This window comes from Pseudoalteromonas sp. C2R02 (genome assembly GCF_018860845.1).
Classification (GTDB): domain Bacteria; phylum Pseudomonadota; class Gammaproteobacteria; order Enterobacterales; family Alteromonadaceae; genus Pseudoalteromonas.
Map to the genome: position 1 here is coordinate 57,672 of NZ_JAHKQC010000029.1, position 57,671 is coordinate 115,342.

Below are 57,671 nucleotides of genomic sequence, written 5' to 3' on the forward strand. Positions count from 1 at the left end.
GTTGAACTTTCTAAGTTAAGTTTCATTGTCATTATTTTGCTCCTGATATTTTAAATTTGAATTTGGTTTTTTCTTCATTTCAATAATCAATTTCCAAGTATCAAAACTAATTCATTTTTATTTTTTATGTTTACTTTTAAAAACCAGAACAACAAAACAACTCAACAGGCTGATAAATAACAACTAAAAGTCATTTTCACATTATGGAATTTGATTTTATTAAAAGTTGACACTTGTGACAGGAATTTATAGTATCAATAAAACTTAACAGGTCAATACAAAAATCAATTAATTATTCAGCGCAAACTTTAACCAACCAAATTTAATATTTGTGCTGCTTATTCATAAAAAAATGAGAGGTAAGTGTTATGCCAAAAATGAGAGCGATAGACGCCGCAGTAAAAATATTAGAACTTGAGGGAGTATCAAAAGCTTTTGGTGTACCAGGCGCTGCCATCAATCCTTTTTATGATGCCTTAAGAAAAAATGGCAGCATTAGCCATGTACTTGCACGTCATGTTGAAGGCGCTTCTCATATGGCTGAAGGTTATACACGTACTAATACTGGCAATATTGGTGTTTGTATTGGCACTTCTGGCCCTGCTGGTACTGATATGGTCACTGGTTTATATTCTGCCGCTGCCGATTCTATTCCAATTTTATGCATTACAGGCCAAGCACCACGAGCACGTTTACATAAAGAAGACTTCCAAGCCGTTGATATTGCTTCAATCGTAGAACCAGTTACTAAATGGACTACTACTGTACTTGAACCAGGTCAGGTTCCGGGCGTATTCCAAAAAGCATTCCACTTAATGCGCTCGGGTCGTCCAGGCCCTGTTTTAATTGATTTACCTATCGATGTACAAATGGCTGAGATCGACTTTGATCCTGACACTTACCAATCTTTAGAGTCTTTTAAGCCAAAAGCGACTCGCGCTCAAATTGAAAAAGCCATGGAAATGCTTAATCAAGAAACTAAACCATTAATCGTATCCGGTGGTGGTGTTATTAATGCAGATGCCGCTGAGTTATTAGTTGAGTTTGCCGAAATCACAGGCGTGCCAGTTATTCCAACACTTATGGGCTGGGGAACCATCCCTGATGATCATAAGTTAATGGCGGGTATGTGTGGATTACAAACATCTCACAGATACGGTAATGCCACCATGCTTGAATCTAGTTTTGTTATGGGCATAGGTAATCGTTGGGCAAATCGCCATACAGGTTCGGTAGATGTGTACACTGAAGGTCGTAAATTTGTTCATATTGATATTGAACCAACACAAATTGGTCGCGTATTTACACCTGATTTTGGCATAGCATCAGATGCACATGCCGCATTATCTTTATTAGTTGAAGTAGCAAAAGAATACAAAGCAAAAGGAAAACTGGCAGATCACAGTGCTTGGGCGTCTGAGTGTCAAGAACGCAAACAAACCATGCAACGTAAAACTAACTTCAACAATGTACCAATGAAACCACAACGTGTTTATCAAGAAATGAATCAAGCCTTTGGTAAAGACACCTGTTACGTAAGCACTATCGGTTTATCTCAAATTGCCGGCGCACAATTTTTACATGTATATAAACCAAGACATTGGATCAACTGTGGTCAAGCTGGTCCATTAGGTTGGACAGCACCCGCGGCATTAGGTGTATGTGCTGCAGATCCCAAGCGTAATGTTGTTGCCTTATCAGGTGATTACGATTTCCAATTTATGATTGAAGAACTGGCTGTTGGTGCACAATTTAAATTGCCTTACATACATGTAGTAGTTAACAACTCATATTTAGGCCTCATTCGCCAAGCGCAACGTGGCTTTGATATGGATTACTGTGTGCAACTGTCATTCGAAAATATTAATGCGCCAGAACTTGGTAATTATGGTGTTGACCATGTTGCTGTTGTTGAAGGTTTAGGTTGTAAAGCGATTAGAGTAAGAGAGCCAAGTGAAATTGCAGGCGCATTCGAAAAAGCAAAAGCACTTATGGCTGAGTTTAGTGTACCCGTTGTTGTTGAAGTGATCTTAGAAAATGTCACTAATATCGCAATGGGCACTGAGCTGAACAATGTAACAGAATTTGATGACTTAGCCGAATCAGGTCAAGACGCCCCTACCGCTACTATTTCAATGCTTGATTAGGAGATCATCATGCCAAAATTAAACGCCAATTTATCTATGTTATTTAACGAAATTGATTTTTTAGACCGCTTTGATGCCGCTGCACAAGCTGGTTTTAAGGGTGTGGAATATTTATTCCCATACGACTTTGATATGCATGAAATAAAACAAAAACTAGCAAGTCATAATCTAACTCAAGTGTTATTTAATTTACCAGCAGGCGATTGGGATAGCGGAGATCGTGGTATTGCTTGTCATCCTGAACGTGTCGAAGAATTCCGACAAGGCGTTGATTTAGCCATAGAGTACGCAAAGGTTTTAGAATGTTCACAATGTAATATTTTAGCTGGCATAGTGCCTGATGGGCTAAGCCAAATTGATGCACAAAAAACTTTTATTAATAACTTAAACTATGCAGCGCCTCGCCTAGAAAAAGCAGGTATACGCTGTTTAATTGAAGCCATTAATACCCGAGATATTCCAGGCTTCTTCTTAAATAATACCAAACAAACATTAGAGATCATCAAACAAGTTGACTCTACAAACTTATTTTATCAATACGATATTTACCATATGCAAATTATGGAAGGTGATATCACACAGACCATAGAAGCAAACTTAAAAAATATCGCACATATACAACTTGCTGATAATCCAGGTAGAAACGAGCCCGGCACTGGTGAGATTAACTATCACTTTATTTTTAAGTTTCTCGACAGCATCAAATATACAGGTTGGATCGGTTGCGAATACAAACCAAAAACCACCACACAAGCAGGCCTTAACTGGCTACAACAACATAACGTTCTTTAATTAAGCCGTATTTTAGGAGATAAGATTATGAGTAAAATTGGATTTATAGGCACTGGCATCATGGGCAAACCTATGGCGCAGCATTTAATTAATAGTGATCATCAGTTATTTTTTTCAAGCCATTTCATTGAAGTACCAAGCGAGCTATTAGATGCTGGCGGTACTGATTGTGCTACACCACAAGAAGTTGCACAAAAAGCAGATATCATTATCACTATGGTGCCAGATACCCCACAAGTTGAAGATGTACTGTTTGGTGAAAGCGGTGTTATTAACGGCCTAAGCGCAGGTAAAATTGTAATAGACATGAGTTCTATTTCACCTATGGCAACTAAAGAATTTGCTAAACGCATAAACGCTGTAGATTGTGAATATGTCGATGCACCAGTGTCTGGCGGTGAAGTAGGCGCTAAAGCTGCAAGCCTGACAATTATGGTAGGTGCTAAACAAGAAGCTTTTGATCGTGTTAAACCAATTCTTGATTTAATGGGTAAAAATATCACTTTAGTTGGTGGTAATGGCGATGGACAAACATGTAAAGTAGCGAACCAAATTATAGTGGCACTTAACATTGAAGCGGTAAGCGAAGCCTTAGTATTTGCATCTAAAGCAGGTGCTGATCCCGCTAAAGTACGTGAAGCACTTATGGGCGGATTTGCATCATCTAAAATTCTTAAAGTACATGGCGAACGTATGATCAAACGTACTTTTGATCCTGGTTTTAGAATTAGTTTGCATCAAAAAGATCTAAACTTAGCATTAAGTGCAGCAAAAGAGCTTGAAATGAGCCTGCCAAATACCGCAAACACTCAGCAACTATTTAATACTTGTTGTGCAAACGGTGGCGTTAATGAAGATCATTCAGCACTTGTGAAGTCTATTGAACTCATGGCTAATCACAAACTTGCAGAATAACTTTTAAAATTTATATGAGTATAAGGTTTCACAGCTTATGCTCATATTATTTATAGCTAAATGACTTTTATATTTCAGGTATTAATAAGGTTATTTAGCTATAAAATATCATTATAAAAATAAAAAACTACATATGGAGATCAACTATGGACAACTCACAATCTGAGTTCAGTTCTCAAACAGAAATTAAAGATCCTGAAGCGTTTCTAATTGATCTTTTTCATTCAGCTGTTAATGCTGCACATCCAAAAGAAGTGTTAGCTAAATACTTGCCAAAAGATACTAATAAACGTGCCGTTGTGATTGGCGCAGGTAAAGCGGCGGCCTCTATGGCGCAAGCTCTAGAGCAGCATTGGCAAGGTCCTTTATCTGGTTTAGTAGTAACACGATATGGTCATAATGAAAGCTGTAAACATATTGAAGTTGTTGAAGCTGCGCACCCTGTACCTGATGATGCTGGCCAAGCTGTGGCAAAACGTATAATGCAATTAGTTGAAGGCTTAACTGAAGATGATGTGGTGATTTGTTTAATATCTGGTGGCGGCTCTTCTTTATTATCTTTACCCGCTGGAGGCATTAAATTATCTGATAAACAAGCGATCAATAAAGCACTCTTAAAATCAGGCGCAGCCATTGATGAAATGAACTGTGTACGCAAACATTTATCAGCCATTAAAGGTGGTCGATTAGCAAAAGCTAGCTACCCCGCTACCATTCATACTTATGCGATTTCAGATGTACCCGGTGATGAAGCAACAGTGATTGCATCTGGACCAACAGTCGCCGACCCGACTACATCAGCGCAAGCTTTAACTATTTTAGAAAACTATAATATTAATATTCCTGATAATGTAAAAGCTTGGTTGCAAAGCCCAGAATCAGAAACCTTAAAAGCAGATGACCCTGCGCTTAAAAATACCCACTTTACTTTAATTGCCACACCAAAAGACGCACTTGATGCAGTACAAAAACAGATAGAAAAAGCAGGCATAAAAGCACTCGTATTAGGTGATAAAATTGAAGGTGAATCAAAAGAAGTTGCTAAGGTTCACGGCGCAATAGCACTGAATATTGCTGAAAATGCGCAACCAATAACACCTCCTTGTGTAATTTTATCGGGTGGCGAAACCACGGTCACTGTAAAAGGAAATGGCCGTGGTGGTCGCAATGCTGAGTTTTTATTAAGTCTCGCTATTTCATTGCAAAAAAAGCAACAATATTATGCCATTGCAGCCGATACCGATGGTATAGATGGGTCAGAAGATAACGCTGGCTGTTTGTTAACACCACAAACCTATAAAAGCGCAGTACAACAACAATTAAACCTTGAGCATTATCTTGATAACAATGATGGTTATAGTTTTTTTAAAGCCACAGATCAACTTTTAAAAACAGGTCCTACAAGAACTAATGTCAATGATTTTAGAGCTATTTTAATTTTATAAATAGCTATATCGTATATTTAAAACCCCATTTCATTTTGCCTCATGACCTTGAAATATGCTAATTAAAACTGGATAAAAAGCAAACAAACTTTGTATAAAAATTAAGTTGGAAAATCGTCCCACTTCAACTTGACACAAATGACAAGAATGGATAATGTTGATGTTACAGATATGTTAAAAATTTCAATTTACATAGAAGTAAATAACTTAAACTGTTATTGAGCAATATAAATTTTAAGCTATAAAACCCCTTAAGATAAAAAGCTCAACAATAGTACTAGATGAATTAACAATCATATGTTTTATAAAAATTAAACATATGAAAATACACTATTAAATATCGTTGAGTTTAACTCTTTTAGACTTAAATTCGCCGATTAACTCAACCAGAGAAACACTTAAAATAGTATTATTACATCAATTAAAATTTTAACTTCAATAATATCAGCCATACTCTTTTTATTGGCTATTAAAAACGAAACAAGGGAACATCTATGTCTGCAAAAGTATATTCAGCGTTAGTAGCAACAGCGCTTTTATCAACTTCAGTAAATGCCAAACAATATTGGAGCGATACCAGCTTCACTTTACTTAAAGGCAATGATTATGAAGTAGGTGAAAGTGAAAGAAATGTTTTCACACTAGAGCATGCCAGCGGTCATAGTTGGGGAAATATCTTTGCTTTTGTTGATAGATTAAGCCCTAAAAATAGTGACGATAAAGAAGTTTACGGTGAAGTTGGTATGACTTTTAACCTTATACAACAAAAAGAAAGCTTTATTAAAGATGTATATGTAGCAACCCAATGGGAATATGGCTCTTCATCAGGTGATTTTGGCATATCACAAGATAATTACTTATTGGGTGCTGGTGTTAATCTTGACGTTCCTGGTTCAACTTTCTTCAACGTAAACCTATACCGTCGAAATAATGATCATGGCGATGCAAGCAACCAACTAACACTTGCCTGGGCATTCTCTTTTGCTGATGGTTTTGTTTACGATGGTTTTATGGATGCTGTTGATAGCACTGATAACACAGCTTCTAGCTATAACATTACATCACAGCTTAAATATGATTTTGGCCAACATATGGGTATTGAAAAGAGCAAGCTGTATGCTGGCATTGAGTATGTTTATTGGCATAACAAGTTTGGCATAGATGGCATCACAGAGAAAAACGCTAATTTATTGCTTCAATGGCACTTTTAATATAACCCCCCCCCAATCAATTTATTATTCCAAATTGCAATCAAAAGGCAGCTGAAAAGCTGCTTTTTTTTATCTAAATTGCACAGGTAAACATTACTCACAAAACCATCTACTTTAATTACAGAATAAGTGCGTTAAATAAGTTAAATATAATGATATAGACTTATTAAAAGATTTAGAACATTTGTAAAAACAATGGCTTTATACTTATAGAACTGATCATATCAATTGTGATTTTATCAATCTTATCTTTAACTGCTTTACCTAAATTCTTAGACCTTAATGATGATGCAAAATACGCCTCTCTGAACGGGCACAAGGCAGCCCTCATAGACTCTTTATCTATGCTCAAAGGAAAGCATATAATTGCAAGAGAACTAAACCATCTCGATGTTAATGGTTATACACTTAACTTTTTCAATACTCACAATCACCCTGCTACAGCTTATTCTTGGGAAGCTTGTGAAGATATTTGGTTTGCCTTAATGAATAGCGATGATATAGAAATAAAACAGATATATGAAGAATGTGAATTTAGACCGTTTAAAGAAGGTAACTTTATACACTTTCATGGTGGAACAGGCGTTGTTTCTATAAAATAAAAAACTCCACACCTTGAGGCAATGGAGTTTTTAATTGCTTAACAATTTAATTTTAGTCTATAAATTTAACTTCTGCTAAATCGCATTATTACGGTAAAAAATTGTTATGGTAAAAAGATAAACTTAGCTACAAACAGTGCCGTTAACGCCCAAACACCTGATGATATTTCTTTATGTTTACCAGTACCCGCCTTCATCACTGTATAAGTAATAAAACCAATTGCAATACCGTTAGCGATAGAGAAAGTAAATGCCATCATAACAGTAGTCAATGCCGCTGGCGCAAACTCTGTCATATCATTCCAGTCAATGTTTTTAAGTGATGACATCATCACCATAGCAACATAAATTAAAGCGCCATTTACAGCAAAGCCAGGCAACATTTGAGCTAATGGTAAAAAGAATACACCGAGTGCAAACAAACCACCGATAGCGACAGCTGTTAAACCTGTACGACCACCAGCTGAAACACCCGCAGCCGATTCAACATATGAAGTCACAGGTGGACAACCAAAAGCAGTACCAATTACAGAAGAGATAGAGTCAGCTTTTAAAGACTTATTCAAACCTTTAATATTACCTTTATCATCTTGAAGACCAGCACGCTCTGCCACGCCCATTAAAGTACCTGCAGTATCAAAGATATTTACGAATAAGAAAGTCACAATGACAGGGATCATAGCAACTTCAAGTGCCCCCATAATATCTAACTTCATAAAAATAGGCGCAATTGCAGCAAAATCAGGAATAGCTAATAAACCACCGCCTGGATAAGACACAAATCCCGAAGCTGGTGCCCAAGCTTTTGCTTTTTCTGCAACAGTAAAGAAGTCACCAGGCATAATAAATGTCATCATAAATGCCACTATTGTGGTTACTGCAATACCAATAATCACAGCACCAAATACTTTGCGGTAACTTAAAACAGCAATTAATAGAAAGCTTAATAAACCAAGTGCAGGTGCTTCGGGTCCAAACTCACCAAAACCAAAGTGTGTCAAATCACCTAATGCAACAACATTATCTGGGTTAGACACAACTATGCCTGTAAAGCGCAAACCTATAAATCCTAAGAACAATCCGACACCTGCGGTCATCGCAAGCCGTAAACTCATAGGTATGCTCTCTAACATCCACGCCCTAAGCCGAGTTACACTCATAATTACAAACAAACAACCCGAAAGAAACACTGCCCCAAGTGCTATTTCCCAGCTGTAATTCATTTGCAAAACAACAGTAAAGGTGAAAAAAGCATTAAGCCCCATACCCGGCGCCAAACCAACTGGCCAGTTTGCATATAAGCCCATAAAAATTGTAGCAATAGCTGCACCTAAACAGGTAGCAAGGAATAATCCGTCAAATGGCATGCCGGTTTTAGACATGATTATGGGATTTAAAAACATGATGTAAGACATAGTAACAAAGGTCGTTAATCCAGCCATTAGCTCTGTTTTAACATTAGTTCGATGTGCTGATAGTTTAAATAATCGCTCTAACAACCCGACCCGGGCAGACTGATTATTAACTGACTGATTTACTTGTTCCATGGTTTCAGTTCTCTCGTTGATGTTATCAATATAAGGTTTATTATTTGACAGTTTTATTTTATTAACACGCTAGCAACATCAACATTAATCACTATTGACACAAGTGTCAACTTTTAATTGTTTAATTTTAACGCTAAATATGACTTTTAATTATTCAGCTAATCCGAATAATTAATGTTCCTTTTTTGCATTGTCATTAAATACATAACTTCTGACTATGAACAATAAAAAACCATCATTTTAGTGGTTAAAATCTATGAAAAGAGTCTAAATAGAGCGAATAGATATAAAATAGATTAGGAAAATGATTCCTTTTAAATATATAAAAGAAAGGTATTTTAAATGGATTTTTTTATGAACCTAAATACTAACTACTACAAAAACTTAATACATGTATGTGATACCGCCTTATTACATTTATACATACATATTGATATTAATGGGAAATTTGCAACAAAGGATTTTCGCAATCAAACTTTAGTAAAATTTTTAAAACCCAAAGTGAAATTAGCACAATACAAAGCGCTAAAACCTGATTTAAAAGCCATGATTTTAATTGGCAGAAGTGATTCTTTACTTGAAAAAAAACTATTTGAAGTAAAACAATACGCAAATAAAGCAATACATTGCCAAAGCGATATCAAAAAGTTTTTTGCCTTAATCATTTTTCTCAAAAATAAATTTAAATTTGATGCTAAAACATTGGATAGTGATACTTCATATGCAGCTAATACCTTTTATTTATTGTCTGAACAAGTTGATATCTGTTTTGATCAGTCTGGCTTACAGTGTAAATCTATTAACCTTTATATTAAGACACAATCTTACAAACAGGCATTATTTGCTATCAATGATTATCAAGGTTTTACATGTGAATTTGAAAGCTATGATACAGAGACTGGAATAACAGTTTTAAGTATTGATAAGTGTTTCAGCTAATTGGTTAATTAGTGTTGTTGATTAGTAATGCTAATTGGTTAGCATCATAGATCTTTCATTAGTCATTCCCGAATACTTTTAACGGGGATCTCGTCAACTAAAATCAAGTTTAAAACTAAAATCAAGTTTAAAACTAAAACCCAAAACCTTAAAACTAGATCTCCGATAAAACACTGCGGAGATGACGTCAGTGATAGTTTGATATGCAGCACTACAAACAGCCCATCAAACCTAAATTAAATTCATAAACTAAGATTACTTAATATTAAGGAATTAATGGCTATGTACAAATGACTTTCAAACCTTGCCTATATACTGCACTCACTTTATTTTTAACTCTTTATTGCTCAACTCCCCTTAAAGCTGAGTCTATTCCCTTTAAAGAAATATACGCTATTTTAGGGGATTTCAATGTAAGCACAGTTAAGTATGAAGGGGTTGTTGATGGTAGTGTCGCAGGACAATCAGTACCAGAAGCAATTAAGCTAACGATTGAAGGCAGTAGTCATTGTAATGTAAAGTTTTTAGCTATGAACAATACTCGAGTATTAACATTTAAATATCTAATTAAATTATATGGGGGTGGAATACTAGATAATTCGTGTAATAACGCTTTAGAATATATATGGACACCAACAAGTAAGTTCTCAGGACCAAATGAGCAAGATACCCACATTTTAGAAATTGGCCCTATGATAAAATACGATGATGGGAAAAGATTTGAAAAGTATTTTATCGTATCAGTAGATGTAAATAATCGAGCTAAAAGAACATCAACAGGCCGTATAACAGGGTATTACCCATCTTATTCCAATATTAAAATTGAATTAGATAAAGAGTGGATTAAAAGCCAAAATACCTATTAATTAAATTTAAATTAAGAAAAGAAATCCTAAGTGTAGATTTTGACATCAAACTAACCGTCTGATGCCAAAGAGAAGAACTACTTAGTAACTGAAGTGGTTTTTAGGCTTAATGAGATTTTAGGTTTATCTACGGCGAAACCGGCTGCGTGGAAATGTCCGCCGCCGCCAAACAGTTTTGCAATATTAGCCACATCAACACCATCTACATCTGATCTTAATGAGAATATGCGTTTATCAGCATTATCACAATACATAGCAGCAAATGGTTGACCTTTAGCAAGTTCATTACCTATTTCACTGGCTAGACTATTGGTATTTACACATGGTACTTGGTAGCCCGCAATATCAACCATTTCTATATTTTTAGGTTTAGTCGCTCTGCTGATTTGTTTGTTTTGATATTCAACTATGGCTTCGCCTTTGCTGATCAAATCTAATAATTTCGTTTCATCTAAGTATTGTTCCCATACATCAAAGGTCATAGCGCATGTTTGTAGTGCTGCTGATACTTCTTTGCTGTTTGGTAGTTGCCAATGCCATAAATCACGATCTTGGATATAAGCTAATAAAGTTGGTAATGGGCGTTCTGGTAATAAGTACTCCCATGTTAATACGGCACCTGAGCGTTCCATATCAAATACAGTGCAATCTAAACCTGCTAATGCTTCTTCAGCTGTTTTATGATGATCTATTACTAATAAAGTATCCGCTGCTTTTTCTAGCTTTAAAATCACTTCACGTGAATATGAAAAGTCGACAATAAAAACATGTTTATTGCTTACATCTGGCGCTTCATCACCATGTTGTGCAGCAATAAACTCACAATCGAAGTTATTGGCATCACAATATTGTTTTACGGCTAAAGCAGCACCAAAGCCATCAGAACAGTTTTTGTGATAAATACATAAATATTTCATTGAGTTTCCGTTTGTGAGTTTCTATTGTTTGGCGAATTCGCCTATCTTAAACCACAGCCTTTTAATATTAGCTGAGTTAAGGTTTCTGTGATGTCTTCAAAGTCATCATCAGATAGCGATTCTTTATCCATAGCGGCTAACACTTGCACACCAAAATCGGCGTAATGCTGTGTTGAACCCCAAATAAAGAATAATAAGTGCATCGGGTCGATAGGGTCCATTTTACCTTGATCTATCCATGCTTGGATAGCATCGGCCTTATGTTTTATTGAAGTTCTGAAGTCATGGCTCAAAAAATGACTTAAATGCGGTGCACCATGGACCATTTCACTGGCAAATATACGTGACGCATTAGGATTGTTCTTTGATGACATCACTTTTGCACGAATATAAGTCGTTAAAGTCTCTCTAGGATCATCATCGGCATTAATATCAGATACGGTTGCATCCCATACTTCTACAATGTCACCTAACACAGCACCATATAGGTCGAGTTTATTCTTAAAGTAATAATGAATATTGGCACGCGGTAATTCAGCACGCTCAGCAATACGCTTCATAGAAGCGCCTTTAAAGCCAAAAGTAAGAAACTCTTCTTCTGCTGCTGCAATGATCACGACTTGGTTTTGTTGGCGAATACGTCCAGCAGGCTCTTTACGGCGGTTTTGTAATACGTCAATTTCACTCATAAACTTTTAAATATGCTTAATCAAAAAAATCAGTATAAGGAATTTCGCTTATATGGGCTATACCTAACAATATAATAACCATATAAAAAGGGGCGCTATTTAAAATAACATCCCTTTTACTGTTTTTAATCAATCTAGATTCAAATAATAAGCGCTGAACTTCACTTCATCGTTATTTAGCTTTAACAATTAAACGCTGACGATGAAGTACCGGCTCGGTATAACCGCTAGGTTGCACATTGCCTTTAAATACTAATTCGTAAGCAGCAGCAAACGCATCACTGGTATTTAAGTTATCAGACATCGCAATATAATTTTTCTCTTGGCTATTTTGCTGATCCACCACTTTTGCCATACGAACTAACGTATTTTTTACTTGTTCTGTACTACAAATACCATGATGCAACCAGTTGGCTACATGTTGGCTTGAAATACGTAAAGTTGCACGGTCTTCCATTAAACCAACATCTTCAATATTGGGTACTTTAGAACAGCCTATTCCCATATTCACCCAACGCACTACATAACCTAAAATACCTTGGATATTGTTATCTAGCTCTAACTGAATAGATTCAGCCGTTAACTGACTTTGATCTTTTAATAATGGCAATCTAAGCAGCATATCTAAGCTTTTTACGCCTTTATCTACAATTTTGTCTTGCAGGGCTTCAACATTTACTTTGTGATAATGCAATGCATGTAAGGTTGCGGCTGTTGGCGATGGTACCCAAGCACAATTAGCACCCGCTTTTGGATGAACGTCTTTTTCCACCAGCATTTGCGCCATATTATCTGGAATTGGCCACATCCCCTTGCCTATTTGACCTTTACCTTTAAAACCACAATCAAGTCCAATTACAACATTACGGTTTTCATAAGCTTGGATCCAATCTTGCGATTTCATCGCCTCTTTTGGCACTACAGGACCTGCTTCCATACAGGTATGAATTTCATCACCCGTTCTATCCATAAAGCCCGTATTAATAAATACAACGCGCTCTTTCGCGGCATGAATACATTGTTTTAAGTTCACACTAGTACGGCGTTCTTCATCCATTAAACCCATTTTTATAGTATTAGCTTCAAGACCAAATGCTTGTTCAATTAAACCAAATAGTTTTACTGCAAAAGCCACTTCTTCAGGACCATGCATTTTTGGTTTTACAATATAAATACTGCCAGCAACAGAGTTAACTAATGCCCCTGTATGTTTTAAATCATGAATTGCAATAAGTGATGTCACTACACCATCTAAAATACCTTCAGGTATTTCACTACCATCTTTGTCAATAATGGTTTCGTTTGTCATTAAATGGCCTACATTTCTAACAAACATTAAGCTGCGGGCACTTAATGCCAGCTCTTCACCATTTTTAGCTGTGTAATATCTATCGGTATTTAAGCTACGATGAATCACTTTATCGCCTTTTGTGACTTTTTCACTCAAATCACCTTTCATTAGGCCTAGCCAGTTTTTATAAACTTGGATTTTATCTTCTACATCTACTGCTGCAATGGAATCTTCACAGTCGTGAATAACTGTTAAGGCTGATTCAATGATCACATCGCACATATTTGCGATATCAGCTTTACCTACAGGATGATTCTCATTAAAAACTAGCTCTACATGTAAGCCGTTATTAACTAATAAAATAGCACTAGGTGAGTCTTTGCTACCTTTAAAGCCAACAAAATTTGATGCATTTGATAATTGTGTTGTTTCGCCATTTGTTAAGGTAATTTGCAGCTGTTGGTCAATAACTTGATAGCCTGTAACCTCAGAAAAAGCGCCTTGATTTAACGCAAAGGTTTCATCTAAATATTGCTTAGCGTATGCAACTACGGCTTCACCGCGTTTAGGGTTATAACCCTTAGTAATGGCTGTTTCGTCGTTAATTGCAATCACATCTGTTGAATATAAGGCATCGTATAAACTGCCCCAGCGTGCATTAGTCGCATTAAGTGCATAACGTGCATTCATAACTGGCACTACAAGCTGTGGGCCTGCTAAGTTAGCAACTTCTGGGTCTACATTTTTAGGTGAGATTTTAAAATCAGCAACGTCTGGTACTAAATAGCCTATTTCCTGTAAAAAGGCTTTATAAGCAACTTCATCGTACTGACTTGTTTGATGTTGTTTATGCCACTCATCAATTTGAGACTGCAATTTTACACGGGTATCGAGTAATTGCTTATTGATAGGTGAGAGTTCGTTTACTATGGCTTCAAATGACTGCCAAAATTTATCCTGCTCTATCCCTGTGCCAGGAATCACATCTTGGTTTATGAAATTAAAAAATGCTTCAGCTACCTGAAATCCGCCAACAGTTATTCTTCGCTTTGTCATGTGGTAGATCCTACTTCTGTACTTAAAATAAAAAGTAGCGGGCCAAATCGGATTAAAAGCCCACTACAAAGGTAAAACGAGATTTACTTAACAGGTGCGCCCTGCGCGATCCATAAAGCAATATAATTACGTTCATCGTCTTCTATTTTTGTTTTATTCATAAACGGCATATCTTTGGCATCAACTGCACGCGCTTGAATTCTAGGTGCCCAACGACTCATTTGTTCTATGTCATCAAGTATTACGCCACCTTGTGCAACTTTAAAAATATCATCCGTAGGAGTACTTGAGTGACAACTTGCACAACGGCTAACGATAATATCGTTCACTTTTTGTAAATCTACTGTATGCACTTCACTACCAGTTTCATCAATAATTGGAGTAGCTGATTTAGGTGCAATCGCTACAGCTAATACAATTGATAATGCAGCTGCGCCCACTAAAACCAATGGACTTTGATTGCCTTTATGTTTAGCTACAAAGTATTGACGAATAGCAGCAGTAATTACAAAAATCACCATAAGCACTAACCAGTTATATTCATGGTTAAAGATCATAGGGTAGTGATTGCTGATCATGATAAATACCAACGGTAAAGTGGCATAAGTATTATGCGTTGAGCGAAGCTTTGCTTTAGCACCCCACGTTGGGTCAACTGGTTCGCCTTTTTCCACTGAGGCGACTAATGCGCGTTGCGATGGCATTATGGTGAAAAATACATTACCTGCCATGATAGTACCAATCACAGCACCTACATGCATAAAGGCACCACGGGCACTAAATGTTTCACTTAATACGTAAGATAAACCAGTGATCAATGCCATTAAAATAATACCAAGCAATAAACCATGTTCAGCTAATTTAGTACGACATAAAACATCATAAACAATCCAACCACCTACAATAGATGTTAAACCGATTGCGATTGCTTGCATTTGACTTAACTCTGCAATGTTAGGGTCGATTAAATAAATATCAGCACCAACGTAAAACATTAAGCTTAATAATACAAAACCCGTTAACCAAGTACTGTATGCTTCCCATTTAAACCAATGTAATAGCTCTGGCATTTTTTCTGGTGCATGTTTATATTTAGCAACTTCATAAAAGCCACCGCCATGTATCGCCCATAAATCGCCGCCTATGCCTTTATCTGATTTCCAGCCTGGTGGTTTTTCTAAATGATTATCTAACCAAACAAAATAGAACGACGCTCCTATCCAGGCAATCCCCGTTATTACGTGGGCAAAGCGTAAAATTAAATTAACCCATTCTGTGATATATGGATCCATGTTGATCTCCGATACATTCTGCACGTTGAGATAACCGCTATCTCAAAGCATGTGAATTCTTATTATTTTTTATATTTTTATAATTTTTCGTCGGCGGGACTTCAGTCCCGCTCTATTTTGTTATTTAGTAAGGCTAAAGCCCTACCTACAAAGGTTTAAATTTATCTATCTAAACGAGGCTGAAGCCCCGCCTACATTTTTGACTTTTTATAACGCTGATGTTTTTTTATTATCTCTATCATGAGCTAAATCACCCATCACATAAGTTTCACGTACAGTACGATCATCACCTAATGTAGTTAATACAAATAAACGCTCTAAAATGTCTTTGGTATTGTTCATACGTACACGCATTAGATCTGTTGATTTGTAATCTAAAACAATAAAATCAGCTTCTTTTCCTTGAGTAAAGTTACCAATTTTGTCGTCTAAATCGAGCGCTGAAGCTCCGCCTAAAGTCGCTAAATAGAATGACTTAAGCGCAGTTAGTTTTTCGCCTCTTAGTTGCTGAATTTTGTAAGCTTCGTTTAGTGTTTGTAATTGTGAAAAGCTAGTACCACCGCCCACATCAGTACCTAAACCTACATCAACGTTAAACTCTTCTGCTTTTTTCAGATTGAATAAACCACTACCTAAAAATAAGTTTGAAGTTGGGCAATAAGAAAGAGAGGAATCGGTATCGCTTAATCTTTGATATTCGCTATCACATAAATGGATACCGTGTGCAAATACACTACGTTTGCTTAATAAACCGTGTTTATCATAAACGTCTAAGTAGTTTTCACACTCTGGAAATAAATCGCTCACCCAAGCACATTCATTTTTGTTTTCAGATAAATGTGTGTGCATAAATACATCTGGGTATTCTTTAAGTAATTGGCCGGCTTTATGTAATTGTTCACTGGTACTTGTAGGTGCAAAACGCGGTGTTACCGCATAATGTAAGCGACCTTTGCCATGCCACTTTTCGATAAGTGCTTTTGATTCTTCGTAACTCGACTCTGCAGTATCTGTTAAGTTATCTGGTGCATTTCGATCCATCATAACTTTACCGCAGATCATACGTACATTTAGCTCTTCAGCTTGTGTAAAAAATGCATCTACAGATTCTGGATGAACTGTGCCAAATACTAATGCTGTGGTTGTACCATTTGTAAGTAATTGGTCTAAAAAGAATTGCGCTCTAGGTTTAGCAAAATGAGTGTCGCCAAACTGTGATTCTGTTGGGAAAGTATAAGTTTCTAACCACTCTAATAATTGCTCGCCATATGAGCCAATAATTTCAGTTTGTGGATAATGGATATGAGTATCAACAAAACCTGGTATTAATAAACCATTATCATGCTGTTTTACAACAACATCATCAGCTAGCGTTGGCAAAATATCGCTCGCTAGACCGACAGTTTCAACCAAGCCATCTTTAACAACAAGCACACCATCTTCAAAATACTGATAGCTTTGCTCATTGTCTTTAGCAGGGTCGCTTAAAAAATGTAAAATTTCACCGCGAAATGCTTTTGTTGTATTACTCATAAACTTATTAACCTTGCACTTAAATGTATTATTTAATTCTAAAATTTAATTGTGATTTTTTGTTCATCTATTAAGGCGATTTCATCACAGTTATCACCTTTACCACCACGATCTACTACCAAGAAATCACTTTGTTCATTAAGGGCTAAACAGAAGTGATGCCAAGTCCCTTTATGGTAATTAACGCCTTGATCTGCTGTGGCTAAAAATACGCGTATTTTAGTTAAGTCTAGGTCACCCTGAGGTGCGACAACCACTAAATACGGATTATTTCCCATAGGTATAAATGCTTGGCTACCTTTAGGATGACGCTCCATCATGCCAATCTGAATTGGCAATGCTAAAGGCGTAGAACGGAAAATATTTATAATGGTTTTACCATCGTTGTCAGTGACATCTACATCAGCTAAATTATGAAAACGTGTTGTGAAACCTTGATTTATTTCAAAGTTTTCAACTGAATCAGCACACTCAATCACATCACCAAATTGGGCAAATTCATCAGCTGTTAAAGGCATGGCTTCAATAAATTTTTTTCCGTTTTCATCTTCACTGATATAACACTGCGTCATACTTAGCTGCCTCTGTAAGTTGAGTAACCATAGGCGGTTAATAACAATGGAATATGATAATGCGTACCACTGCCATCTATGCTAAATACGATATCAACATATGGATAAAAGCCTTGCTCTTTGTTCATATCAAAATAAGACTTAGTATCAAAGTGCATGCGGTAATTACCGGCGTCTAAAACAAGATCATCATCTAATAAACCTGCAATACGACCATCATCGTTAGTGATTCCTTGTGAAATCACTTGCCAATCGCCTGCAACTTCTTTAAATAATTTAATTGGCACTGAGCGCGCTGGTAGCCCTTTTGTTGTATCTAATATGTGAGTTGTGATCTGGCTCATCTGATATCCTAAGAAAATTTATTTAATCTAATATGAAAAATTTTACGCTGCTCTTCTGCTGCATTTTTCAATTCAGTATCGCGGTCATTAACTATACGTGCTTCTAGTAACGCCAACATTTGCGCGGCACTTTTACCGGTTGCACATACAATGAAAATAAAACCAAACTTGGCATAATAATCATCATTACCTTTGGCCAATGCTTTAATTGTAGCTTCATCAGCGGCATTCATACCTGATTGCTCACCGGCAGCAAGCTCTTTAGTATTTGCGTACTTTTTCATTAAGCTGCTAACGTCACCTATTTTTGGATGACCATCAAAAGCCTCTAAATAATCGCCTTCTGATAAGCCAATCCAATTAGCGTTTGCGGCTTCAAATAAGGCATCTAAATCTGCATGAGGACGAGACTCCACCATTTTTGATACCCAAGCGCTTGATGTACAACATTGCATAAATGCATGTTTTGCTTGGGCTAAGTCCATTGCGTTAATGTCTTGAAAATTCATAATGCACCTTTAAACAATAAAAATGCTTTTCATCCCTGAAAAGCCAATGATAACTGTGTTAGTTAAGCTCTTTAGGCAAGCCAAATAAACGTAAACGAGAAATACCGCCATCAGGGAATATGTTAAGGCGAATATGACTAAATGAATTTTTACCGCTGTTTATTTCACTTATAAATAAATGCTCACGGTCTGCAAAAAGTTTGGTTTTACATACCACTTCTTGCCATTCAACATTGCCATCTAATACATCTTCGTCAGTGCCATTTGTTGCTTCTAACGAGAAAGTATCTGGGAAATTACCTTTAAAATGAGCGGTATCTACAATTAATTTTTGCAAGTCACCAGGGACGGCTAATTTAACAATTGACCAATCAGGACCCGGATCACGACGACGTTTAGTCTCCCAGCCATCACCCATATTGACACCACGGCCAGGCATAATTAAGTTGTTTTTATCGCTAAAAAACATGTCTGAACATAACAAGGCACGAGCACCATTTTTAATAGACGCTAAATCAATGAGTTCACCTTCAACAAAGTTTTTAGGATCTAATTTAGGATCGCCATACACGCGAAAACGTGCCACTCCGCCATCAGGAAACATATTCAACCTCACGTGAGTCCAAACTTGTTCTTTATTTTCTAAATCATCATTTACTGGGAAAAGGTTTTGGCTATGTGCATCTGTTGGGCTTTGATCTAAAATTGTCGTCCAAACAGCATCATTAATATCGCCATCACAATGACACGCTTCAACAGAAACTGATTGTGGTGCATTGCCTCTAAAGTGATTTGTATCTATATCAAACCCACGGATCACGCCAGGAACACCAAGACGAATTGTACACCAGTCAAATTCTCGACCATTATCACGACCATAACTACGGCGTGACTCCCAACCATCCATCCATTTACCACGGTCGGTAAATTTTTCTTCAATGAAAATACCGCGACCTGGTTTGATCAGGTTTTCCATTTCAGCAAAAAAATCATCGCTACAAGCTAATGTTTCTCCGCCTAAACGGGCTTGTGCCATATCAATAAAATGTTGGGTGTAATAAGTGTTCAATTCCTCTTGATTCATTTGTTTCTCTCTGTTGTTTTAGCGCGATTTAAGTCGTGCTTTTTATGATTAAACAAACGCGACTAAAGTCCCGTCTACCATTTTTCATTATTCATTTTTGGACGTTGCGCTAAAACCCCGCGTATCATCTTAAAATGCTTTTTGAAAATACAGGACGCAAGTCCCGTCTATCTGAAAAACATGCGCGGCCAAAACCCTTCTACGTTTTAAATTACGCGGCTGAAGCCCCGTCTACGGCCAATCAAAATTTATCCAATATCACACTCTGCCTTTAAGAAGGGGCTGGCCTACTGGTGAATTCATAAATTCATCATTGTCATATACTGTTTGACCACGTAAATAAGTACGCTCTACACGCCCTTTTACTGTACGGCCTTCATAAGGTGTGATTTTGTGTCTATGTTTGATCATTTCATTGGTAATTTCGTATTTTGACTCATCATCAAAGACTACAAAATCTGCGTGGTAACCTACTTTTATATGACCTTTAACATGGTTCATACCAATAAATTTAGCCGTTTGTGCACTCATCCAATGGGCGATATCAGTTAAATCAAAACCACGTTCTTCAGCTTGTGTCCAAATTAACGGTAAGCCAAATTGCAGTGCTGAAATACCACCCCAAGCTTTTTCTATGTCCCCTGTATCAATATGTTTAAGTTGCGGAGTACATGGCGAGTGATCTGATACTATAAAATCAATTACCCCCTCTTTAAGGCCTTCCCAAAGTTGATGACGATTATCATTTTCACGAATTGGCGGACAACATTTAAATAATGTTTTGCCATCAGGAATTTCTTCAGAAAATAAAGTTAAATAATGTGGGCAAGTTTCAATTGTTAAACTCTGGCCTTCTTCACGCGCTGCTTTGATACTGCTGATCGCTTCAGCACTTGATAGATGCACAATATGAACATGACAATCTTGACCATTGGCTTTCACTTCACGATTAAGATCTATCATCATATCTATGGCATCGTTTTCCCACGACTTAGGGCGAGAATCTAAAAATGTTTGATAGCTGTCACTAATTTCTGCAGGTTCACTGTTACCACAATCAAGCTCTGCATGAATTAAATAAGGTGAGTTATGTTTTGCTAAAATAGGCATGGCTTTGCGTAAATCATCGGCTTCCATATTTGGAAATTCTTCAATGCCCGAATCAATTAAAAATGATTTAACACCTAATACACCCGCATCTAATAATTCATCTAAATCATTAACGCTATCAGGGATAACACCGCCCCAAAAACCACAATCAACCCAAAGTTTATCAACTACAGCATCAAGCTTTTCATCAAATGCCTGCTTGTTAATAGTGACTGGAATACAGTTTAAAGGCATATCTACTAAAGTTGTTATACCACCAGCAGCTGCCGCTTGAGTTGCTGTATTAAAGCCTTCCCATTCTGTACGACCAGGTTCGTTAATATGAACATGACTATCAACTAAACCTGGCATTAATACTTTATTACCTAAATCTTCAACAGCACAATTAGGCTGATAATCATGCTCTCTAACAGCATCAATTAAACCATTTTTAATAATAACAGTGGCTGCATGAACGCCTTTTTCTGTCACAACACGTTGGCTGCGAATGGCAAAATGATTTGTCGGATTTTGATTTTTAATGTTACTGCTAGACATTTTTTTCACTCTTAGTTAATTGTGTTATGCGACATTTTGATTGTTATTAGCATCGCTAGTTTTTTGCGTTTTCAAAGCAAACCATCGGCTTACTAATTTATGTTGTTTACGTTTTTTATTACGAAAGTTCCGCGTTATCTTTTTGCTCTTGGCTTTGAACTGTCTTTTTAGCATTGTGTTCTTGCTCATCAATCATTGATTTTAGTTCAGTCCAATCAACACCTTGCTTATTTGGTGTTGGCTCCAGATCTGCTTGATATAAACCTATAATTTCACCAACGATTGATACTGCAACTTCCATCGGTAACTTACCTGGCACATTGCTTAACCCCACAGGGCATGCAATTTTGTTTACTAATTCTTTTTTAATGCCACGATGCTCAAATCTTTGTTGGAATCTTTTCCATTTGGTATCAGAGCCAATTAAACCTAAATACTTAAAGTCTTCACGTTTTAAAATGGCACTGCAAATATCAAAATCTCTTTGGTGGTTATGAGTTAAAACAACGTAATAACTATTAGCTGGCATACTGGCAATTTCATCAACCGGATTATCTGTGATCACATGATTAGTATTATTCGCTGCTACTTCAGGGAATAATTCTTCACGTTCATCTACCCAATGTAATTTAACTGGTAAACCTGCAAGCATAGGTGCTATTGCATGACCTACATGACCGGCACCAAATAACATAATATTGATATGTGAACTGGCAAAGCTTTCAAACAGAATACTTGTTGTACCGCCACAGCACTGGCCCAATTTAGGGCCTAACGGAAAATGCTCTAAATGCTGTGTTTGTTCACCTTTAGCTAATATATCTAAAGCAATTTTTGTTGCTTTATGCTCTAAATGACCGCCACCTATGGTATCGAATGATGCGTTAGCACATACCACCATTTTGGTACCACTATCTCTCGGCGCAGAACCACGAACACCCAGAATAGTCACTAAGACATATGCTTCGCCTTTAGCTGTTAATTCTTTTACGGCATCTACCCAAGAGGTATTTGGAGTCATCATAGACTAATCTCCTACTTTGCTTTCATTTGTTGAACAGCCATCAATACACGCTCTGGTGTTGCTGGTGTATGTAACACTGGACTCAACTTATAATCGCTAACACTTGATACGGCATCTCTTAATGCTGACCAAACTGAAATTGCCAACATAAACGGTGGTTCACCTACCGCTTTAGAGTTGTAAATTGTGGCTTCACGATTTGGCTCATTTTGTAGTAGTTCTACATTGAATTTTTCTGGCATATCAGCGATTGCAGGAATTTTATAAGTTGCAGGGCCATTGGTCATAAGGCGACCCTTTTCATTCCACACTAGCTCTTCAGTGGTTAACCAACCCATACCTTGAACAAATGCACCTTCTATTTGACCTAAATCGATTGCAGGATTTAATGAATCACCTACATCATGCAATATGTCTACACGTTCAACTTTGTATTCACCAGTTAAGGTATCGATTAATACTTCTGAGCATGACACGCCATTGGCGTAATAAAAGAATGGACGGCCATTGGCTTTATCACGGTTGTAATGAATTTTTGGTGTTTTATAAAAACCAGTAGAAGATAAAGAAACACGATTCATATAAGCCAATTGAATTAGCTCAGCAAATGCCATCACTTTTTCTTCGCCAATATGTACCTGATTATCTAAGAAAATCACTTCCTCTTGTTTTACTGAGAAATGCTCGCTTGCAAATTCAACTAATCTTGATCGAATCGTTTTTGCGGCATTTTGTGCTGCTTTACCATTTAAATCTGTACCTGATGATGCTGCAGTAGGTGAAGTATTTGGCACTTTATCAGTACGCGTTGCAGTGCATATAATATTGTCGATATCAACTTGGAATTCTTGTGCTACTACTTGTGCAACCTTAGTATTTAGACCTTGTCCCATTTCAGTGCCGCCATGGTTTAGCTGAATTGAACCGTCGGTATAAAGATGAATCAGGGCACCAGCTTGGTTTAAATGTTGCACTGTGAATGAAATGCCAAATTTAACCGGGGTGAGAGAGATGCCCTTCTTCAAGAACGGGTTTTCTTTATTAAACTTCGTGATGTCTAAACGGCGTTTTTGATACTCACAATCAGCTTCAAGCTTTTCAATCATCATAGGTAAAATATTGTGTTCTACCGTTTGACCATAATGAGTAACATTTCTGTCTGTTTGACCATATAGGTTTAATTTACGAACTTCTAACGGGTCTTTACCGACCTTACGTGCAATATCATCCATTACACCTTCAATAGAGATCATGCCTTGCGGGCCACCAAAGCCACGATAAGCAGTATGTGAAACCGTATTTGTTTTACAACGATTACCTACAACATGAGCATGCTCTAAAAAGTATGCGTTATCGCTATGAAACATAGCACGATCTACAATCGCATCTGATAAATCAGGTGAATAACCACAGTTACCATTAATATTAAATTCAATGCCTTTGATTAAACCTTCACTATCAAAGCCTGTACGATAATCATTTTCAAATGGATGACGCTTACCTGTTAAAGTCATATCATCAACACGGCTTAAACGTAATTTAACGCATCGACCTGTTTTATTAGCTAGCAATGCTGCAATACATGCCCAAGGTGCGGCTTGTGTTTCTTTACCACCAAAACCACCGCCCATACGGCGCATATCAACAACCACTTTATTAAATGGAATATCTAATACTTCTGCGACTAAAATTTGTACTTCTGAAGGATGTTGGCTAGAGGTATAAATGATCATTCCGCCATCTTCTGTCGGCTCTGCGCTTGAGATTTGACCTTCTAAATAAAAGTGTTCTTGACCACCAATTTTTAGCTCGCCTTCTAATACATGATCACTACTATCAATTGCAGTTGGCGCATCGCCACAGCTTTGTATATGTGTTGGGCGAACAAAGTTCTTTTTAGCGAGTGCATCTTTTACTGATAAAACAGGTTCTAACTCGTCATATTCTACAACTGCGAGTTTTGCTGCTTTTACAGCGGCTTCATGGCTTGTTGCTGCGACTGCAAATAAGGCTTGGCCCATAAACTCTACTTTATCTAAAACAAGTACCGGATCACCTTTAAATACTGGGCCTATATCTAAATGCCCAGGTACATCGCCAGCCACTAAAACATCTACAACACCTGGTGCAGCTTTAACTTTACTCAAATCGATTGATTTAACGATTCCGTGTGCAATTGTTGTTTGACCAATAGCAGCATATAAATGATTAGCCATTACTGGGCGGTCATCTATATATAAAGCTTTACCGCTAACATGTTTTTCAGCGCTTTCATGTTTCCTAGAAACACCTACTTTACCTGCAACTTTACTAGATTCTTTACTTGGTAAATCGATTAACTTACGCATGATAAAAAACTCCAGTATTAGTGTTAGGTTGTGTCATTTCGATAAAGGCTTTTTGTAATAGGTTTTGTGCTACTTGCATTCGATATTGCGCTGATGCGCGTACATCATTCATAGGTGTGAAATCAGTAGCTAAAGCAGCCATTGCAGTTTCAATTGTGCTTTGTGTCCAAGGTTGACCATTAAGCGCTTTTTCACAGTTAGTAGCGCGTTTAGGAATACCCGCCATACCACCAAATGCGATACGTGGGCTTTTGATCACATCACCCTCTATCTCTAGGTTAAATGCAGCTAATACTGCTGAAATATCATCATCAAATCGTTTTGAGATTTTATAAACTTTAAGGTGTGAGTTTTCTTTGGCTTTAGGAATAATAATGCTTTGAATAAATTCGCTTTTTTGCTGTGATGTTACTTTGTAATCAACAAAATAATCTTCAATAGGGATAATACGATTATCATTACCTTTACGTAAATTAATTTGTGCATTTAATGCAATTAAAACTGGCGGTGTATCTCCGATTGGCGAAGCGTTGCCAACGTTACCACCTAATGTACCTTGGTTTCGTATTTGCAATGAACCTATACGTTCAATCATTTCACCAAACTCATGATATTCAATGGCAAGGCTAGGTGTAAATTCTGTATAAGATAAAGCAGCACCAATAACAAACTCTGAATCGTTTTGCTCAAATTCCTGTAACTCAGGTACATTACCAACATAAATGATAGTACCTAAGCTCTTCATCATTTGTGTAATTTCAAGAACGATATCTGTGCCACCGGCAACAATGCGTGCATCTGGATGCGCTAGCATTAACTCGCTTAATTCTTTTAATGAAGTTGGACTAAAAGCAATCTGATCACCTTGTGCTAGTTGTTGCATTGTATCTTTTTGGATCATGGCTAAGGTTTCAATTGTTCGACCTTTATTGCGATCAAACTGATCAGGTCCATGATTATTGGCCGCTTTTGCTGCATCAATAATTGCGCGATAGCCTGTACAGCGACATAAGTTACCTGCAAGTGCTTCTAATGTTTGTTCTTTTTCTGGCTCTGGAAAGTTTTTATGTAAGGCAAATAAAGACATAATAAAACCTGGTGTACAAAATCCACATTGTGAACCATGGAAATCAACCATAGCTTTTTGTACTGGGTGCAAGGTATCGCCATCTTGTAAATCCTCAGCTGTGATCAACTGCTTACCATGCAGGCTAGGTAATAAGCTAATGCATGCATTTAAACTTTTATAACGTAAGTTTCCACCAGCATATTCGGCAACAACAACAGTACATGCACCACAGTCACCTGAGGCACAGCCTTCTTTTGTTCCATTTTTACCAGCATTGTTTCTTAGATACTGAAGAATGCTGGTATTTGGATTTACATCACTTAAGGTCGTTAAACGATCGTTAAGTAAAAATTGAATTTGATTATCTGCCATAAAATATTGCCTACCCTGCTAGCTTTTTATTTCTTTGTTATTTCCAGCAACAAAAATTAAAACGTTTGTTACGATAAACCTGACACAAATGTCAACTTCTGTAAAATATAAGTTAATGCACGACACGAGTCAAGCGTGAATTTTAAGAAACAATTAAATACTCTTTAATAATAGGCGTTAAAAGTTAATAAAATATTAATGAGAAAAAGGGTTTTGAAAGTTAAATATGCGGTAATTAAACAGACTAAATAATCGAATAAATGAGCGTTAAAAGTGTATTAATGGTAAAACATGATGGTCTTGTAATATGATTTAATACCAACTCTATTAAGTTAGTGAACTAATATAAATAAGGATAAATTTTCAAGAACACAGGTTTTTTGTTCCAAACTAAACCTAAGTACCAGCACCCTTACAGGCAGCGTAGCTATTGTATATTTAGACCATTTAGATTGATCACATATTTATTAGGATTGGTATATGCACCACAAAAGATATTATGGTGCTTAATTTAGAAAAGTTATTTTGCAGTAATGCGTTTAATGTCGACTTGAGGAGATTCATAACCTGTAAATAACAACCAGTTGTCTTCTGGCACATAGGTCATGCCTCGTGTGCGGCTAAAACTGCGCTCAGGTACTCTAATAATGTCTTTATGCTCTTGCGTCTCAAAGTTATAAAAGCTCAAGCGATAATCGTTGCCTTTCACATTAAAGTAATAAATACCTTTATCTGTATATTGCCAACCTGTGCTACTTGGTAACTTAATATTAGCGAGTAACTTTCGCTCTTGTGTTGGTGCTATTAATGGCAGTCGCCATAATCCTTTACCACCACCTTTACTATAAATAAGCTCACCAGCAGAGGTTTCAACCGCATAATTACCACCATTTTGTGTTAACTGCTTAACTTGCTCACCATTCACAGAGACTTGATGTAAATTCGTATTATTGGATACATAAATTGTTTGATTGTCGCCAGACCAACTAGGTTTATTATGAAAAGCTAACCCTGTATCTAAACGCTTTAAGTTTTGTGTTTGCACATTAATGACGTAAAGCTCATTACTATCAACCGTATTCACTATAAAGGCAATATGTTTACCATCATGAGACCAAACAGGATTTTTAATGGTTTGCTTTAACTGCGTAATTTTCTGTTTTTTAATGCCATCAAGACCACTTATCCAAAGTTCATCAAATCCCGACTCATTTGAGACCATAGCTAATTGTTTTGATGCGATTGAATAATTAGGATATCTAAAATTAAATTCCGACTGTAATAATGGGAATGGAGACGAGGCAACTTGTGCATCTAACTCAACATGCATAATAGAAGTATCTATTTGCCAGTTATGATAATAAATTGTATTTTCATCAGAGTAATATGGAAAGCTCACGCCAGAAACTGGCAGCTTAACAAACTCAGCACTTTCTACATCAATTTCAAAACCATATCGTTTACCGTGCTCTATGGCTGCAAAGATCAGTTTATTTTCTGAGGGGTGCCAATCTAAGCCTCTAATATCTAAATAACCAGAAGTTAGGCGTCTTTCTATACCTGAGCTTATTTCATGAATAAAAATATCTTCATGACCTGACTCTGTATTTCTTGAAATTGCTAAGTACTTTTGATCTGGGCTGAACGCAATTGATTCATCACTATAATCACAATTTTGTAAACAAGTTAATCGCTTAGCAGATAAATCGGAGTTAAGTTCTTTTAGATATATGGCTTTTTTAGCATTTTTATCACTAATACCCGCATACGCTAATAATAAACCATCATTTGAAATCGCTACCGAGCTACTTCGACTTGAATCACACTTCCCTAAAAGTTCAACCATAGAGGTTTGCAGATCTTTTTTAACAATTTGACAGCCTTCTTGACTGCTTCTGCGATAATAATAAAGCGCACTACCATCAGGCGCCCAAACCGTTCGTCCTTCTCTGAATTTGGAATGTGTTAAGTTTCTTGCAGCTAAATCAGGTTGAGATAAGTCCTTTAAATATAAATCAATATTACGATTCATTTGACGCCAAGAAAAAGCTAAATAACGCCCATCAGGGGATACTGACGGGTATAATTCGCGGCCTGGATATTGCGTAACTAAGGCTGGTTTTGAAAATTGTGTTTTTTGAGTTTGATCTGGCCAAGATATAAAACCAATAAATATTAAAGCAAATAAAGCTAAAGCATATAAAGACCAAGTATGTGACCAAGTAATATTAAATGACTTATTTAGTTCTTGATTTGATTTTATATACTCAGGTTCAATTAATAATTTGTAACCCGTTTTACGAATTGTTTCGATAAACTCAATATCAGGATTGAAGCTTTTTAAGCTTTTTCTTAAATGCCAAATTGCATTTGTTAGCGCTTTTTCACCCACATAAAAATTTCCATCCCAAATCTCTTCAATGATCTGTTCACGTGTGACTAAGTTGGGATACTGCTGTGCTAAAAAAGCTAATACTTCAATAAACTTGGGTTGCAATGTCAGCTTAGTTTCACCCATAGAAATAATATTCTCTGGTGGCTGCACTTCACATTGATTAAGTTTAAAGGTCGTATTTAGGTTCATTAAGCATCGATAATTTTTGTAAACATTAGGTTTCATAGCATACCTAAAACCCTATTAAAAAGGCAAAGGATTTACGATAAATAACAATAATATTGAAAAATGCAACAACACCCACGGAATTTGTAACTTATTGTTTTAATTTGTAAAGTCTTGAATAGATATTAAATAGATGTATAAAAGGTTAATAATAGAGAGCCTTAACATTGAGCTAATGTAAAAACTACTTTAAAAAACAAATAAGCCAATAGGCTTAGCTTCATAAATAACTTTTTCACTGATTGAAGCAGGAGTTCAAATAAGAGCGCGCTTTTATTTTAACTACCACAAATAAAATAATAAGTAGCATATTAGCAATATAGTTCAGGGGAACTCATATGAAAAAATCATTTAATCGCGGTGCCATAGCAACAGCTATTGCCTTTGCAATTTCAGGTCAAGCTTTCGCAGCTGACGCTGACAATATTGAAAGAAAACAAGCACAGTCTTCAGTTAGCAATAAAAAAGCAGAAGAAAATAAAGTTGAAAAAATCGTTGTAACTGGTTCACGTTTACGCCGTGATAGTTTTAGTGTTGCGACACCACTAGTTACTATGGATTTGGATCAAATCCAAGATACAGGTTTAGGTTCTCTTTCTGAAATTTTAGTTGATGGTATGCCTGCAATTAGTGAAGGCAGCAGTAACTCAAACTCACAATCAAGTGTACAAAACACGGGTTTATCAACTATTGATTTACGTAACTTAGGAACAAACAGAACACTGACTTTAGTTGATGGTCGTCGTGTTGTTTCTAACAGCTATAGTGGTAACTATGTAAGCTTAAGTACGATTCCAAGTGGTATGGTACAACGCGTTGAAATTATTAGTGGTGGTGCATCTGCTACTTATGGTTCCGATGCTGTTGCTGGTGTAGTTAATATCATTACACAAACTGATAAAGAAGGTTTTGGTTTTAAAGCCCGTTCAGGTGAATCGACTGAAGGCGGAGCAAAAGAATTTACATTAGATTTAAACTACGGTACTTCATTTGATAATGACCGTGGTTACATGTATTTCAGTACAAACTGGGATCGTCAGTTTGGTTTAACTTTTGACGATAGAAAGCAAGCTCAAATTGAAGATTCATACCGATATAGTGAGTCTGACGGTTGTAACCAAATGCTAACTGAAAACGGCTACCAATGTATGCGTGATATTTCACAAGCTGATTGGCGTAGTCGTAGTGATGGTACTTTAGGTGGCGTATTTGGTGAAAGTAGCCGAAATGATACACAATTTTGGTACGACGAAAGCGGTTTACGTAGTGACTGGAAAGATAACGAAGAAAAGTATGGTATCAACTCTCAACAATATGTAGCATTAAAGGTACCTGATGATGCATTTTCTACTGCACTTAAAGTAAATTATGATTTAACAGATGATACATCTGGTTACTTCCAAGTACAGTTAAGCCAGAATCACTCAGTTAATAATAAATCTCCAGAAGATGAGTACGAAAGTGCTTATGCTTTAACTTTAGATCCCCAAACAGGTGAACCAGGTCGCGTAAGACCAGGTTATATCTCTATGGATAATCCATACGTACCTCAAGAAATTAAAGATGCTGATTTATATAAAGACCGTATCTATTGGGATCGTCGTTTTGCTGAAGTTGGTAATATCGTAACTGATAACGAGCGTACAACGATGCGTTCATGGGCAGGTCTACAAGGTGTCGTATTTGATGGCGAGTGGGACTGGGATTTATCAGTTGGTTACGGTAAATTCAAACAAGAACAAACGCGTTATAACGAATTAAATACTTTCAGAGTTGCAAACGCACTAGACGCTGAATACGCTGATGATGGTAGTATTCAATGCGCTGATGCTGATGCACGCGCTGAAGGTTGTGCACCTCTAAATATATTTGGTATAGGTTCAATCTCTACAGAAGCAGCTGACTACATTCGCTCAAACCCAACTATTACAACTGACATTGAGCAAATCAACATGCTTGGTTACGTAGCGGGTGATTTATTTGAAATGCCAGCAGGCACTGTTTCTGCTGTATTTGGTGCAGAATATCGTAGAGATTCACAAAAAGTAAAAACAAGTGATGAGCAACAATACGGTGGTATCACTTTTAACGTAGTACCTTCATTTGAAGGTGAAGTTGAAGTATATGAAGCTTTTGCTGAAGCTGCTTTTCCACTATTAAAAGATGCACCGCTTGCTAAAAACTTAACAGCAGAATTATCTTTACGTGTAGCTGACTACAGCATGGAAAATGTAGATATGGTATCGAGCTACAAAATGGGCTTGATTTGGGAACCTATCGAAGGCTATATGGTTCGTGGTAACTACTCTCGCGCACAACGTGCCCCAACTATCACTGAGCTAATGTCTCCACCACGTGGCGATTATGATAGTTTTGATGATATCTGTGACGGTTTAACTGCAACATCTACTGATGCTGGCCATGAAAAATGTCGTTTAGAACCAACTCTTGCAGCTGTTATTGCTGCTGAAGGTGAATTTGAAGATGGTAACAATGCTTACTCTCCAAATACTGGTAACTCAGAACTAAAAGAAGAAACTGCTGATACATATACTTTTGGTATCACTATGGCACCTTCACAAATTGAAGGTTTACGTATCGCCATCGATTACTACGATATTGAAGTAACTGATGCTATTTCTCAAATTGGTAACCAAGATATTATCAGTGAATGTTACGATTCATCAGCTGCATGGGGTGACACGAATAGCTTCTGTAACGATATCACACGTGATGAAGAAGGTAATATCATTGAGATTTTACAACGTTCATTTAACTTAGATAGCTTAACAAGTCGTGGTTATGATGTAGCGGTTGAATACCGCTTTAATTTAGATGACTTAGGTAGCTTAAAGCTTAAAGGTGATTTAACACACGTTATCGAAAACTCTCAAACGTATGAAGGTAATGATGGCTTTGAAACAGTTCATTATGCAGGCCAGTTAAATACTGACGTATTTACTGATAAAGCGTCAGTCTCATTAACATGGTACAAAGATGACTTACGTGTACGTTGGAGCACTAAATATAAAAGTGACGTAATCTCTAGCCAAAGCCGCCAAGAAGATTACGATGATTACATTGCAGAAAACACAGAAGCTTGTGCAGCAGCTGATGAATCTTGTGTTGAAAACCCAGAAGCGCTTGCTTACCACAACATCCCATCTTATATAAAGCATAGCCTATCAGTGTCTTATAATATGGATATCAGTACTGAAACTGAAATGCGCCTATTTGGTGGTGTTAATAATATCTTTGATAATAAAGGTCCTTTCGTATTAAGCGGTAAAGGTAATTTCGATAGTAACTATGGCGGTGGTGTTGGTCGTTTTGCTTACCTAGGTGCTGAAGTTAAGTTTTAATATTTTATAAATATGACATAACTCCCAGGTTCGTTCATTACCCTTCAAAGCCAGCTTAATCGCTGGCTTTTTTTATCTCTAACTCTTGCTCTTATTTATCTATCTCTCCCTATCCGTTATAATCTCGCCATTGAATTCTCCTTTGTGAACACCTTTAATGAAATTTCCTTGTCGTTTAGATAAATTTATTAGCCACTTGGCTGAAACTCCTAGAACAAAAGCCAAAGCAGCGATCAAGAGGAAATTTGTTACCGTTAATGATGAAGTGATCCGCAGCTTTGATTATCAAGTTAAACCTGAAGATGTTGTTATGTTTAAAGGAGAACAACTTGTAGATTTAGGCAAACGCTATTACATGTTAAATAAGCCTGAAGATTATGTATGTGCCAATAGCGATGAAATGCATGCAACTGTGTTTGAGCTATTAAATGAACCTAAGCTGAGTGAGTTGCACATAGCTGGCAGATTAGATATTGATACAACTGGTTTAGTGCTAATCACCAATGATGGCGACTGGTCACATCGTGCAACGTCACCTAGGCATCAAAAATTCAAAACTTACTTAGTTGAAACAGAAACCGAAATTACCGACCAAGAAATCGCACAACTAGAAGAAGGTGTGATGTTACACGGTGAAAAAGCCCCTACTCTGCCTGCTAAGGTTGAGAAAATAGCTGGTTTTAGCTTAAAGCTGTCAATTCAAGAAGGTAAATACCATCAGGTAAAAAGAATGTTGGCTGCTGTTGGTAACAGTGTTGCTGCACTACATAGGGAACAAGTCTCTGATATCAGCCTTGGTGAGGATTTAGCACCAGGCGAATATCGCACATTAACTGAAGATGAAATAAACTGTATTTAGCTCCCTGTATAGCCCCCTCCAAATAAACATTAATAAAAATCATGACTTTCATGATTTTTATTAATCAAACCCTCTAGCACTTAATTTTAAAAACGCTATTATCATAAAGGAATAATAATAAACCAGAGGTAGTAGTTATATGAGTTTACGTTCAAAAATCATTGCTTTTGTAGGGCTGTTATTTATTGCCCTAATTAGTGTTGCAGTATTAGGATTACAAGCATTACGTAACGCAAGTGAAAGCGACAACATCGCCCGTATAAATCAGTTAATGAAAAGCACAACCAATATAGTGCAACAGTTTGAACAACTCCAATCCTCAGGAAAGCTCACAGAGCAACAAGCAAAACAATACGCCAGTCAACTTTTAAGAGAAAATAAATATCATGATTCAGAATATGTATATGTGGTTGATGATGCTTTAAACTTTGTTGCAACCCCTCATGATCCTCAATTGCATGGTACAAGCTTTAATGATTTTAAAGATGCAAAAGGCGCAAGTATAGGTCAACTTGTTGAGCGTTTAGTAGGTAATAAAGTTAATCAAATTATTACTTATCATTGGGACTCTGAACGCGATGGTGAAATAGTAGATTTAACTTCTGTTGTGCAAAAAACAGCTGATTGGGGCTGGTATATTGGTACAGGCATTAGCTATAAAGAAGTTGATGATAGATATTGGTCAAATGCAAAGTGGCTGTTAAGTTTATCAATATTAATTGCCACAGCACTCGCATTTGCTTTAGGGCATTTTGGCTTAAAATTAAATAGCGCGTTAGGAGCTGAAATTAATCAAGTATTAAGAATAGTACGCCAAGTTTCAAAAGGTAACTTACAGAAAAACCGTACATTCGAAAATGCAAAAAATGACAGCGTTGTCGGTGCTATGACGTACATGCAAACGGGCCTGCAAGGTGTTGTTCAAGGTATCAAAAATGTGTCTGATACTTTAAAAGAGCAAACATTAGATTCTGAAAAACGCTCTGTTGAGCTTGATCATTTAACTGAAAACCTCAGTAATGAAACACAAATGGTGGCATCAGCCATTACCGAATTAACAGCTTCTGCAGAGGCTGTATCGAGCCATGCAGAGCAAACAGCAGCATCTGTCAAAGCAGCTGAAATACAAGGGCAAAATGCGCATGTACTAACTGAAGAAGCGTCTAAAACCATAAACCTGTTGGAAACTCAAATTGAAAGTGCAGGCTCTAACATTCAAATTTTAGATGATGAGGTTAATAATATTGCAAACGTATTAACCGTAATTCAGGGCATTGCAGAACAAACAAATTTATTGGCACTTAACGCCGCAATTGAAGCTGCAAGGGCTGGAGATCAAGGTCGAGGTTTTGCTGTTGTTGCAGATGAAGTAAGGCAGTTAGCACAAAGAACGCAAAGCAGTACCGAAGAAATTCATACTATGATTTCACGCTTACAAGGTGCAACTAAAGATGCTAAATCATCAGTTACACAAAGTATTTCAACCAGTGAAGACACTGTAGAAAAATCTCAAAAGGTATCACAAGAACTGCAAAAAATCGCAAACTCTTTATCTGAGATCTCTCAAATGAGCCATCAAATATCTATTGCAGCAAAAGAGCAATTAGAAGCCGGTGAAGATACAGCTAAACGCATTGTAAATATATCAGATACGGCAAACAATACCTCTGAAGTGTCAAATCAAGCACATACGTCAACCGATGAAATAAAAATACTTACCACAAGCTTAGAAAAAGAAGTTGCGAAGTTCGAGCTTTAAGAAGCCCATCAGAGCTAAAGCTATTTTATAACTTTAGCTCTGACTTAATTAAATAGGTCGAATATTTATCAGGTTACAGCTCGTATTTAGGTTTTATTTTAACTAAATCAAATTGTAATAACGAAGGGATAATCTTTTGTAAGCGAGTTTCAGTTTCATCTAGTTTTTGTAAACAGCTACAATATTCATCAGCTTTCGCCTCTAATACCATGGCTTTTTTCTGTAAAGATTTATCAATTTCAGTTGCTATGATATCCATTCGAGTGCCCATGTCTGTAATTCGCTCTTCTAAATTGCCCTCATCAGACTCAAAAGCATCACCTAAAGCAACTAATATCGCACCTAAAGATCCATGAACTGCAGCATGAATTTTTTCACTAATTTCATTTTTAAAAAAGTCATCTAAACGAGACAAAGATTGTGGCGCAATATAGAAAAAGTCATCACCCCTTTTAAACTTACTCATTAAGGTTTTTTCAACATACTCTAATTGATTTTTTAATACTTGCGGCTCTTTATCTGAAAAACCTTTGACCACTTGCTCTATAGCCGTTAAACCTAAGTTAACGCCATCTGTTGCTAAATTCACTAACTCAGGTACCGTATTACGTAACCCTCGTTCAAATTCATTTAATACTAAAGTTTCATCTTCACTTAACTCAATCAATAAGCCTTTAATAAAAATTTGAGTATCCTGCTGATTTTCACCTAGGTTTATTTGCACTCGTGTTTGTGTTTTATCAACAATTCGGATCACATTTTCAGTAATAATAAGGCCATGTTCTAATTCAACATTGCACTCTTCGTCAGCAATAACGCTAAAGCTTAAGAAATAAAAGCCAAATAAAACTAAAAATAAGCCAATGCGTAACTTGTTAAACATTATTTTGCTCATAAAAATATTAGAGACCTTACTTTAACAAAAAAGCAGCAGATACCCAATGACCATCAAATAAAAACGCGACATCAGTCGCGTTTTAAAAATAAATTGAATCGATTAACTATTTTGCGTACCGCACTAATCTAACGTAAACATCAGCATTTTTACTTTTAAGATTATTTTTACCACTATAAAAAGCATAAGCCCAGGCATGATCGCCCACATCTATACTTGTAGTATTAGTCCAATAGTTTTCAGCTGGCGTATTAGGAAATAACACACTATTTACGGCTGGATTAACACATTGCCTTTCAACCATACCTGCTAGCTGTTTAAAGTCAGGTATATGCCAATCACTAAAATCGGCAAACTGAGTTGATTGCGCAGTTTGCAAAGCTTGCTTCCAAGTCATTTGTTTAGCATCATTATCACAACTTGCTGTTTCACTGTTATATGTCTGCCCTAAACTACAGCGCATCCACATCAATCCAGTTAAACTATCTTCTACAGTACCATTATCATTTTGCACAAAACGATCTGTTGGTGTGGTTGCTGTTAAATCATAGCAAGTCTGCGCTAATGTATATTGACTAAATAACAGCGCTAACATTGCATAGAGTTTTATTTGAGTATTCTTCATCGTATTTTCCAATTTTTTATCATGTCACACGGTGACTTTTAATAAAGCGGCTTTATAGCTTTATTATGGGGTTCTAACCAAACGTAAATAACCCGTATTTGATTTTGGATAGGCTATGTCATTACCTGTTTGCATATCTAAAATCCATGCAAAACTTAAGCTTTGGCCATCAGCGCTGGTTTCTACCGTCCAATAACGTATATGGTCAAGTGCAGATTGCTCCGGAATATTTGGAAAAATTTCAGTATTAAGTAAATGCGTTTGGCCTTGTTGACTTAAATCCATTAAACCCATTAACTCATTATAAGTGGGTACGCGCCAATTATTACCACCGCAATAGTTAGTTGCGTTTACTTCACTGACATAAGTATCTAAGCCACAATCAATATCACTTGGGCATGAAGAGTTGGCAGCACCTTTAGTACCTTCAACACCACCATTACCCTCACCTGAATATGACCAGGTATAATGATTTTGACCTTCACGTAATTGGGTATTAGGTATAGTGCCGGTATTTTGTTGTTTAACTTCCCAAATAAGTCCTGTGATATTATCTCTCACACATGAAAAATCTGTCGCGTCATCAGGTAACTCATCTGCAAATTCATCTAGTTTAGTAAAATCGAAACCTGAACTACCTATGCCTATTTTATCTAAATGCTGTGCTACCGAATCTCGGCCTAAATCAGCATCTTGCCCAGGAAAATCAGTGTTATTACAGGCTATTTCTTGAAGCTCATCAAAACACTTAGTCATGCCGGAGTCATTACCGATACCTAAAGCGAATGTTTTGATATTTACCCTCGCATTACCTACTTGGCTTCTATTTTTATCATCAGTGACAGTCACTGCAAATAATAGCTGTTCTGCGGCATCTACATCAGGCACTAAAAAATGACTGATACATTGATTAGCTTGAATTAAATTAACCGTTGTTCCTGATACTTGAGACCATAAGCAGCTAAAGTTAGGCGTTAAAGCCTTTGTATTACTCGCATCTAAAGAGACAGTTTCAAATTCATTGGCTGATTGTGTTATGCCTGTATCTACATCGATTACTTGATCTGTTTTATGAAGTAATATGTCAAAATAGTTTGTTTGACTACCGTTTTCATCATCTGTAATCGTCAAACTAAACTGCGTTGTATTGTCAGATTCCAATAAAGGATGAGAGAAAGTTAAATTCGCTTGATTAAGTGCTGCCACCGCAACAGCATCACCTTTAGTTTGCTGCCACTGATAAGTCATTAAAGACCCGTTTGAATCTGGATCAAACGATGCCTCACTACTTAAAGTAACCGTATCAGCATACTTTGATGGTAATTGTGTTGGTGCTGTTTGTGTAATTGACACAATAGGTAATTGATTTACTGAGCTGACAATAACAACAACTTCATCACTGGCTGTTGAATTATCAGGTGCGGTGTATTTAACTTGAAAAGTAAGCTGTGAGTTTTGTTTAACCTCAGGCGCTTCAATGCTTTGCTCTGCGCCTTCAGCCGGAAAACCAGCAATAATAGGACCGCTTGTTTGTGACCAAGAAAAAGCCCCTTCAGCAGGAGCTGCAATTGCTGATAGCGTTATTGTTGTTTTTTCATCTACAACTTGATCTGAGCCTGCATTAACACTTACAGGTACATCTTTTTTTGTTTCTGAATCTGAACTTCCACCACCACAGGCGGCAATATTTACAGCCAGTAAAGCTATTAAAGCTTTTTTATTCATGGCAAACCCTAATTTGTCATTATTTCTAACACTCAATATGCAAGATATCCGCCAGAAAATTTTGACGCTATAAAATAGGATTTACATATAGCTTTCTTGATGGATCCTAACAAATAATTTAGTGCCTATTTTACTGTAATCGACTTTATACTCTCTACCATCAAGAGACTGAATAAAAATCAATTGCTTAACTTCACTAAAAACATCTTGAGTTGGCACATAAACCATTTCTAAATAGCGCTCTTTTGCTTCTCTTCTATTTTTAGGCAATGTTTCTTTAAAAGGCTCTAAACCATGTTGAGTCACTTTGATTTTTGGATGATTTTCGCCATTTACAACTACCAAATCTAGCTTTTTTTCTTTATGAATAATGGTATTACGTCCGCTTGTAATAAAGGCTCTTTCACTTTCACTCATTATATTCATTCCTACGGTATAAATTTTATCTTATTACTTTTACTACCCTTGTATTTATTATAGCAATACAAGGCTGTATTGATTAGCTCTTAGTAAATCATTTTAATTAAATGCAAAAAAGTTATCACTCTTTATTGAAAATGACCAAAATATAATGCGGCCATTAAACATGCCCAAATTAACATATAGCGTATTCTTTTACAGTACATACAATTTGATTTTTTAACCATTATTTCCACATTCAAAAATAAAAATTTAAATTTAAATTAACTTTTCGTTTAAACAACAAAATAATAAGATGCGTAACAGACGCATTAATGTCAATTTTTCATACAATATAGTTAATATTCTTTTATTAATGAATCTCAATATGTTGCGTGCACAATCAGGTAAAGCTCTATTTCCATTTATTATAGCTATTTTAATCGCTTTATGTATTTATCTTTACCTACCAAAATCAGAAAATAACCAGAAAAATCAAACAAAACAAGCAACATTGGTAAAAGTTGTTACGGTTTTAAATAAAACTCAAAGTATTGATATTGAGTCTTTAGGTACCAGTCGTGCTAATCAGGCAATATTTATTAATAGCGCTCAAGATGATTACATTAAGTCTGTTCATTTTAAAGATGGTGATATTGTGAAAGCTGGGCAGTTATTAGTACAACTGAATAATGCACAAGAAAAGGCCCAAGTATTAGAGCTAACAGTTAACTTAAAAGAAGATAAACGTCAATTAAACCGATTAACTAAATTAGCTAAAACGCAATCAACTGCAAAGTCTTTATTAGATGAACAACAAGCAAAATACGAATCATCTTTAGCACAACTAGAAGCCGCTAAAGTAAAGTTATCTGAAATGTCTATCAAGGCGCCGTTTGATGGTATGTTAGGTCAACGTTTAGTGTCGCAAGGTGCTTATATTACCAGTAGCAGTGAAATTACCACTTTAGATGATATTAGTATTATTAAAGTAGACTTTAACATTCCTGAAAAATATTTATCGCATTTACATACAGGCATGAATGTAAAAGCAAAAAGCCCAGCATATCACGATAAGTTTTTTAATGGTGAAGTGACGCATATTGGCTCTCGTGTAAACCCAACAACACGCAGCGTATTAATTACAGCGCGTTTTACTAATCAAAACCACCAGCTAAGAGCAGGTATGTTATTGCATACTTACTTACAACTATCAGAATTAACAGCATTGCAAGTACCTGAAAAATCGATCATTCCAATTCAAGAGAATCACTTTGTTTACATTGTTGAAGACAATACTGCAGTAAAAAAACAAGTTGAAATTGGCGTTCGTCATAGTGGATTAGTAGAAATAAAGTCAGGACTTAATGAAGGTGATGTGATTATTACTGAAGGCATTATAAAAATAAAACAGGGTTCTACAGTACGCACCGAAGGAGAAGCTAAGTGAAGATAACCGACCTTAGCGTTAAACGCCCTGTTTTTGCCATTGTAATTAATGTATTACTTTTCACTTTTGGCATTGTGGCATTTTCCATGCTGCCTTTAAGAGAATTTCCAGATATTGATACGCCGGTTGTTTCTGTCAGTACTGAATATACGGGTGCCTCAGCAGAAATCATCGAAACAAAAATAACCCAAGTACTCGAAAATCGTATTTCAGGTATTGAAGGTATAAAAAGCATTAACTCATCAAGCAGAAATGGTCGCTCAAATATCACCATTGAATTTGATATTAACCGTAATATTGATGCCGCAGCCAACGATGTACGAGAACGCGTTTCCCGCGCAGCAGATAATTTACCAGATCAAGTTCGTGCGCCAGAAGTATCAAAGTCGGATACCGACGGCAGTCCAATTGCTTGGTTTTTATTAAACAGCACCACAATGAATTCACTGCAATTATCTGATTACGCACAAAGATATATTGTAGATAGAATTTCAGTTGTAGATGGTGTTTCTAATGTGATTATTGGCGGTGAACGCCAATATGCCATGAAAATTTGGCTTAATCGCAGCGCGATGGCAGCCCGAGGTATTACTAGCTCAGATATAGAAAAAGTATTAAATAATGAAAACGTAGAATTACCAGCCGGTAAAATTGAATCTATTGATAGAGATTTCACAGTAAGAACTGCCCGCAGTTACCGCAGCCCTGAAGATTTTGAACGCCTTGTAATTAAACGTGGTGATGACGGTTATTTAGTACGCCTAAATGAAGTTGCCGATATAAAATTAGAAGCTGAAAATGAAGAAAGCATGTTCAGAGGCAATAAAAAAGACATGATAGGTCTAGGCATAGTTAAACAAACTAAAGCCAATACTTTGACTGTAGTAGAAAATGCCAAAGCTGAATTTGAAAAAATTAAAATGACCTTACCGGAAGGTACAACACTTCATAATTCATATGATTCATCTGTATTTATCAAAGAATCAATTAAAGAAGTATACCTCACTTTAGCGATTGCAATGGCTTTGGTTGTACTGGTGATATATTTATTTTTAGGCAATATCAGAGCCACTTTAATACCTGCGATTACAGTACCCGTTGCACTCGTTGGCACTTTCATATTCTTATTTGCTATGGGTTACTCAATTAACCTATTGACCTTATTAGCTTTAGTACTCGCTATCGGTTTAGTGGTAGATGATGCCATAGTAATGCTTGAGAATATTCATAGAAGAATAGAACTAGGAGAACCACCGTTATTAGCGGCTTACAGAGGCGCACGTGAAGTGGGTTTTGCCATCATAGCAACCACACTAGTATTAATTGCTGTTTTCATTCCTTTAGTATTTATGGATGGCAGAATTGGTAGTTTATTTACTGAATTTGCAATTGCAGTAAGTGCAGCAGTGATGTTTTCGAGCATTACAGCTTTAACACTCTCACCTGCTTTATGTTCAAAATTATTAAAAAACTCGGAACGCCAATCAAAGTTTAGTCATGGTGTAGATGTATTATTTTCAAAAATTGAAACTAAATACAAAAACATATTAATGGGCAATATGCACAAAACTGGTAGCACAGTGTTGGTATTAGTATTTGCAGGGATTGCCAGCTTTTTGATGTTTGATAAATTACCATCAGAGTTAACCCCTAAAGAAGACCGTGGTACTGCATTTATTTTAATGAATGGACCTGAAGGTGCCAGTTATGAAAATAACGCACAAAATATGTCTAAAATTGAGAAAAAGCTAGAGCCATTTGTTGAATCTGGTGATATCAACCGTTTATTAGTGCGCGTTCCTGGTTGGGGCGGCAGTGGCGGTGTTGCCATTGTAGGCATGGATGACTGGGAAAACAAAAAACGTACTAGCTGGGAGATTATGGGCGATATCAGTGCTGAACTTCGCACTATTACCGATGTACGTGCTTTTGCCATTATGCGTTCAGGCATAGGCGGTCGCGGCATGAGCCGCCCTATTGAGTTTGTTTTGCAAGGTAATGATTATCAAGAGCTTGCTGTATGGCGTGATCGCATATTGAAACGCGCTGAAGAGAATCCAGGCTTAGTTCGATTAGATCATGACTTTAAAGAAACTTACCCGCAATTTTTAATCAGTATCGATAAAGACAAAGCTGCTGATTTAGGTGTAACTGTATCTGAAATAGGCAATACGTTAGAATCAATGTTAGGTCAGCGCCGTGTTACAACCTTTATAGATAGAGGTGAAGAATACGATGTTATTATCAAAGGCACTAAAAAAGATTTTGTTCAGCCTAAAAATATTTCTGATATTTACTTAAAGTCTACATCGGGTGATTTAGTACCTTTAGATAGTGTGATCACCTTATCAGAGAAGGCCACAGCTGCCCGTTTAAATCGCTATAACAGAATGCGCGCGATTACTTTAACTGCAAACTTAGCACCAGGTTACGCATTAGAGTCTGCTTTAGACTTTTTAAATACAGTGGCAATGGAAGAAAATACGCTAGATGGTGCTATTGACTATAAAGGTGAATCTCAAATGTTTTATGAGGGTGCATCTGCAATGACCTATGTATTCATTTTAGCTTTAGCTGTTACCTTTTTAGTATTAGCGGCACAATTTGAGAGCTTTGTGCATCCGTTAATTATTATGCTTACCGTACCACTAGGCTTAATTGGTGCTTTAGCGGGTTTATATTTCAGTGCGTCTAGCTTAAATATATACAGCCAAATCGGTATCATTATGCTGATAGGTTTAAGTGCTAAAAATGGTATCTTAATTGTAGAGTTTGCTAATCAATTAAGAGATAAAGGCGTTGAATTTAAAGAAGCACTTATTCAAGCAGCGACTCAAAGATTACGCCCTATCATTATGACATCACTTACCACCGTAATGAGCTCTGTACCGCTTGTAATGGCTTCAGGCCCTGGTTTTGAAAGCCGCATGGTAATTGGTACAGTGATATTTTATGGTGTGATTGTAGCAACGCTATTAACTTTATTTGTTGTGCCAAGTGCTTATTATGCACTTGCTCGTAAGACTCAATCACCAGAGTTTTTACAAAATAAGTTAGAGCAACAAAAAGAGAAATTTCCACAAAAAGATTAAACTCTAAATCAGTCTAGGTTCTAGGTATTTTTCTAGAACCTAGATCCTTGCCTATTTTTAGTTATACTGCTGTTACATATATCAAATTCGAACTTATATTTATGGATAATAATCTGCAAACCGCCACTTTTGGCGCTGGCTGTTTTTGGTGCATTGATGCTGCTTTTAGAAATGTCGCTGGCGTAGCGTCAGTTCGCTCAGGTTATGCTGGCGGCACGATTGATAATCCAACCTATCAGCAAATTTGTACTGGTTTAACAGGCCACGCTGAAGTGATTGAGATTCAGTTTGATGAAAACAAAGTCTCCTTTGAGACTTTATTAGATATGTTATTTACTTTACACGACCCGACTCAATTAAATCGCCAAGGTAACGATACCGGCACGCAATATCGCAGTGTGGTGTTCTATCATAATATGGAACAAAAGTACTTAACCGAGCAAGCTATCATTAAACATCAAGAAAATCATAATGATGATATCGTCACTGAGATAAGCCCTGCTCCAATATTCTATTCCGCAGAAACTTACCACCAAGATTATTATGCAGCCAATCAACAACAGCCCTACTGTAGTATGTTAATAGGACCAAAAATAGCTAAGTTTAATAAGGTGTTTGCGGAGTATTTGAAGTGAGGTTTTAATGACTCTTCATATGTCATCTTTGAAGTGTTTTATCAAAGATCTTTTCCATCGACATTCCAGTTTATAGATTCCCGATAAAACAACTCGGGAATGACGAAGGTTTAGTTTCTAATTTAAAGTCTAAAATAAACATGTAAGCTAGGTAAAACCCACTTATATTTAGGTGTAAAAAAAGCGCTAATTCAGCGCTTTTTTTCGAATTGGTGAAGTAATGAATTTGGAGAATCTAATTAAGCCTAGATAATCGCGGTTCATAATGAGTGCGCAAGCCATAAGGAAATCTACAGCATTAACACCTATAGAATAAAAGCTCCAATACCACCATTGTTCTCTATTCGATAACACCATAATATCTATATGTATTATACAATGAAGTATACTATTAAAAATTAACCCAATCAGAATGTATTTAAAACCTACAGATCCTATTACCCCAAGTCCTTTATGTATAAAATATATTAAAGATAAGGTAATTAAATCATATGTTATGAGAGCAAGATAAAAATTATCTTTTGCAGCTGACAAATCTAAATAATGGTTACTCAAGAAGTATGATAAAAACATAATAGTTGAACTAACTACCAAAGACTTATCAACTCTAATATTGCAAGTATAAAAATACAAATTCAATAAGAATGCCATAAGCATTCCCCAGACTAATATTGTATCAAAATGCAAACCTAAAGTTTCTAGAGAAAAATACATATATAAAAGGATTAACCCCTATTTTTTATCTGGGAATACAATACTACCACCACCACGTCTTGGTTCTACATCACCACCTGAAAATTTAGTTTCTGTAGCAGTACTTTGAAGTATTTCAGCGCCACCTAAATCTTTAGCGGCTTGCGAAAGCGTTACTGTATCATTTTGTAACGTATTTGTGCTAGTCGTTTGAGGAGTTGTTGTAGTCTTAGCTGGTTGATTTTGTTGATAAGCTAGTGCCGATACTGCTGGATTATTTGAAACTTGCATATTATTTACCCTTATTAGTTATTTTAAAAAAGCTTGAGCTTGAATATTATTTTGTAAAAAAGTTTAAATTTTAATCTCAAGCGTGAATTCTGCTTTATTCTTTCTCTTCTTCTCTAAGAATTAGCAAGTTACGATCCAACTATTTAAAAATAACCATTAATTACAATCAATTACATCGAATTACGAATAAGGAATTGTTTTTATTTACCTAGAACCATACTTTTTATTTAATGCTTTAGAATGACATGCTTAATTTAGCAACAAAAAAGCCTATTGATTCTTTGAATCAATAGGCTTTTTTGCGTTAATGAACTGATCCTCATTCCCAACTAAAAGTATTAAGACCTTTAATTAAAACCCAGCTAATAAACTATGGGGCAATCTAATGCCTCGGCATACTTTCCTCTACAAGCTGAGGTTAAGCAACGTTTTTACATGGGATCTGGTTTACCATATCGATTTTTTCGTTTAATAAATAGTCCATCGCAACTTCATCACAGTTGTCTTTACGTAAACATAATTCACAGTCTTTCATTACTTTTTCAGGTAATTCAGACTTATGACTATCAGCAAAGCCTAGTTTGGCAAAGAATCCAGGTACACGTGTTAAAACAATGACACGTTTAAGTGCTAGCTTTTTAGCTTTTGCTAATAAGTGCTCTACTAATGCACGCCCTTGGCCTTTCGCTTCTACTTTTTCGCAAATCCCTAAAGAGCGTATTTCAGCAAGACCTGTATCGTAGATATATAAAGACGCACAGCCCGTTACTTTACCGTTAACTTCAGTGACAGCAAATTCATTTATTGAGTGCACCATATCGCTTTTAGCACGTGGTAAGTTTTCACCCACTTTTGCCCAATACTGAATTAAGTCATTAATAGATTCAACATCACTTAATCTGGCATCACGAACAATTACTTTTTGCGAAGCGCGCGCATTTTTAATTGCGAATTTCACTTGTGTTTCAGATGTACCACCAAGTGCTTTGCGGGCATCTAAACAGGCTTGAAGCTCAAGTACTGGATAAACATCGTCATCAATTGTTTCACATACTGCTTTAAATTGTGCAATGGATAAGTCTTCTAGATTTTTACCTTCTCCTATCGCAACTTGTACCAGCTCACCTACGATATGATGGCCTTCTCTAAATGGAATACCCTTAGCAACTAAATAATCAGCGAGCTCTGTTGCATTAGCGTGTCCACCTTGTGCAGCGGATTTGGTTGCCTCTGAATTAACTTTAACACCTTTAATACAAGCTTCAGCCATATGAATGCTAGCAAGCCAAGTTGGCATCGCATCAAATAGACCTTCTTTGTCTTCTTGCATATCTTTGTTATAAGCAAGCGGTAAGGCTTTTAAAGTCATCATCATGGCTGAAAACGCACCAAAAACACGGCCTGTCTTACCACGAATAAGCTCAAGTGCATCAGGATTTTTCTTTTGCGGCATTAAAGAAGAACCAGAAGTAACGCTGTCTGCTAACTCTAAAAATCCTGCTTCGCCCGTATTATAAAAGATCATATCTTCTGCCATACGAGATAGATGCATCATAGAGATTGAAGCACAGCTCAATAACTCGACAACAAAATCACGATCAGATACGCCATCTAAACTATTTTTTGTAGCAGAGGCAAACCCTAATGATTCGGCAAGTTTTTGCCGATCTATGGCATAAGCTGTCCCCGCAAGTGCACCAGACCCTAGAGGACATACATTAAGTCTGTCTAAGGCATTTTGTAAGCGGCTTTCATCACGTTCTAGCATTTCATAATAAGCCATGCACCAGTGACTAAATAAAACAGGCTGTGCACGTTGTAAATGCGTATAACCTGGTAATACAGTACCAAACTCTTTTTCAGCTAAAGTTACTATCGCATTTTTAAGCGATGCGATTGCCTTTAAAAGTTGTTCAGCTGTATCACGACTCCATAGTCTAAAGTCAGTTGCTACTTGGTCGTTTCTGCTACGACCTGTATGTAATTTTTTGCCTAAGTCGCCTACTTTTTCAATTAATGCAGTTTCAACATAAGAGTGAATATCTTCAGCACCCGATGCCACAATTGCTTGTGGATTAACAGCTACTTCGTCTAATAACTCACTTAATGCTGATTGAATTTGTTGGAATTCATCTTGGGTTAATACATTTACTTGCGTTAATGCATTTGCCCAAGCTATTGAACCTACAATATCTTGTTCTGCTAATTGATAATCAAAAGGCAAAGAGTCGTTAAACTGCTTAAATGCCTGATCTGGTCCTGATGAAAATCTGCCGCCCCACAATGCCATCTTTGTTCTCCCGGGCGAATAAATTCGCCCTTGTTATTACTTGCTACTTGCTTTTTATTGCTAAAAACTATTTTGTATTTTCTTTGCTTAGTGCTGTGATTCTGCTTGAAAGTGAGAATAAACGAATAAACCCTTCAGCATGAGACTGGTTATAAACATCATCGGCACCAAAAGTTGCAAAATCTTCACTGTATAAGCTGTTAGGTGATTTCTTTTGAACTGCAGTTACGTTACCTTTGTAAAGTTTAACTACAATTTCACCTGTAAATACTTCAGCTAACGCTTCAGCACTTGCTAAAATAGAATCTTTAAGCGGTGTAAACCAACGACCATCATAAACAAGGTGAGCAAATTCATTGGCAAATGTGTTTTTCCACTTACGACACTCTTTATCTAATACAAGCTCTTCAAGTGCACGTAAAGCAGTAACCATAACTGTACCGCCTGGTGTTTCATAACAACCACGAGACTTCATGCCTACTAAACGATTTTCTACGATATCAATACGACCAACACCATGTAATGCAGCAGGTTTATTGAGCGCTTCTAAACATTGGTATGGAGATAGTTTTTCACCATCAATTGTTGTGATTTCACCTTTTTCGATACCGATATGAATATACAGCGCTTCATTTGGTGCTTCTTCTGGAGAATTTGTTAAAGGCCAAATTTCAGCTGACGGCTCACACCACGGATCTTCAAGCTCACCACCTTCTGTAGATAAATGCCACGCATTACCGTCACGGCTATATATTTTTTTAGCTGATGCTGCACATGGAATATCACGCTCAGCTAGGTAATCAAGCAATGATTCACGGCTATCTAAGTCCCACTCTCTCCAAGGTGCAATTACTTTAAGATTTGGTGCTAATGCAGCAAAACATGCTTCAAAACGTACTTGGTCATTACCTTTACCAGTACAGCCATGAGCAACCGCATCTGCGCCTACTTTAAGTGCCACTTCAACTTGTGCTTTAGCAATGATAGGACGTGCCATAGATGTACCTAAAAGGTATGTGCCTTCGTAAACAGCACCGGTTTTAAGCGTAGGGTAAATATAATCTGCAACCATTTCTTCTTTAAGATCTACTACATAACACTCAGATGCACCTGATGCGATAGCTTTTTCTTCAATACCTGCGAGCTCTTCATCACCTTGACCAACATCAGCAACAAACGCCACCACTTCACAATCATAGTTTTCTTTTAACCATGGCATGATCACTGATGTATCTAAACCGCCTGAATATGCTAATACTACTTTTTTAATTGAGCTCATAACTTTACCTTTGAATAATTCTTTATTTAACGTGTTGGGCTAAAGCCCAATCTACAAAACATATAATTTGATCATCTCCGAAGTCTTTATCGGAGATCTTTTTCAATCTTAGATTCCCGATAAAAACATCACGGGAATGCCTGTTCCTTTACTTAACAAAATTCGGATTTAATAGCGTTATCAATAGCGCATTTTGTGCATGCATACGATTTTCAGCTTGCTGAATAATTTTTGCAGCAGGGCCATCCATTAGCTCAGAGGTGATCTCAAACTCTCTGTGTGCAGGTTGGCAATGCAATACAGTACTTGCGCCAGTTTTTTCTAGTAATTCTTGATTTAACTGGTAAGGCATATACTTTTGTTTTACTTGTTCAAGAGGTGTTGTATCACCCATAGAAACCCAAGTATCTGCATACAATACATCTGCGCCAGCTGCTGCTTCAACACGATCGCTTACTTGTACATGTGCACCGTTAATTGCTGCGATTTGCTCAGCTTGTTTTACAATTTGTGCATCTGGTGAATCACCTTTAGGGCAAACTGCAACAAAGTCAGTGCCTAAAGTTGCAGCTAATAACATAAGTGAATGCGTTACATTATTACCTTCACCTAAATAAGCTACTTTTAGCTCACTTACATCACCATGCACTTCTTGTAATGTTAAGAAATCAGCCAATGCCTGACATGGATGATATAAATCACATAAGCTATTTACGACTGGTACACTTGCGTGTTCTGCTAAAGTCGTTAACGTACTGTGCTGATTAACACGCGCTACAATGCCATCAGCCCAAGTTGAGATATTTAAAGCAAAATCTTTTACCGATTCACGAGAACCCATAGCGCCATTTTGCTGATCTAAATAAACTGCGTGACCACCTAATTTATTAATGCCAATATCAAATGAAAGACGTGTTCTTAAACTTGGCTTTTCGAATAAAGTAACAATAGATAACCCAACTAATGCTTGATTGAAATCCTGAGGGTTAGCTTTTAATGCTTTTGCTAAATCTAGCAATTTTAAAATTGCTGTTTTATTTAACTCTAATCCATGTAAAAAATGTTGTGCCATGATGCATGCTTCCTAAATAATTTATAAAGTGACTTTTGTGCCGACATGTTGGCCTTGAAGTAAACCAGCTAAATTTTCTGGTTTTTGCCAACTAGAGATATAAACACCTCGTCGTAAATGTTCGGCAGCACGTAAACTGGTCTCAACCTTGACCTGCATACCACCTAATATCACTCCATCATTAACTAATTCTTTTATTTCATTTGTATTAAGCTGATGTAAAGGTTTTTTGTCAGCATCAAGTACTGCCTCTACATCTGTCATAAATATTAATTCTGCATCTAAGCTAGCTGCAATTGCTGCTGCCGCTTCATCAGCATTTACGTTGTACCAGTTACCTTCTAAATCAAAACCAATTGAACTAACAATGGGTAATCTGTTTACACAAAGCATTGCTTGAATTACGCTATCTTGTGTTGCTTCACAGGTACCAACTTGGCCTAACGCTTTTAGTTTTTTAGTACTTTCAATGCCTGCTTCATACAAACTTAAACCTACTGGTTTTAAACTTGCTGATATTGCTTGCCCTATAAGTTGCTTATTTGCACAACCCGCTAATGCTCCAACTATGTAAGGCATTTGCTCTTTAGGGCTAATTCTTAAACCTAAATGTTTTGCCGTTGCAAAACCGGCATCTTTAAGCCAACTATCAACTAAAGCACCGCCACCATGAACAAATACAAATTTAGCGTCAGTTTGCTGAGCAATTACTTCGAATAATGCTTTGGCCGCGTTTTGACTATTTAATACGGCACCGCCTAATTTTATTACCCAAGTTTTCATACTTTAACTCCTTTAGGTAACCCTTGTGACAGTAAGCCTAATTCGCCCGGTAAACCCATGCAGATGTTCATACACTGTAGCGCCTGACCTGACGCACCTTTTAATAAGTTATCAATCGCTGACATCACAATGAGTTGTGATCCTTTTTGTTGCCACGCAATATCAACAAATGGTTTATTAGCCACGCCATTGATTGATGGAATCGTATTGCCTAACAAACGAATTAATGGTTTATCTGCTAAACATTGATATGCAGCTTCAACTTGATCTTGCGTGACACCGTCTTTTAATTGCACATAGATAGTTTCGAGAATACCTCTAGGAAAATTTCCTAAGTGCGGCGTAAATAAAACATCATGGTTTAAATACTTTTCTATCTCAGGTGTATGTCTATGATTGAATAACCCATAAGCACCTAAACTTACTTCACAAAAATGCGTGCCTATATTGGCTTTACGTCCTGCACCTGACACACCTGACACAGCATTTATGATAATAGGTTGCTCTGTGACTAAATCAGTATCAACCAAAGGCTTTAATGCGTTTAATGCGGCTGTTGGGTAACATCCTGGCACAGCAATCAATTGTGCATTTTTTATATCGTCCTGATTTTGCCATTCAGCTAAACCATAAACGGCTTCATTTAATAAAGAGATATTGTCATGACTGAAACCATAGTATTCTTGATAATCTTCATCTGAACTCAAACGAAAGCCACCAGAAAGGTCAAAAACTTTTTTGCCCATTTCAATAAAAATCGGCGCAAGTTCTACACTTACTTTATGATCTGTACATAAACACACATAATCAGCATTATTTTGTATATCGGTAAAAGCTTCTGAAGTGAGAGGTGCTAAAGGTAAATCCAATAAACCTAAGTGTTGTGGATATAAACGACTTAATGACTTACCTTTATCTAAGCTATTTTCAGATACATAAATACCTGCAAGTGTTAATTTTTCATGTGATGCTACAAGAGATGCTAATTCTGCACCGCTGTAACCACTTGCTCCGATAATTACTACTTTCATCTTAACCTCTAAAAATTTCCCTCCAATTGGAGGGAATAAAAATCAGCTTACGCCGGGGAGATATTTATGCTAAATATGTGTATATGTATGCACAATAAGTTAAACTGGATTTATATTCAAGTTTTATGAATAATTATTTTTAGGTTTTATTATGTCTATACCCAATTTTATGCAAATGTACCAAACGCTGATATCCCTACCTTCGATCAGCGCAATTGATGAGAAGCTAAATTTAAGCAATAAAGATGTGATTAATAACTTAGCTAATTGGTGTCAATCATTAGGATTTGAATGTGAAATTTCAGAGCTTGAAAGTGCCCCAGGAAAATATAATTTATTGGCTAGGTTAAACCCTAGCGACAGTGAAAATGGAAAAAAAGAATTTCATGGCGGTTTAATGTTAGCGGGTCATACCGATACAGTTCCTTTTGATGATAATCAATGGAGCATGGATCCCTTTACGTTAACGGAAACTAACAATAAATTATTTGGTTTAGGTTCGATTGATATGAAAGGTTTTTTTGCATTCATTTTGCATGCTTTACAAGGCTTAGATTTATCTAATTTAAAACAGCCTTTGATCATATTAGCCACTGCTGATGAAGAAACAACCATGGCAGGTGCGCAGCAAGTTTGCCAACATAAAAACTTAAAACCTGCTCGCTGTATTATAGGTGAACCTACAGATATGGTGCCGGTATTTACCCACAAAGGGCATATGTCGAATGCAATCAGAATTGTTGGTAAATCAGGTCATAGTTCAGATCCAGATGCCGGTTTAAATGCAATTGAAATTATGCATTTGGTGATAGGAAAACTCCTTATTTTGAAGCAAGAACTAAAGAATAAGTATTCAGTTGATCACTTCGTTATTCCCTACCCCACTTTGAATTTAGGCCATATTCATGGTGGCGATAACGCAAATCGAATTTGTGGTTGTTGTGAATTACATATTGATATGCGCCCTTTACCAGGTATTAGTGTTATAGAACTACAAGCAATGCTGTTAGGTTCGGTTAACGAAATAAATAAACAATACTCCAATGCGGTTGAAGTGATAGATTTACACGAACCTATTCCTGCGTTTAAAGGCACAGCCGATTCTGCGCTTGTTAAATTAGCAGAAAAAATATCAGGAGAAAAAGCAATTGCAGTGAATTACTGTACAGAAGCACCATTTATTCAGCAGCTTGGATGTGAAACGATTATTATGGGCCCTGGCTCTATCAATCAAGCACACCAGCCAGATGAGTATTTAGCAATTGAAAAAATAAAACCTACACAACAAATGATTAAGCAATTAATTGTAGAGAGCTGCTTTTAATATAAACGCGGCTGAAGACCCGCCTACAGAATCTAAATCTATTATCGTGAAGATAAAGCGATTAAAGTACCTTCAATTGAGCGGACATAAGCTAATGTTTGTCCGTGCGACTTATCTGCGGGAGGACAAAAAGGTTCAGCTCCTGCTGCAACGGCTTTATCATATGATTCAATAACATTGTCACAATAAAAGCGTATTTCAAAACCCAGTGCTGGTTGTTTTGGCTGAGTGCGAATATAACTTTGTTTAAAGTTTGATTGTGCACAAGGGTGTGCAGAAAAAGCTAATTTTACTTGCCCTGTATCTAGCTCTGCATATTGACCTGAGCCATCATCTTTAATCGTGCTTAAACCAAAAGCTTGATAATAAAAATCTAAAGTTTCTTCAACATCATCAACATAGATAATTGTTTTAGCAAATTCCATCGCATCACCCCTATATTTTGAACATGATCATTAATTTATTCTTATGTGATCATTAGCTTAAAATATGCCCTAAAATTGATAATAAAACAAGCAAGTTTTAAACCATCAACTAAAAACTTGATTAGGTTCAATGTATTAAGTTATTAAACTCAATGTACGAATTGGCAGGTAAATAACTACATATCCCGTTACATAGGCATAAAAAAAGCGCCATCGGCGCTTTTTCTGCTACTTCAAAAAACTCTAACCTTTGTTTTTATGTAACTTAGCAATTTGTCTGCGTTTACGTTTTTGCGACAAAGTAACTTTAGTTGTACGACCAGCGTAAGGGTTATCACCTTCACGGAATTCAATCTTAATTGGCGTACCCATTACATTTAATGCTTTACGATAGTAATTCATTAAGTAACGTTTGTATGACGTAGGTAGTTTATGTACCTGATTACCGTGAATAACGATAATTGGTGGGTTGTAGCCACCTGCGTGAGCGTATTTAAACTTAACACGACGACCACTGACCATAGGTGGTTGGTGATCAGACTGTGCCATATCCATAATACGACGTAGCATAGACGTACTGACACGTTTAGTTGCAGATTGATATGCTTCGTCTACTGATTCAAATAAGTGACCAACACCTGTACCATGAAGTGCAGAGATAAAGTGAATACGTGCAAAATCAATAAAGCCTAAACGTCTATCTAGCTCTGTTTTGATACGATCTTTAACATAATCATCTAAGCCATCCCATTTATTTACAGCGATAACTAATGAGCGACCTGCATTAAGTGTAAAACCTAATAGGCTTAAATCTTGGTCACTAATACCTTCTCTGGCATCAACAACAATTAAAACAACATTTGCATCTTCAATCGCTTTTAATGTTTTAATTACCGAGAATTTTTCAACAACGTCATTAACTTTTTTACGTTTACGTACACCAGCAGTGTCGATTAGTACATATTCTCTATCATTACGGGTCATAGGAATATATACAGAGTCACGGGTTGTGCCTGGCGCATCATAAACGATTACACGTTCTTCACCTAAAATACGGTTTGTTAATGTTGACTTACCAACATTAGGGCGTCCTATGATAGCTAATTTAATTGGTTTATCTTCAGGATTGTAGTCTTCTAAGTCTTCATCATTTTCATAAATTTCAGTAAACTCATCCTCTTCTTCTACAGCATCAACTTCAATGCCGTGAAGCTTATTGTACTCATCAATAATAGGCTGTAATGCAATTTCAATTAGAGAAGTTACACCACGACCGTGTGATGCCGCAATATGATAAACTTCACCTAGTGATAACTGATAAAACTCAGCACAGTTTGAATCTGCATCAATACCATCTGTTTTATTAGCAACAACTAAGATTGGCTTATCTTTTTTACGTAAATGATTAGCAATTGCTTGATCAGCTACAGTCATGCCAGCACGCGCATCAACTAAAAATAAAACAACATCCGCTTCTTCAATTGCTAATAAAGATTGCTCAGCCATTTCCACTTCGATGCCCGTTTCCGAACCATCAATTCCGCCAGTATCCACAACGATAAACTCATAGTCATCACTACGCGCCTGACCATATTTACGATCACGAGTTAAACCTGGAAAGTCAGCAACTAACGCATCACGAGTACGAGTTAAACGATTAAATAATGTGGATTTACCAACATTAGGTCGCCCAACTAGAGCGATCACAGGAAGCATAAACAACCCCTTAAAATTATACTAAATATAAATAAAACCGACTTTTCAGTGGTTTAGCTATAAATTTAGTATGAAAACTAAAAACAACAAAAGGCTTCGCTATGCGAAGCCCTTTAAAATTATCTTATTTAATCACAGGTTAAACTGCGATTAACTAAAACGTTACATTATGGTGCTTCAATAACTGAAACTTCACCATCTCTTGTAGTAATAACAAGTTTATTACCAGCTGTAACTGCCTCTACATAAAAGCCTGAACTATCAAACTCTTCACGAGAAACTAAGTCACCACTGGCTTTATCTAACCAATGTAGATTACCTTCGTTATCACCTAATACTAAATTATTTCCGATAACTGTAGGTCCAGTTAAGTGCCAACCAACTAAAGCTGGCTGACTCCAACGCTCGATGCCTGAGTTTTTATCTAAGGCAAAAATACCGCCAGAGCTATCTACTAAATAGATATTTTGACCATCCGTTGCAATTTCTCTGTAGCCACTGTATTCACGTTTAAATACAACGTTACCAGAGCGGATATCTACAGCAGCTAAATTACCATTATAGGCTAAAGTATAAACCATTGAGCCTGAAACAATAGGTTGCACATCAACATCTACTAAGCGTTCAAATTCTGAAGACCCTTTTGGCACAGCAATATCTGCTTTCCAAGCTGAAAAACCACTTTCAGAAATAAGTACTGTCAACTTACCTGTTTCTTCACCAACTAAAACACCGCCATTTGCAACAACTGGTGCGCTCATGCCGCGTAATGTTAATGCTGGTACTTCTTGCTCATATTTCCAGCGTTGCTCACCTGTATCAGGATGCAGGGCAACAAGTTGTCCAGAACCTAAGTTAGCAAAAATTAAACCGTCACCTGCTGCTGGGCTTGATAACGCTTCACCAGGCACATTTTTACGCCAAACGATTTCACCTGTTTCTCTATCAAGCGCGATAATTTCGCCATGTTCAGAGCCAACGTAAATTTTACCAAATGCTTGTAATAAACCGCCAGAAAGTTTTGCGTTATCGCTATCTTCCCAAGGCCAAAATGCAACGTTTGCACGTACATCTTTTTGCCATATTACATCACCAGTCTCTAAAGAAAGCGCTTTTACTTTGCCGTTTCTATCTGCAACGTAAACAGTCTCTTTATAAACAGTAGGAGAAAGTTTTGAGTAGTAATGGCCTACACCATCACCTACAGACTCTTGCCATAAAACTTTAGTTTCAAACTGATTTACAATAACAGGTAAAACTAGCTCGTCAGGCTCTTCATCATCATTAGATGAACAACCCATTAATGAGGCCATACATAAGGCCAGTGTTGCCATGGTAATTTTTTTCATGACTTTAACCTTATTTTTCAGATACTGGTACGTTCAACGCAGCAACGGCTAAGTTATCAAGTTTAATTTGTAATAGAGAGTTATTTTCTAAGCCACCTGCATCTACAGCTGCCTGATAAGCACTACGCGCTTGTTCACTTTCATTTTTAGCAACGTATACATCGCCTTTTAACTCAGAAACTGTGGCTTTAAAGCTTTCAGGTAAAGTATTACCCAAAGTAGCTAAAGCAGCATCATATTGTTTTTGTTCTAACTGAATGCGCGCTAAACGTGTAAAAGCAAGTGCTTTGAATTCAGTATTTTTTGAGTTTACTGAAATCCAAGTTAATTTTTCTGCAGCTTTATCTAAATCATCTTTTTCTACTGCTTCTTTAGCTGTTACAAAAGCAGCTAAAACTGAGTAGCTAGAGCTACCATTTGTTTTAATGAACTCATCTGCATCAGTTAATAAAGTTGAGCCTTCTTGCCCTGCATTTTCAACTAACTGCGTGTAAGAATCTGATAATGACTCAGTTGTTTCAATTGTATGTTGGTTATATGCTTTCCAGCCGTATAAACCACCTAGACCTAATACTACGCCTACAGCAAGTGCTACACCATTATCACGAAAAAAGCCTTTAATCGCTTCTGCTTGTTGTTCTTCTGTTGAATAAACTTCCATACTACCCTACCAAATCTGTTAAAAGAGTTCTGACTTCATCAATATTTAATGTTATTTGATCTTTCTTTTCTCTTAGATATTTAATCGTCAAAATGCCTTGTTCTAGCTCATCATCACCTATGATTAAGGCGATTTGTGCGCCACTTTTATCTGCGCGTTTTAATTGCTTTTTAAAGTTACCACCACCAGCATGTACCATAATACGCACGCCTGGTACTTGATCTCTAAACTGCTGTGCTATTACTTGTGCTTGAATACTGGCTTTATCACCCATAGCTGCAAAATAGACATCTACATTACTGCGAAGCTCACCAACACACTCTAACTCTTGTAATAGTAAAATTAAGCGCTCCATACCCATTGCAAAACCAACGGCTGGTGTTGCTTTACCGCCTAACTGTTCAACTAACCCATCGTAACGACCACCTGCACATATAGTGCCTTGTGCGCCAAGATTTTTAGTTACCCATTCAAATACAGTACGATTATAATAATCTAAACCACGCACTAATTTTTCATTAACTTGGTATTCGATACCTGCAGCATCTAATCGTTCACATAAATTTGCAAAATGTTCAGCTGATTCTTCATCTAAGTTTTCTGACAGCTTAGGTGCATTAACTAATAATGCTTGAACGTCAGGGTTTTTGCTATCTAAAACACGTAATGGATTAGTATGCATACGACGTAAAGAATCTTCATCTAATTGCGATTTATTTTCTTCTAAGAAGGCAATTAAGATTTCACGGTACTTTACACGCGCTTCACTAGAACCTAATGAATTAAGCTCTAAAGCTACATTTTTATCTATGCCTAATTTTTTCCAAAGATGCGCAGTTAAAATAATAACTTCTGCATCCATCTCTGCTGTTGAGAAACCAAATGATTCTAAACCAAATTGGTAAAACTGACGGTAACGACCTTTTTGCGGACGCTCATGTCTAAACATAGGCCCCATATACCAAAGTCTTTGCTCTTGGTTATACAATAAGCCCGCTTGATTAGCTGCACGAACACACACTGCAGTGCCTTCAGGTCTTAAAGTTAAGCTATCTCCGTTTCTATCGTCAAAAGAGTACATTTCTTTTTCAACGATATCAGTTACTTCACCGATCGAGCGTTTAA

The 57,671-nt window shown here is 36.7% G+C and carries 46 protein-coding genes (2 of these 46 cut by a window edge); 15 read left to right on the plus strand and 31 right to left on the minus strand.

Translation table 11 applies throughout. The annotated features are described in order from the left end of the window. On the minus strand, positions 1-32 hold the beginning of the coding sequence (locus tag KO527_RS10965; protein ID WP_252733637.1) for a heme-binding protein. 400 nt of this gene lie to the left of the window's left edge; the window shows 32 of its 432 coding nt (coding positions 1-32); it begins with the start codon at positions 30-32; its stop codon lies off the left edge, out of view. Positions 33-368: 336 nt separating this feature from the next. Here KO527_RS10965 and gcl point away from each other — a divergent pair, with 336 nt between their 5' ends. The 6 genes from gcl to KO527_RS26275 all read left to right on the plus strand — a co-directional run bounded on the left by gcl (position 369) and on the right by KO527_RS26275 (position 7,112). Continuing rightward, positions 369-2,147, plus strand: a complete 1,779-nt coding sequence (gcl, locus tag KO527_RS10970; RefSeq protein ID WP_216040347.1) for a glyoxylate carboligase — start codon at positions 369-371, stop codon at positions 2,145-2,147. A gap of 9 nt (positions 2,148-2,156) precedes the next feature. Beyond that, positions 2,157-2,939 carry a hydroxypyruvate isomerase gene (gene hyi / locus KO527_RS10975; RefSeq protein WP_216040348.1) on the plus strand — a complete coding sequence of 261 codons (783 nt, stop codon included), beginning with the start codon at positions 2,157-2,159 and terminating at the stop codon, positions 2,937-2,939. A gap of 27 nt (positions 2,940-2,966) precedes the next feature. Continuing rightward, positions 2,967-3,854, plus strand: coding sequence for a 2-hydroxy-3-oxopropionate reductase (glxR, locus tag KO527_RS10980; RefSeq protein WP_216040349.1), 888 nt, complete (start codon positions 2,967-2,969; stop codon positions 3,852-3,854). A 146-nt stretch (positions 3,855-4,000) separates the two neighbouring features. Continuing rightward, positions 4,001-5,299: a glycerate kinase gene (locus tag KO527_RS10985; RefSeq protein ID WP_216040350.1), complete on the plus strand. Its 1,299-nt coding sequence runs from the start codon at positions 4,001-4,003 to the stop codon at positions 5,297-5,299. A gap of 494 nt (positions 5,300-5,793) precedes the next feature. Next, the gene (locus KO527_RS10990) at positions 5,794-6,510 is read left to right on the plus strand and encodes a hypothetical protein (RefSeq protein ID WP_216040351.1); all 717 of its coding nucleotides are present in this window, start codon (positions 5,794-5,796) and stop codon (positions 6,508-6,510) included. A 182-nt stretch (positions 6,511-6,692) separates the two neighbouring features. After that, positions 6,693-7,112, plus strand: a complete 420-nt coding sequence (locus KO527_RS26275) for a prepilin-type N-terminal cleavage/methylation domain-containing protein (RefSeq protein WP_216040459.1) — start codon at positions 6,693-6,695, stop codon at positions 7,110-7,112. A gap of 104 nt (positions 7,113-7,216) precedes the next feature. Here KO527_RS26275 and KO527_RS11000 read toward each other — a convergent pair whose 3' ends face one another. Further along, on the minus strand, positions 7,217-8,659 hold the full coding sequence (locus KO527_RS11000; RefSeq protein WP_216040352.1) for an NCS2 family permease: 1,443 nt from the start codon (positions 8,657-8,659) through the stop codon (positions 7,217-7,219). Positions 8,660-9,013: 354 nt separating this feature from the next. Here KO527_RS11000 and KO527_RS11005 point away from each other — a divergent pair, with 354 nt between their 5' ends. Together KO527_RS11005 and KO527_RS11010 are read left to right on the plus strand one after the other, a co-directional pair. After that, the gene (locus KO527_RS11005; RefSeq protein ID WP_216040353.1) at positions 9,014-9,598 is read left to right on the plus strand and encodes a DUF2913 family protein; all 585 of its coding nucleotides are present in this window, start codon (positions 9,014-9,016) and stop codon (positions 9,596-9,598) included. A 290-nt stretch (positions 9,599-9,888) separates the two neighbouring features. Then, the gene (locus tag KO527_RS11010; RefSeq protein ID WP_216040354.1) at positions 9,889-10,464 is read left to right on the plus strand and encodes a hypothetical protein; all 576 of its coding nucleotides are present in this window, start codon (positions 9,889-9,891) and stop codon (positions 10,462-10,464) included. A 77-nt stretch (positions 10,465-10,541) separates the two neighbouring features. On the opposite strand, the gene KO527_RS11015 is transcribed toward KO527_RS11010, so the two are convergent. The 14 genes from KO527_RS11015 to KO527_RS11080 form a co-directional block, all read right to left on the minus strand. Further along, entirely contained in the window at positions 10,542-11,381 is an 840-nt protein-coding gene (locus KO527_RS11015; RefSeq protein ID WP_216040355.1) for a DHHA1 domain-containing protein, read from the minus strand. 41 nt (positions 11,382-11,422) lie between these two features. Further along, positions 11,423-12,070 carry a TetR/AcrR family transcriptional regulator gene (locus KO527_RS11020; protein WP_216040356.1) on the minus strand — a complete coding sequence of 216 codons (648 nt, stop codon included), beginning with the start codon at positions 12,068-12,070 and terminating at the stop codon, positions 11,423-11,425. A gap of 172 nt (positions 12,071-12,242) precedes the next feature. Next, entirely contained in the window at positions 12,243-14,417 is a 2,175-nt protein-coding gene (locus KO527_RS11025) for a malate synthase G (protein ID WP_216040357.1), read from the minus strand. Between the two features lie 83 nt (positions 14,418-14,500). Continuing rightward, complete coding sequence (locus KO527_RS11030) at positions 14,501-15,709, minus strand: urate hydroxylase PuuD (protein ID WP_216040358.1); 1,209 nt, start codon at positions 15,707-15,709, stop codon at positions 14,501-14,503. A gap of 207 nt (positions 15,710-15,916) precedes the next feature. Beyond that, positions 15,917-17,242 carry a guanine deaminase gene (guaD, locus tag KO527_RS11035; RefSeq protein ID WP_216040359.1) on the minus strand — a complete coding sequence of 442 codons (1,326 nt, stop codon included), beginning with the start codon at positions 17,240-17,242 and terminating at the stop codon, positions 15,917-15,919. A gap of 38 nt (positions 17,243-17,280) precedes the next feature. Beyond that, the gene (locus KO527_RS11040) at positions 17,281-17,814 is read right to left on the minus strand and encodes an ureidoglycolate lyase (RefSeq protein WP_252733639.1); all 534 of its coding nucleotides are present in this window, start codon (positions 17,812-17,814) and stop codon (positions 17,281-17,283) included. Positions 17,815-17,816: 2 nt separating this feature from the next. Then, positions 17,817-18,158 (minus strand): hydroxyisourate hydrolase, encoded by a 342-nt coding sequence (gene uraH / locus KO527_RS11045; RefSeq protein ID WP_042150600.1) that lies wholly within the window; start codon positions 18,156-18,158, stop codon positions 17,817-17,819. A gap of 8 nt (positions 18,159-18,166) precedes the next feature. Further along, a complete protein-coding gene (gene uraD / locus KO527_RS11050) occupies positions 18,167-18,667 on the minus strand; it encodes a 2-oxo-4-hydroxy-4-carboxy-5-ureidoimidazoline decarboxylase (protein ID WP_216040360.1) in 501 nt (166 codons plus the stop codon). Positions 18,668-18,725: 58 nt separating this feature from the next. Next, complete coding sequence (gene alc, locus KO527_RS11055; RefSeq protein ID WP_216040361.1) at positions 18,726-19,751, minus strand: allantoicase; 1,026 nt, start codon at positions 19,749-19,751, stop codon at positions 18,726-18,728. A gap of 258 nt (positions 19,752-20,009) precedes the next feature. Then, positions 20,010-21,398, minus strand: coding sequence for an allantoinase AllB (gene allB / locus KO527_RS11060; RefSeq protein WP_216040362.1), 1,389 nt, complete (start codon positions 21,396-21,398; stop codon positions 20,010-20,012). A gap of 118 nt (positions 21,399-21,516) precedes the next feature. Next, entirely contained in the window at positions 21,517-22,422 is a 906-nt protein-coding gene (xdhC, locus tag KO527_RS11065) for a xanthine dehydrogenase accessory protein XdhC (RefSeq protein ID WP_252733641.1), read from the minus strand. An 11-nt stretch (positions 22,423-22,433) separates the two neighbouring features. Further along, positions 22,434-24,770: a xanthine dehydrogenase molybdopterin binding subunit gene (xdhB, locus tag KO527_RS11070; RefSeq protein WP_216040363.1), complete on the minus strand. Its 2,337-nt coding sequence runs from the start codon at positions 24,768-24,770 to the stop codon at positions 22,434-22,436. After that, positions 24,763-26,211 (minus strand): xanthine dehydrogenase small subunit, encoded by a 1,449-nt coding sequence (gene xdhA / locus KO527_RS11075; RefSeq protein WP_216040364.1) that lies wholly within the window; start codon positions 26,209-26,211, stop codon positions 24,763-24,765. The genes xdhB and xdhA overlap by 8 nt, the downstream gene beginning before the upstream one ends. A gap of 520 nt (positions 26,212-26,731) precedes the next feature. After that, on the minus strand, positions 26,732-28,831 hold the full coding sequence (locus tag KO527_RS11080; RefSeq protein ID WP_216040365.1) for a winged helix-turn-helix domain-containing protein: 2,100 nt from the start codon (positions 28,829-28,831) through the stop codon (positions 26,732-26,734). Positions 28,832-29,169: 338 nt separating this feature from the next. On the opposite strand from KO527_RS11080, the gene KO527_RS11085 reads away from it, so the two are divergent. From KO527_RS11085 to KO527_RS11095, 3 genes are all read left to right on the plus strand, one after another. Then, complete coding sequence (locus tag KO527_RS11085; protein WP_216040366.1) at positions 29,170-32,193, plus strand: TonB-dependent receptor; 3,024 nt, start codon at positions 29,170-29,172, stop codon at positions 32,191-32,193. A gap of 157 nt (positions 32,194-32,350) precedes the next feature. After that, positions 32,351-33,052, plus strand: coding sequence for a 16S rRNA pseudouridine(516) synthase RsuA (rsuA, locus tag KO527_RS11090; protein ID WP_216040367.1), 702 nt, complete (start codon positions 32,351-32,353; stop codon positions 33,050-33,052). 139 nt (positions 33,053-33,191) lie between these two features. Then, positions 33,192-34,811, plus strand: a complete 1,620-nt coding sequence (locus KO527_RS11095) for a methyl-accepting chemotaxis protein (RefSeq protein ID WP_216040368.1) — start codon at positions 33,192-33,194, stop codon at positions 34,809-34,811. Between the two features lie 73 nt (positions 34,812-34,884). On the opposite strand, the gene KO527_RS11100 is transcribed toward KO527_RS11095, so the two are convergent. From KO527_RS11100 to KO527_RS11115, 4 genes are all read right to left on the minus strand, one after another. Beyond that, positions 34,885-35,694 (minus strand): DUF2884 family protein, encoded by an 810-nt coding sequence (locus tag KO527_RS11100; RefSeq protein ID WP_216040462.1) that lies wholly within the window; start codon positions 35,692-35,694, stop codon positions 34,885-34,887. A 118-nt stretch (positions 35,695-35,812) separates the two neighbouring features. Next, a complete protein-coding gene (locus KO527_RS11105; RefSeq protein ID WP_252733642.1) occupies positions 35,813-36,331 on the minus strand; it encodes a DUF1566 domain-containing protein in 519 nt (172 codons plus the stop codon). Positions 36,332-36,394: 63 nt separating this feature from the next. Then, positions 36,395-38,056: a DUF1566 domain-containing protein gene (locus KO527_RS11110; protein WP_216040369.1), complete on the minus strand. Its 1,662-nt coding sequence runs from the start codon at positions 38,054-38,056 to the stop codon at positions 36,395-36,397. A gap of 81 nt (positions 38,057-38,137) precedes the next feature. Then, positions 38,138-38,473 (minus strand): hypothetical protein, encoded by a 336-nt coding sequence (locus tag KO527_RS11115; protein ID WP_216040370.1) that lies wholly within the window; start codon positions 38,471-38,473, stop codon positions 38,138-38,140. Between the two features lie 370 nt (positions 38,474-38,843). On the opposite strand from KO527_RS11115, the gene KO527_RS11120 reads away from it, so the two are divergent. The 3 genes from KO527_RS11120 to msrA all read left to right on the plus strand — a co-directional run bounded on the left by KO527_RS11120 (position 38,844) and on the right by msrA (position 43,632). Continuing rightward, positions 38,844-39,905, plus strand: a complete 1,062-nt coding sequence (locus KO527_RS11120) for an efflux RND transporter periplasmic adaptor subunit (RefSeq protein WP_216040371.1) — start codon at positions 38,844-38,846, stop codon at positions 39,903-39,905. Further along, positions 39,902-42,997: an efflux RND transporter permease subunit gene (locus tag KO527_RS11125; protein WP_216040372.1), complete on the plus strand. Its 3,096-nt coding sequence runs from the start codon at positions 39,902-39,904 to the stop codon at positions 42,995-42,997. The genes KO527_RS11120 and KO527_RS11125 overlap by 4 nt, the downstream gene beginning before the upstream one ends. Before the next feature lie 101 nt (positions 42,998-43,098). Continuing rightward, complete coding sequence (msrA, locus tag KO527_RS11130; RefSeq protein WP_216040373.1) at positions 43,099-43,632, plus strand: peptide-methionine (S)-S-oxide reductase MsrA; 534 nt, start codon at positions 43,099-43,101, stop codon at positions 43,630-43,632. Positions 43,633-44,364: 732 nt separating this feature from the next. Here the strand turns inward: msrA and KO527_RS11135 are convergent. From KO527_RS11135 to argC, 6 genes are all read right to left on the minus strand, one after another. Then, positions 44,365-44,616, minus strand: coding sequence for a hypothetical protein (locus KO527_RS11135; protein ID WP_216040374.1), 252 nt, complete (start codon positions 44,614-44,616; stop codon positions 44,365-44,367). 418 nt (positions 44,617-45,034) lie between these two features. Beyond that, positions 45,035-46,906 (minus strand): argininosuccinate lyase, encoded by a 1,872-nt coding sequence (argH, locus tag KO527_RS11140; RefSeq protein WP_216040375.1) that lies wholly within the window; start codon positions 46,904-46,906, stop codon positions 45,035-45,037. A 67-nt stretch (positions 46,907-46,973) separates the two neighbouring features. After that, positions 46,974-48,185, minus strand: coding sequence for an argininosuccinate synthase (locus KO527_RS11145; RefSeq protein WP_216040376.1), 1,212 nt, complete (start codon positions 48,183-48,185; stop codon positions 46,974-46,976). 148 nt (positions 48,186-48,333) lie between these two features. Further along, positions 48,334-49,257, minus strand: coding sequence for an ornithine carbamoyltransferase (locus KO527_RS11150; RefSeq protein WP_216040377.1), 924 nt, complete (start codon positions 49,255-49,257; stop codon positions 48,334-48,336). Positions 49,258-49,278: 21 nt separating this feature from the next. Next, on the minus strand, positions 49,279-50,040 hold the full coding sequence (gene argB / locus KO527_RS11155) for an acetylglutamate kinase (RefSeq protein ID WP_216040378.1): 762 nt from the start codon (positions 50,038-50,040) through the stop codon (positions 49,279-49,281). Beyond that, positions 50,037-51,071, minus strand: coding sequence for an N-acetyl-gamma-glutamyl-phosphate reductase (gene argC / locus KO527_RS11160; protein WP_216040379.1), 1,035 nt, complete (start codon positions 51,069-51,071; stop codon positions 50,037-50,039). Before argC ends, argB begins: the two co-directional genes overlap by 4 nt. A gap of 151 nt (positions 51,072-51,222) precedes the next feature. Here argC and argE point away from each other — a divergent pair, with 151 nt between their 5' ends. Continuing rightward, entirely contained in the window at positions 51,223-52,395 is a 1,173-nt protein-coding gene (gene argE / locus KO527_RS11165; protein WP_216040380.1) for an acetylornithine deacetylase, read from the plus strand. A 41-nt stretch (positions 52,396-52,436) separates the two neighbouring features. Here the strand turns inward: argE and KO527_RS11170 are convergent, their stop codons facing one another. The 5 genes from KO527_RS11170 to hisS form a co-directional block, all read right to left on the minus strand. Then, positions 52,437-52,820: a VOC family protein gene (locus KO527_RS11170; RefSeq protein ID WP_216040381.1), complete on the minus strand. Its 384-nt coding sequence runs from the start codon at positions 52,818-52,820 to the stop codon at positions 52,437-52,439. A gap of 243 nt (positions 52,821-53,063) precedes the next feature. Further along, the gene (gene der, locus KO527_RS11175; protein WP_216040382.1) at positions 53,064-54,536 is read right to left on the minus strand and encodes a ribosome biogenesis GTPase Der; all 1,473 of its coding nucleotides are present in this window, start codon (positions 54,534-54,536) and stop codon (positions 53,064-53,066) included. Positions 54,537-54,703: 167 nt separating this feature from the next. Beyond that, complete coding sequence (bamB, locus tag KO527_RS11180; protein WP_216040383.1) at positions 54,704-55,885, minus strand: outer membrane protein assembly factor BamB; 1,182 nt, start codon at positions 55,883-55,885, stop codon at positions 54,704-54,706. A gap of 10 nt (positions 55,886-55,895) precedes the next feature. Continuing rightward, the gene (locus KO527_RS11185; RefSeq protein WP_216040384.1) at positions 55,896-56,546 is read right to left on the minus strand and encodes a tetratricopeptide repeat protein; all 651 of its coding nucleotides are present in this window, start codon (positions 56,544-56,546) and stop codon (positions 55,896-55,898) included. A gap of 1 nt (position 56,547) precedes the next feature. Next, on the minus strand, positions 56,548-57,671 hold the 3' portion of the coding sequence (gene hisS, locus KO527_RS11190; protein ID WP_042152895.1) for a histidine--tRNA ligase. It continues 154 nt past the right edge of the window; 1,124 of the gene's 1,278 nt are visible here — the last part of the coding sequence; its start codon lies off the right edge, out of view; the stop codon is at positions 56,548-56,550.

Excerpts from the sequence above, each read along its gene's own strand:
- gcl (WP_216040347.1), top strand. The coding sequence starts at position 369 with ATGCCAAAAATGAGAGCGATAGACGCCGCAGTAAAAATATTAGAACTT.
- hyi (WP_216040348.1), top strand. The coding sequence starts at position 2,157 with ATGCCAAAATTAAACGCCAATTTATCTATGTTATTTAACGAAATTGAT.
- glxR (WP_216040349.1), top strand. The coding sequence starts at position 2,967 with ATGAGTAAAATTGGATTTATAGGCACTGGCATCATGGGCAAACCTATG.
- KO527_RS10985 (WP_216040350.1), top strand. The coding sequence starts at position 4,001 with ATGGACAACTCACAATCTGAGTTCAGTTCTCAAACAGAAATTAAAGAT.
- KO527_RS10990 (WP_216040351.1), top strand. The coding sequence starts at position 5,794 with ATGTCTGCAAAAGTATATTCAGCGTTAGTAGCAACAGCGCTTTTATCA.
- KO527_RS11000 (WP_216040352.1), bottom strand. The coding sequence starts at position 8,659 with ATGGAACAAGTAAATCAGTCAGTTAATAATCAGTCTGCCCGGGTCGGG.
- KO527_RS11005 (WP_216040353.1), top strand. The coding sequence starts at position 9,014 with ATGAACCTAAATACTAACTACTACAAAAACTTAATACATGTATGTGAT.
- KO527_RS11010 (WP_216040354.1), top strand. The coding sequence starts at position 9,889 with ATGACTTTCAAACCTTGCCTATATACTGCACTCACTTTATTTTTAACT.
- KO527_RS11015 (WP_216040355.1), bottom strand. The coding sequence starts at position 11,381 with ATGAAATATTTATGTATTTATCACAAAAACTGTTCTGATGGCTTTGGT.
- KO527_RS11020 (WP_216040356.1), bottom strand. The coding sequence starts at position 12,070 with ATGAGTGAAATTGACGTATTACAAAACCGCCGTAAAGAGCCTGCTGGA.
- KO527_RS11025 (WP_216040357.1), bottom strand. The coding sequence starts at position 14,417 with ATGACAAAGCGAAGAATAACTGTTGGCGGATTTCAGGTAGCTGAAGCA.
- KO527_RS11030 (WP_216040358.1), bottom strand. The coding sequence starts at position 15,709 with ATGGATCCATATATCACAGAATGGGTTAATTTAATTTTACGCTTTGCC.
- guaD (WP_216040359.1), bottom strand. The coding sequence starts at position 17,242 with ATGAGTAATACAACAAAAGCATTTCGCGGTGAAATTTTACATTTTTTA.
- KO527_RS11040 (WP_252733639.1), bottom strand. The coding sequence starts at position 17,814 with ATGACGCAGTGTTATATCAGTGAAGATGAAAACGGAAAAAAATTTATT.
- uraH (WP_042150600.1), bottom strand. The coding sequence starts at position 18,158 with ATGAGCCAGATCACAACTCACATATTAGATACAACAAAAGGGCTACCA.
- uraD (WP_216040360.1), bottom strand. The coding sequence starts at position 18,667 with ATGAATTTTCAAGACATTAACGCAATGGACTTAGCCCAAGCAAAACAT.
- alc (WP_216040361.1), bottom strand. The coding sequence starts at position 19,751 with ATGAATCAAGAGGAATTGAACACTTATTACACCCAACATTTTATTGAT.
- allB (WP_216040362.1), bottom strand. The coding sequence starts at position 21,398 with ATGTCTAGCAGTAACATTAAAAATCAAAATCCGACAAATCATTTTGCC.
- xdhC (WP_252733641.1), bottom strand. The coding sequence starts at position 22,422 with ATGATGACTCCAAATACCTCTTGGGTAGATGCCGTAAAAGAATTAACA.
- xdhB (WP_216040363.1), bottom strand. The coding sequence starts at position 24,770 with ATGCGTAAGTTAATCGATTTACCAAGTAAAGAATCTAGTAAAGTTGCA.
- xdhA (WP_216040364.1), bottom strand. The coding sequence starts at position 26,211 with ATGGCAGATAATCAAATTCAATTTTTACTTAACGATCGTTTAACGACC.
- KO527_RS11080 (WP_216040365.1), bottom strand. The coding sequence starts at position 28,831 with ATGAAACCTAATGTTTACAAAAATTATCGATGCTTAATGAACCTAAAT.
- KO527_RS11085 (WP_216040366.1), top strand. The coding sequence starts at position 29,170 with ATGAAAAAATCATTTAATCGCGGTGCCATAGCAACAGCTATTGCCTTT.
- rsuA (WP_216040367.1), top strand. The coding sequence starts at position 32,351 with ATGAAATTTCCTTGTCGTTTAGATAAATTTATTAGCCACTTGGCTGAA.
- KO527_RS11095 (WP_216040368.1), top strand. The coding sequence starts at position 33,192 with ATGAGTTTACGTTCAAAAATCATTGCTTTTGTAGGGCTGTTATTTATT.
- KO527_RS11100 (WP_216040462.1), bottom strand. The coding sequence starts at position 35,694 with ATGTTTAACAAGTTACGCATTGGCTTATTTTTAGTTTTATTTGGCTTT.
- KO527_RS11105 (WP_252733642.1), bottom strand. The coding sequence starts at position 36,331 with ATGAAGAATACTCAAATAAAACTCTATGCAATGTTAGCGCTGTTATTT.
- KO527_RS11110 (WP_216040369.1), bottom strand. The coding sequence starts at position 38,056 with ATGAATAAAAAAGCTTTAATAGCTTTACTGGCTGTAAATATTGCCGCC.
- KO527_RS11115 (WP_216040370.1), bottom strand. The coding sequence starts at position 38,473 with ATGAGTGAAAGTGAAAGAGCCTTTATTACAAGCGGACGTAATACCATT.
- KO527_RS11120 (WP_216040371.1), top strand. The coding sequence starts at position 38,844 with ATGTTGCGTGCACAATCAGGTAAAGCTCTATTTCCATTTATTATAGCT.
- msrA (WP_216040373.1), top strand. The coding sequence starts at position 43,099 with ATGGATAATAATCTGCAAACCGCCACTTTTGGCGCTGGCTGTTTTTGG.
- KO527_RS11135 (WP_216040374.1), bottom strand. The coding sequence starts at position 44,616 with ATGCAAGTTTCAAATAATCCAGCAGTATCGGCACTAGCTTATCAACAA.
- argH (WP_216040375.1), bottom strand. The coding sequence starts at position 46,906 with ATGGCATTGTGGGGCGGCAGATTTTCATCAGGACCAGATCAGGCATTT.
- KO527_RS11145 (WP_216040376.1), bottom strand. The coding sequence starts at position 48,185 with ATGAGCTCAATTAAAAAAGTAGTATTAGCATATTCAGGCGGTTTAGAT.
- KO527_RS11150 (WP_216040377.1), bottom strand. The coding sequence starts at position 49,257 with ATGGCACAACATTTTTTACATGGATTAGAGTTAAATAAAACAGCAATT.
- argB (WP_216040378.1), bottom strand. The coding sequence starts at position 50,040 with ATGAAAACTTGGGTAATAAAATTAGGCGGTGCCGTATTAAATAGTCAA.
- argC (WP_216040379.1), bottom strand. The coding sequence starts at position 51,071 with ATGAAAGTAGTAATTATCGGAGCAAGTGGTTACAGCGGTGCAGAATTA.
- argE (WP_216040380.1), top strand. The coding sequence starts at position 51,223 with ATGTCTATACCCAATTTTATGCAAATGTACCAAACGCTGATATCCCTA.
- KO527_RS11170 (WP_216040381.1), bottom strand. The coding sequence starts at position 52,820 with ATGGAATTTGCTAAAACAATTATCTATGTTGATGATGTTGAAGAAACT.
- der (WP_216040382.1), bottom strand. The coding sequence starts at position 54,536 with ATGCTTCCTGTGATCGCTCTAGTTGGGCGACCTAATGTTGGTAAATCC.
- bamB (WP_216040383.1), bottom strand. The coding sequence starts at position 55,885 with ATGAAAAAAATTACCATGGCAACACTGGCCTTATGTATGGCCTCATTA.
- KO527_RS11185 (WP_216040384.1), bottom strand. The coding sequence starts at position 56,546 with ATGGAAGTTTATTCAACAGAAGAACAACAAGCAGAAGCGATTAAAGGC.